This is a genomic window from Streptomyces pinistramenti (assembly GCF_020564935.1).
Lineage (GTDB): Bacteria > Actinomycetota > Actinomycetes > Streptomycetales > Streptomycetaceae > Streptomyces > Streptomyces pinistramenti.
In genome coordinates this window covers 1-55,478 of sequence record NZ_JAJCXB010000051.1, presented here as the reverse complement: position 1 = coordinate 55,478, position 55,478 = coordinate 1, and the positions used below count along the sequence as shown (strand labels likewise).

General features: G+C 72.6%; 45 protein-coding genes, 1 tRNA gene, 1 other RNA gene and 1 pseudogene. 15 read left to right on the top strand and 33 right to left on the bottom strand.

Features of this window, described 5'->3' with window-relative positions; all coding sequences use genetic code 11:
- Window positions 1-109: 109 nt before the first annotated feature.
- A complete protein-coding gene (locus LIU39_RS27375) occupies window positions 110-487 on the top strand; it encodes a tetratricopeptide repeat protein (protein ID WP_227049578.1) in 378 nt (125 codons plus the stop codon).
- Here the strand turns inward: LIU39_RS27375 and LIU39_RS27370 are convergent.
- The 4 genes from LIU39_RS27370 to hppD all read right to left on the bottom strand — a co-directional run bounded on the left by LIU39_RS27370 (window position 484) and on the right by hppD (window position 5,026).
- The gene (locus tag LIU39_RS27370) at window positions 484-1,938 is read right to left on the bottom strand and encodes a dihydrolipoyl dehydrogenase family protein (RefSeq protein ID WP_227049573.1); all 1,455 of its coding nucleotides are present in this window, start codon (window positions 1,936-1,938) and stop codon (window positions 484-486) included. The two genes, LIU39_RS27375 and LIU39_RS27370, sit on opposite strands and share 4 nt — an antisense overlap.
- Before the next feature lie 95 nt (window positions 1,939-2,033).
- Complete coding sequence (locus LIU39_RS27365) at window positions 2,034-2,327, bottom strand: hypothetical protein (RefSeq protein ID WP_227049572.1); 294 nt, start codon at window positions 2,325-2,327, stop codon at window positions 2,034-2,036.
- A 41-nt stretch (window positions 2,328-2,368) separates the two neighbouring features.
- Window positions 2,369-3,733: an FAD-binding oxidoreductase gene (locus tag LIU39_RS27360; RefSeq protein WP_227049571.1), complete on the bottom strand. Its 1,365-nt coding sequence runs from the start codon at window positions 3,731-3,733 to the stop codon at window positions 2,369-2,371.
- Between the two features lie 141 nt (window positions 3,734-3,874).
- Entirely contained in the window at window positions 3,875-5,026 is a 1,152-nt protein-coding gene (gene hppD, locus LIU39_RS27355) for a 4-hydroxyphenylpyruvate dioxygenase (RefSeq protein WP_227049570.1), read from the bottom strand.
- 129 nt (window positions 5,027-5,155) lie between these two features.
- Between hppD and LIU39_RS27350 the strand changes: the two genes are divergently transcribed.
- Genes LIU39_RS27350 through LIU39_RS27330 form a run of 5 tightly spaced genes read left to right on the top strand, consistent with a single transcriptional unit; the run spans window position 5,156 to window position 9,444 of the window.
- On the top strand, window positions 5,156-5,623 hold the full coding sequence (locus LIU39_RS27350) for an Lrp/AsnC family transcriptional regulator (protein ID WP_227049569.1): 468 nt from the start codon (window positions 5,156-5,158) through the stop codon (window positions 5,621-5,623).
- A 15-nt stretch (window positions 5,624-5,638) separates the two neighbouring features.
- Window positions 5,639-6,286 carry an ABC transporter permease gene (locus LIU39_RS27345; protein ID WP_227049568.1) on the top strand — a complete coding sequence of 216 codons (648 nt, stop codon included), beginning with the start codon at window positions 5,639-5,641 and terminating at the stop codon, window positions 6,284-6,286.
- Window positions 6,279-7,544, top strand: a complete 1,266-nt coding sequence (locus LIU39_RS27340) for a betaine/proline/choline family ABC transporter ATP-binding protein (protein ID WP_227049567.1) — start codon at window positions 6,279-6,281, stop codon at window positions 7,542-7,544. The genes LIU39_RS27345 and LIU39_RS27340 overlap by 8 nt, the downstream gene beginning before the upstream one ends.
- On the top strand, window positions 7,541-8,431 hold the full coding sequence (locus LIU39_RS27335; protein ID WP_227049566.1) for an ABC transporter permease: 891 nt from the start codon (window positions 7,541-7,543) through the stop codon (window positions 8,429-8,431). The genes LIU39_RS27340 and LIU39_RS27335 overlap by 4 nt, the downstream gene beginning before the upstream one ends.
- Window positions 8,428-9,444, top strand: a complete 1,017-nt coding sequence (locus tag LIU39_RS27330; protein ID WP_372464069.1) for a glycine betaine ABC transporter substrate-binding protein — start codon at window positions 8,428-8,430, stop codon at window positions 9,442-9,444. Before LIU39_RS27335 ends, LIU39_RS27330 begins: the two co-directional genes overlap by 4 nt.
- 40 nt (window positions 9,445-9,484) lie before the next feature.
- Here LIU39_RS27330 and LIU39_RS27325 read toward each other — a convergent pair whose 3' ends face one another.
- From LIU39_RS27325 to LIU39_RS27310, 4 genes are all read right to left on the bottom strand, one after another.
- Complete coding sequence (locus tag LIU39_RS27325; RefSeq protein ID WP_227049565.1) at window positions 9,485-10,264, bottom strand: S16 family serine protease; 780 nt, start codon at window positions 10,262-10,264, stop codon at window positions 9,485-9,487.
- Window positions 10,265-10,332: 68 nt separating this feature from the next.
- Window positions 10,333-10,974 (bottom strand): IclR family transcriptional regulator, encoded by a 642-nt coding sequence (locus tag LIU39_RS27320; RefSeq protein WP_227049564.1) that lies wholly within the window; start codon window positions 10,972-10,974, stop codon window positions 10,333-10,335.
- Window positions 10,975-11,322: 348 nt separating this feature from the next.
- Complete coding sequence (locus LIU39_RS27315) at window positions 11,323-13,119, bottom strand: DEAD/DEAH box helicase (protein WP_227049563.1); 1,797 nt, start codon at window positions 13,117-13,119, stop codon at window positions 11,323-11,325.
- Between the two features lie 134 nt (window positions 13,120-13,253).
- A complete protein-coding gene (locus LIU39_RS27310) occupies window positions 13,254-14,786 on the bottom strand; it encodes an MFS transporter (RefSeq protein ID WP_227049562.1) in 1,533 nt (510 codons plus the stop codon).
- 208 nt (window positions 14,787-14,994) lie between these two features.
- Here LIU39_RS27310 and LIU39_RS27305 point away from each other — a divergent pair.
- Window positions 14,995-15,069 (top strand) — tRNA-Cys (locus tag LIU39_RS27305).
- Between the two features lie 81 nt (window positions 15,070-15,150).
- Here LIU39_RS27305 and LIU39_RS27300 read toward each other — a convergent pair.
- From LIU39_RS27300 to LIU39_RS27265, 8 genes and pseudogenes are all read right to left on the bottom strand, one after another.
- On the bottom strand, window positions 15,151-17,490 hold the full coding sequence (locus tag LIU39_RS27300) for a xanthine dehydrogenase family protein molybdopterin-binding subunit (RefSeq protein WP_227049561.1): 2,340 nt from the start codon (window positions 17,488-17,490) through the stop codon (window positions 15,151-15,153).
- Window positions 17,487-20,237 carry a 2Fe-2S iron-sulfur cluster-binding protein gene (locus tag LIU39_RS27295; RefSeq protein ID WP_227049560.1) on the bottom strand — a complete coding sequence of 917 codons (2,751 nt, stop codon included), beginning with the start codon at window positions 20,235-20,237 and terminating at the stop codon, window positions 17,487-17,489. The genes LIU39_RS27300 and LIU39_RS27295 overlap by 4 nt, the downstream gene beginning before the upstream one ends.
- Entirely contained in the window at window positions 20,234-21,130 is an 897-nt protein-coding gene (locus tag LIU39_RS27290; protein ID WP_227049559.1) for an FAD binding domain-containing protein, read from the bottom strand. Before LIU39_RS27290 ends, LIU39_RS27295 begins: the two co-directional genes overlap by 4 nt.
- A 310-nt stretch (window positions 21,131-21,440) precedes the next feature.
- The gene (locus LIU39_RS27285; protein ID WP_227049558.1) at window positions 21,441-23,105 is read right to left on the bottom strand and encodes a beta-N-acetylhexosaminidase; all 1,665 of its coding nucleotides are present in this window, start codon (window positions 23,103-23,105) and stop codon (window positions 21,441-21,443) included.
- Between the two features lies 1 nt (window position 23,106).
- On the bottom strand, window positions 23,107-23,976 hold the full coding sequence (locus tag LIU39_RS27280; RefSeq protein WP_227049557.1) for a carbohydrate ABC transporter permease: 870 nt from the start codon (window positions 23,974-23,976) through the stop codon (window positions 23,107-23,109).
- On the bottom strand, window positions 23,973-24,920 hold the full coding sequence (locus tag LIU39_RS27275) for a carbohydrate ABC transporter permease (protein ID WP_372464068.1): 948 nt from the start codon (window positions 24,918-24,920) through the stop codon (window positions 23,973-23,975). The genes LIU39_RS27280 and LIU39_RS27275 overlap by 4 nt, the downstream gene beginning before the upstream one ends.
- A pseudogene (locus tag LIU39_RS27270) lies at window positions 24,917-26,214 on the bottom strand (extracellular solute-binding protein). The gene LIU39_RS27275 and the pseudogene LIU39_RS27270 overlap by 4 nt, the downstream one beginning before the upstream one ends.
- A 307-nt stretch (window positions 26,215-26,521) precedes the next feature.
- The gene (locus tag LIU39_RS27265) at window positions 26,522-26,827 is read right to left on the bottom strand and encodes a DUF3039 domain-containing protein (RefSeq protein ID WP_227049556.1); all 306 of its coding nucleotides are present in this window, start codon (window positions 26,825-26,827) and stop codon (window positions 26,522-26,524) included.
- A 447-nt stretch (window positions 26,828-27,274) separates the two neighbouring features.
- On the opposite strand from LIU39_RS27265, the gene LIU39_RS27260 reads away from it, so the two are divergent.
- Window positions 27,275-27,706, top strand: a complete 432-nt coding sequence (locus tag LIU39_RS27260; protein WP_227049555.1) for a LysR substrate-binding domain-containing protein — start codon at window positions 27,275-27,277, stop codon at window positions 27,704-27,706.
- A gap of 40 nt (window positions 27,707-27,746) precedes the next feature.
- Here LIU39_RS27260 and LIU39_RS27255 read toward each other — a convergent pair whose 3' ends face one another.
- Window positions 27,747-28,418, bottom strand: a complete 672-nt coding sequence (locus LIU39_RS27255) for a YqgE/AlgH family protein (RefSeq protein ID WP_227049554.1) — start codon at window positions 28,416-28,418, stop codon at window positions 27,747-27,749.
- A gap of 297 nt (window positions 28,419-28,715) precedes the next feature.
- Between LIU39_RS27255 and murA the strand changes: the two genes are divergently transcribed.
- Window positions 28,716-30,062: a UDP-N-acetylglucosamine 1-carboxyvinyltransferase gene (gene murA, locus LIU39_RS27250; protein ID WP_227049553.1), complete on the top strand. Its 1,347-nt coding sequence runs from the start codon at window positions 28,716-28,718 to the stop codon at window positions 30,060-30,062.
- A gap of 51 nt (window positions 30,063-30,113) precedes the next feature.
- On the opposite strand, the gene LIU39_RS27245 is transcribed toward murA, so the two are convergent.
- Window positions 30,114-30,524 carry a TOBE domain-containing protein gene (locus LIU39_RS27245; RefSeq protein WP_227049552.1) on the bottom strand — a complete coding sequence of 137 codons (411 nt, stop codon included), beginning with the start codon at window positions 30,522-30,524 and terminating at the stop codon, window positions 30,114-30,116.
- Here LIU39_RS27245 and LIU39_RS27235 point away from each other — a divergent pair.
- The gene (locus LIU39_RS27235; protein WP_308409422.1) at window positions 30,448-31,461 is read left to right on the top strand and encodes an HAD-IA family hydrolase; all 1,014 of its coding nucleotides are present in this window, start codon (window positions 30,448-30,450) and stop codon (window positions 31,459-31,461) included. The genes LIU39_RS27245 and LIU39_RS27235 overlap by 77 nt on opposite strands.
- Before the next feature lie 90 nt (window positions 31,462-31,551).
- Here the strand turns inward: LIU39_RS27235 and LIU39_RS27230 are convergent, their stop codons facing one another.
- From LIU39_RS27230 to LIU39_RS27215, 4 genes are all read right to left on the bottom strand, one after another.
- Complete coding sequence (locus LIU39_RS27230; RefSeq protein ID WP_004951951.1) at window positions 31,552-31,833, bottom strand: HU family DNA-binding protein; 282 nt, start codon at window positions 31,831-31,833, stop codon at window positions 31,552-31,554.
- A 311-nt stretch (window positions 31,834-32,144) separates the two neighbouring features.
- A complete protein-coding gene (locus LIU39_RS27225) occupies window positions 32,145-33,578 on the bottom strand; it encodes an NAD-dependent malic enzyme (protein ID WP_227049551.1) in 1,434 nt (477 codons plus the stop codon).
- Window positions 33,579-34,072: 494 nt separating this feature from the next.
- Entirely contained in the window at window positions 34,073-36,649 is a 2,577-nt protein-coding gene (locus LIU39_RS27220) for a HelD family protein (RefSeq protein WP_227049550.1), read from the bottom strand.
- 111 nt (window positions 36,650-36,760) lie between these two features.
- Window positions 36,761-37,336 (bottom strand): CGNR zinc finger domain-containing protein, encoded by a 576-nt coding sequence (locus tag LIU39_RS27215; protein ID WP_227049549.1) that lies wholly within the window; start codon window positions 37,334-37,336, stop codon window positions 36,761-36,763.
- A 337-nt stretch (window positions 37,337-37,673) separates the two neighbouring features.
- Between LIU39_RS27215 and LIU39_RS27210 the strand changes: the two genes are divergently transcribed.
- The gene (locus LIU39_RS27210; protein WP_227049548.1) at window positions 37,674-38,450 is read left to right on the top strand and encodes a class I SAM-dependent methyltransferase; all 777 of its coding nucleotides are present in this window, start codon (window positions 37,674-37,676) and stop codon (window positions 38,448-38,450) included.
- Window positions 38,451-38,525: 75 nt separating this feature from the next.
- Here LIU39_RS27210 and LIU39_RS27205 read toward each other — a convergent pair whose 3' ends face one another.
- Window positions 38,526-39,761, bottom strand: a complete 1,236-nt coding sequence (locus tag LIU39_RS27205; protein ID WP_227049547.1) for a uroporphyrinogen-III synthase — start codon at window positions 39,759-39,761, stop codon at window positions 38,526-38,528.
- 161 nt (window positions 39,762-39,922) lie between these two features.
- On the bottom strand, window positions 39,923-41,332 hold the full coding sequence (locus LIU39_RS27200) for a nitrate/nitrite transporter (protein WP_227049546.1): 1,410 nt from the start codon (window positions 41,330-41,332) through the stop codon (window positions 39,923-39,925).
- 170 nt (window positions 41,333-41,502) lie between these two features.
- Here LIU39_RS27200 and LIU39_RS27195 point away from each other — a divergent pair, with 170 nt between their 5' ends.
- Entirely contained in the window at window positions 41,503-41,646 is a 144-nt protein-coding gene (locus LIU39_RS27195) for a hypothetical protein (protein WP_227049545.1), read from the top strand.
- A 34-nt stretch (window positions 41,647-41,680) separates the two neighbouring features.
- Window positions 41,681-42,463 carry a GIDE domain-containing protein gene (locus LIU39_RS27190; protein ID WP_227049544.1) on the top strand — a complete coding sequence of 261 codons (783 nt, stop codon included), beginning with the start codon at window positions 41,681-41,683 and terminating at the stop codon, window positions 42,461-42,463.
- Between the two features lie 532 nt (window positions 42,464-42,995).
- Here the strand turns inward: LIU39_RS27190 and ssrA are convergent.
- The 5 genes from ssrA to ftsE form a co-directional block, all read right to left on the bottom strand.
- Window positions 42,996-43,365: a transfer-messenger RNA gene (gene ssrA / locus LIU39_RS27180) on the bottom strand.
- A gap of 147 nt (window positions 43,366-43,512) precedes the next feature.
- Entirely contained in the window at window positions 43,513-44,010 is a 498-nt protein-coding gene (gene smpB, locus LIU39_RS27175; protein ID WP_227049543.1) for an SsrA-binding protein SmpB, read from the bottom strand.
- Between the two features lie 18 nt (window positions 44,011-44,028).
- Window positions 44,029-45,204, bottom strand: a complete 1,176-nt coding sequence (locus tag LIU39_RS27170) for a S41 family peptidase (RefSeq protein WP_227049542.1) — start codon at window positions 45,202-45,204, stop codon at window positions 44,029-44,031.
- 67 nt (window positions 45,205-45,271) lie between these two features.
- Window positions 45,272-46,180 (bottom strand): permease-like cell division protein FtsX, encoded by a 909-nt coding sequence (gene ftsX, locus LIU39_RS27165; RefSeq protein WP_227049541.1) that lies wholly within the window; start codon window positions 46,178-46,180, stop codon window positions 45,272-45,274.
- 9 nt (window positions 46,181-46,189) lie between these two features.
- Complete coding sequence (gene ftsE / locus LIU39_RS27160; protein WP_030069385.1) at window positions 46,190-46,879, bottom strand: cell division ATP-binding protein FtsE; 690 nt, start codon at window positions 46,877-46,879, stop codon at window positions 46,190-46,192.
- Window positions 46,880-47,129: 250 nt separating this feature from the next.
- On the opposite strand from ftsE, the gene LIU39_RS27155 reads away from it, so the two are divergent.
- Window positions 47,130-47,324 (top strand): hypothetical protein, encoded by a 195-nt coding sequence (locus LIU39_RS27155; RefSeq protein ID WP_227049540.1) that lies wholly within the window; start codon window positions 47,130-47,132, stop codon window positions 47,322-47,324.
- Between the two features lie 157 nt (window positions 47,325-47,481).
- Here LIU39_RS27155 and LIU39_RS27150 read toward each other — a convergent pair whose 3' ends face one another.
- From LIU39_RS27150 to LIU39_RS27135, 4 genes are all read right to left on the bottom strand, one after another.
- A complete protein-coding gene (locus LIU39_RS27150) occupies window positions 47,482-48,333 on the bottom strand; it encodes a hypothetical protein (protein WP_227049539.1) in 852 nt (283 codons plus the stop codon).
- Window positions 48,334-48,662: 329 nt separating this feature from the next.
- Window positions 48,663-49,775: a peptide chain release factor 2 gene (gene prfB / locus LIU39_RS27145; RefSeq protein ID WP_227049538.1), complete on the bottom strand. Its 1,113-nt coding sequence runs from the start codon at window positions 49,773-49,775 to the stop codon at window positions 48,663-48,665.
- 143 nt (window positions 49,776-49,918) lie between these two features.
- The gene (locus tag LIU39_RS27140; RefSeq protein WP_227049537.1) at window positions 49,919-51,193 is read right to left on the bottom strand and encodes a serine/threonine-protein kinase; all 1,275 of its coding nucleotides are present in this window, start codon (window positions 51,191-51,193) and stop codon (window positions 49,919-49,921) included.
- 246 nt (window positions 51,194-51,439) lie between these two features.
- The gene (locus LIU39_RS27135) at window positions 51,440-53,089 is read right to left on the bottom strand and encodes a serine/threonine-protein kinase (RefSeq protein ID WP_227049536.1); all 1,650 of its coding nucleotides are present in this window, start codon (window positions 53,087-53,089) and stop codon (window positions 51,440-51,442) included.
- Between the two features lie 450 nt (window positions 53,090-53,539).
- Here LIU39_RS27135 and LIU39_RS27130 point away from each other — a divergent pair.
- Window positions 53,540-55,478 (top strand): FHA domain-containing protein (locus LIU39_RS27130; protein WP_227049574.1); only part of this gene is annotated, 1,939 nt, incomplete at its 3' end.

The window sequence follows — 55,478 nt, the reverse complement described above, 5'->3', positions numbered from 1 at the left end:
CCCATTCTTGGAATGTTCAACCAACCCATGGCGTTCCGCCGTCATGACCGCAGCGCACCACGACCCCCAGGACTTCAGGGCGTACGGAACGGCGGACGGCACGGCGGACGTGCCCGGCCGCACCCGCGCGCCCCGCGACGACACCTACCTCACCCACGGCGCCCCGGCCGAACGCTGGGCGCGCGCCCAGCTGTTCTTCGACGCCAAGGACTTCACCGCGGCCGCCCGGATCCTGCGCGACCTGGTCGACGAGGCGCCCGCCCGGGTCGGCCCCCGCCTGCTGCTCGCCCGCGCCTACTACCACTCCGCCCAACTGCGCCGCGCCGAGACCGAGTTGCGCGACATCCTGGACCTCGATCCGGTCGAGGACTACGCCCGTCTGATGCTCGGCCGCACCCTGGAGCGCCAGGGCCGCCCCGAGGACGCCGCCGGCCATCTGCGGATCGCGGCGGCGCTGGGCGGGGACGCGAACCGGGGCGCCCGCTAGGCCGTGCCCTCGGTGTCGCGGTACGCCTCCAGCAGCCGCAGCCACACCTCGCTGATCGTCGGGTAGGAGGGCACCGCGTGCCAGAGGCGTTCGACGGGGACCTCGCCGGCCACCGCGACCGTCGCGGAGTGCAGCAGTTCGCCGACGCCGGGGCCGACGAAGGTCGCGCCGAGCAGGATCTCGCGGTCCAGGTCGACGACCATCCGGGCCCGGCCGCGGTAGCCGTCGGCGTACAGGGAGGCGCCGGCCACCGCGCCCAGGTCCTGGTCGACGGCGCGGATCCGGTACCCGGCGCGCTCCGCTTCGGCGGCGGTCAGCCCGACCGATGCGGCTTCGGGGTCGCTGAAGACGACCTGCGGGACGGCCGCGGTGTCGGCGGTGGCGGCGTGCGCGCCCCAGCGGTCGGACTCCAGGACCGGTACGCCCTGGGCGCGCGCGACGATGGCGGCGCCGGCGATTCTGGCCTGGTATTTGCCCTGGTGGGTGAGGAGTGCGCGGTGGTTGACGTCGCCGACGCCGTAGAGCCAGCCGTCGCCGCCCGGGGTGGCGACCAGGCAGCTGTCGTCGACCGCGAGCCAGCTGCCGGGTTCCAGGCCGACGGTCTCCAGGCCGATGTCGTCGGTGCGCGGCGCGCGTCCCGTGGCGATCAGGATCTCGTCGGCGATGATCTCGTCGCCGGTGTCCAGGACGACGGTGACCGCGCCGCCCGGGGCCTCCCGGCGCACCTCGCGGGCCTCGACGCCGGTGCGCAGCAGCACTCCGGCCTCGGCGAGCGATTCGGCGACCAGGTATCCGGCGAACGGTTCCATCCGTGGCAGCAGCCCGTCGCCGCGCACCAGGAGCGTCACGGATGCGCCCAGGGCCCGCCAGGCGGTGGCCATTTCGACGCCGACCACGCCGCCGCCGATGATCACCAGGCGGCCGGGGACGGTTCCCGCGCTGGTCGCCTCGCGGCTGGTCCAGGGCCCGGCCTCGGCGAGCCCCGGGACCGGCGGCAGCACCGCGCGGCTGCCGGTGCAGACCGCGACCGCGTGCCGTGCGGCCAGGGTCCGGCCGTCGACGACGACCCGCCGCGGCCCGGCCAGCCTGCCCTTGCCGCGGACCAGGCCGATACCGGCCGACTCCAGCCAGCGGACCTGCCCTTCGTCCTTCCAGTGGGAGGCGAAGGCGTCGCGGTGGGCGAGCACGGCGGCAGCGTCCAGGGGGCCGTCCACGGCGTCCTTGAGGCCGGGCACCCGGCGGGCCTCGGATCGGGCGGTGACCGGGCGCAGCAGGGCCTTGCTGGGCATGCACGCCCAGTAGGAGCATTCGCCGCCGACCAGTTCGCTCTCCACGACGACGGCGCTCAGCCCGGCGGCGTGTGCCCGGTCGGCGACGTTCTCGCCGGTCGGGCCCGCGCCCAGCACGATGACGTCGTAGGTTTCGTCGGCGGTCGCTGCGCTGGCTGCCATCGGCCTTCGCTCCCTGGATGGCTCGGCGGGGCCCCGTGCGGATGCCCGGGGCCTGGTGGAGGCTTCCCAGGGCCCATCCTGGGCCCGCCGCGGCGTCAGCGCATCCGGCGCTCGACGGCCGTCTTGGCCTCGACGAGGTCGGAGCCGGTCAGTTCGCGGTACTGCTTGATGGCCTGGATCTTCTTGCCCTGCCCCAGCAGCTCGTCGATCTCGGCGTACGCGGGGTCCTCGGGCTCCTGGAGGCCGGTGTGCGCGGACAGCAGCTCGATCTTCCGTTCCAGGCGGGCGATGCGGCGGTTCTGGAGCTTGGCACGGCGGTCGGCGGCGGATATCAGCAGCAGGATGGCGAGGATGAGCAGGCCGGTGACGGACATCAAGGTGGTGTTCATGGACGGAGACTCTACGAGGGCGGCGGGGGACGCCGGGCCCCTCAGAACAGCTTGCCCGGGTTGAGGAGGCCCAGCGGGTCGAAGACGCCCTTGATACCGCGCTGCAACTCCAGCCCCACCGGGCCCAGTTCGCGCGCCAGCCACTCCTTCTTCAGGACGCCGACGCCGTGCTCGCCGGTGATCGTGCCGCCCAGTTCCAGGCCGAGCGCCATGATGTCGTCGAAGGAGGCGCGGGCCCTGCGGGACTCGTCGGGGTCGGCCGCGTCGAAGCAGACGGTGGGGTGCGTGTTGCCGTCGCCCGCGTGCGCGCAGACGCCGATGGTGAGGTCGTACTTCTCGGCGATGGCGGCGGTGCCTTCGAGCATGGCGGCCAGTCGGGAGCGGGGGACGCAGACGTCGTCGATCATGGTGGCCGACTTGAGCTGTTCCAGGGCGGTCAGGGTCAGCCGGCGGGCCTGGAGCAGCAGGTCGGACTCGGCCGGGGTTTCGGCCGGGACGACGTCGGTGGCGCCGGCCGCGGTGCACAGCGCGCCGACCGCGGCGAGGTCGGCGGCCGGATCCGGGGTGTCGAAGGCGGCCAGCAGCAGCGCTTCGGTGGTGTCGGGCAGGCCCATCTTCGTCATGGCGTTGACGGCGCGGATGCTCGTACGGTCCATGAGTTCGAGCAGCGAGGGGGCGTGGCCGCGGGCCATGATCTCGCAGACCGCTTCGCAGGCGGCGGCGGTGGAGGGGAACTCGGCGGCCAGCACGAGCTGTTGGGGCGGCTGCGGCTTGAGGGCGAGGACGGCGCGGACGACGATGCCGAGGCTGCCCTCGGAGCCGACGAACAGCCGGGTGAGGTCGTATCCCGCGACGCCCTTGGCGGTGCGCCTGCCGGTCGTCAGAAGCCGGCCGTCGGCGAGGACGACGTCGAGGCCGAGTACGTACTCCGCGGTGACGCCGTACTTGACGCAGCACAGGCCACCGGACGCGGTACCGATGTTGCCGCCGATGGAGCACTGCTCCCAACTGGAGGGATCCGGCGGGTAGTACAGGCCGTGTGCGTTGACGGCGCGGGAGAGGGTGGCGTTGATGACACCCGGTTCGACGACCGCGATCCGGTCGACGGGGTTGATCTCGATGATGGCGTCCATCTTGGACAGCGAGAGCACGATGCAGCCGTCGGAGGCGTTGGCCGCGCCGGACAGGCCGGTGCGCGAGCCCTGCGGGACGACCGGGACGCGCAGCTCCGTTGCGGTGCGCATGACGTGCTGGACCTGCTCGACGGTGCGTGGCAGGACGACGACGGCGGGTGTGCCGGCCGCGCAGAAGCTCGCCATGTCACGGGCGTAGGAGCCGGTGACGTCGGGGTCGGTGAGGACCGCTTCCCCGGGAAGTCCTGCGCGCAGGCGTGCGATGAGGTCCATAGCGTCCAGCGTCCCATCCGTGGGCGCCGCAGGGAAGATCGCGCGGCGGCGGTGCTCGTGAAGCGGCCCGGCGCGACGCCGCAGGGGCATCGCGCCGGGCCGGCGCCGCCGGGAGGCGGGCGGCGCCCAGGAGCCGCCGGCTCACAGGTTGCCGCGCAGCTCCTGCTCGCGCTCGATCGCCTCGAAGAGGGCCCTGAAGTTGCCCTTGCCGAAGCCCATCGAGCCGTGCCGCTCGATCATTTCGAAGAAGACCGTCGGCTTGTCCTGGACCGGCTTGGTGAAGATCTGCAGCAGGTAGCCGTCCTCGTCGCGGTCGACCAGGATCTTCAGCTCACGCAGCGTCTCGACCGGCACCCGGGTCTCGCCGGCCCACTCGCCGAGGGTGTCGTAGTAGGAGTCGGGGGTGTTCAGGAACTCCACGCCGGCCGCGCGCATCGCCCGGACGCTGGCGACGATGTCGTTGGTGGCCAGCGCGATGTGCTGGACGCCGGGGCCGCCGTAGAACTCCAGGTACTCGTCGATCTGCGACTTCTTCTTCGCAATCGCCGGCTCGTTGAGCGGGAACTTGACCTTGCGGGTGCCGTCGGCGACGACCTTCGACATCAGGGCGGAGTACTCGGTGGCGATGTCGTCGCCGACGAACTCCTTCATGTTCGTGAAGCCCATGACCTTGTTGTAGAAGGCCACCCACTCGTTCATCTTGCCGAGTTCGACGTTGCCGACGCAGTGGTCGATGGCCTGGAAGCGGCGGGCGCCGGTCTCCACGAGCGGCGCGGCCGCGACGTAGCCGGGCAGATAGGGGCCGGTGTAGCCGGTGCGCTCGACGAAGGTGTGCCGGGTCTCGCCGTAGGTGGCGATGGAGGCGCGTACGACGGTGCCGTGCTCGTCCTTGGTCTCGTACGGCTCCTCGATGCCGGTGGCGCCGTGGTCCAGGGCGTAGGCGTACGCGGCGCGGGCGTCGGGGACCTCGACGGCGAGGTCGATGACGCCGTCGCCGTGGGCGGAGACGTGATCGGCGAGGAAACGGCCCCAGTCGGTGGTGGCCTTGATGACGGAGGTGAACACGAACCGGGCGCTGCCGGATTCGAGCACGTAACTGGCGGTCTCGCGGCTGCCGTTCTCCGGTCCGGAGTAGGCGACGCTCTTCATGCCGAAGGCGGTGGCGTAGTAGTGCGCGGCCTGCCTGGCGTTGCCGACGGCGAAGACGACCGCGTCCATCCCCTTGACCGGGAAGGGGTCCGCCTGTCGGGCCGTGCCGGGGGTGGGCTGCGTATGCATCGTGGTGTCTGCCATGGCCGCAGATTCCCTCCGATCCACAAGGTGCGCAATAGTTTGTGCATTCTCTGGGCATTATGTATAGCGAGGTGGGGGTACTGCCGGGCTATCTGTACAGGATGACCATCGAAAAGAGAGGACGCGGCGATGGCGATCGATCATTTGGACGGGGCGCTGCTGGAACTGCTGGCCCGGGAGCCGCGGATCGGTGTCCTGGAAGCGTCGCGGCGGCTCGGCGTGGCACGCGGGACGGTGCAGGCGCGGCTCGACCGCCTTCAGTCCAATGGAGTGATCAGAGGTTTCGGCCCGGACGTCGACCCGGCCGCACTGGGCTATCCGGTGACCGCATTTGCGACGCTTGAGATCAAACAAGGTCAAGGCGCGGACGTACGCGCTCACTTGACGACCGTTCCTGAAGTGTTGGAGCTGCATACAACGACGGGACATGGGGACATGCTCTGCAGGCTCGTCGCGCGGTCCAACGCCGATCTCCAACGTGTGATCGACCGGGTCGTAGGTTTTGATGGCATCGTGCGAGCTTCGACGGCAATCGTTATGGAGAATCCGGTTCCGCTACGCATCATCCCTCTGGTGCAGCAGGCGTCGGGGGACTGACCGAGGGGAGCGCGAGTGAGCTTCTGGGAGTACGTCGGCAACCGGCACGCCCAGTTGCTGACGGATACGCTGCAGCACGCCAGCGCGGTCTTCCAGTGCATGGTGATCGCCACCGTGCTGGGGGTTCTCATCGGCGTCCTCACGTACCGCAGCAACTGGGCGGGCAACCTCGCCACCACCGCCACCGTCACGATCCTGACCGTCCCGTCGCTCGCCATGATCGGCCTGCTCATCCCGATCGTCGGCCTCGGCGTCGCCCCCACCGTCATCGCCCTGACGCTGTACGGGCTGCTGCCGGTCGTCCGCAACGCCATCGTCGGGCTGCGCGGCGTGGATCCCACCCTCGTCGACGCCGCCAAGGGCATCGGGATGTCCCGCACCGCCCGCCTCCTGCGGGTCGAACTGCCGCTGGCCTGGCCGCCGATCCTCACCGGCATCCGCGTCGCGACCCAGATGCTGATGGGCATCGCCGCCATCGCCGCGTTCGCATCGGGCCCCGGCCTCGGCAACGAAATCTTCCGCGGCATCGCCTCCCTGGGCAGCGCCAACGCCCTCAACCAAGTGCTCTCCGGCACCCTCGGAATCGCCATCCTGGCCCTGCTCTTCGACGCCGTTTACGTCCTGATCGGACGCCTGACCATCCCCAGGGGGATCCGTGCCTGAGACGTCCGACGCCGCCACCGCTTCCGGCGCCCGCATACAGCTGGAGAACCTGACGAAGATCTATCCGGGCAGTCAGGGCCCGGCGGTGGAGAGCGTCAACATGGAGATCAAGGCCGGCGAACTGGTCGTGTTCGTCGGCCCTTCGGGCTGCGGCAAGTCCACCACGCTCAAGATGATCAACCGCCTGATCGAGCCCACATCCGGGCGCATACGCATAGGCGACGAGGACGTCACCGACATGGACCCGGTCAGGCTCCGCCGCAAGGTCGGCTACGCCATCCAGTCGTCAGGGCTCTTCCCGCACATGACCGTCGCCCAGAACATCGCGCTGGTGCCGAAGATGGTCGGCTGGTCGAAGGCGAAGGTCAAAAGCCGGGTCGAGGAGATGCTCGACCTCGTCGGGCTTGATCCGGCCGAGTTCCACCACCGCTATCCGCGCCAGCTCTCCGGCGGCCAGCAGCAGCGCGTCGGCGTCGCCCGCGCCCTGGCCGCCGACCCGCCCGTCCTGCTCATGGACGAGCCGTTCGGCGCCGTCGACCCGATCACCCGCGACCACCTCCAGGACGAGCTGATCCGGCTCCAGCACGAGCTGCACAAGACCATCTGCTTCGTCACCCACGACTTCGACGAGGCCATCAAGCTCGGCGACCGCATCGCGGTGCTCCGCGAGCGCTCGCACATCGCCCAGTTCGACACCCCGGAAGCCATCCTCACCAACCCGGCGGACGACTTCGTGTCCGGCTTCGTGGGCGCGGGCGCCGCGCTCAAACGCCTCAACCTCACCCGCGTACGCGACGTCGGCATCGTCGACTTCGCCACCGCGGCGGTGGACGACCCGCTCCAGGACATCTTCGACCTGCTGCGCTCCGGCACCACCAACGAGGTCCTGCTCCTCGACCGGCACCGCCGCCCCTACAAGTGGCTGCGCCGCGGTGACCTCTCCCGCGCCAAGGGGACGCTGGCACGGGCCGGGACGCTGGTACACGACACGGTGACCCGGGACGCGACCCTGCGCGACGCGCTTGAGGCGGTCCTGACCGACAACGCGGGACGGGTCGCGGTCACCGGCAGGCGCGGCGAATACATCGGCGTCGTCGACATGGAAACCCTGATGAACAACGTCCACGAACTCCTTGAGGCGGACCGGCTGGACGCCGTCGAGCACCAGCACCAGCTCCAGGAGCAACGGGCCCGCCAGACCCACCTGGCGCAGGAGGGCATCGAGGGCGCGGGCGGCTCCCGTGGAGCCACGGCATGACGCCGCGCGACGAGAGCCACCCGCGCAGGGACGAACGGCCGCCGGGCGAACACGAGGTGCACGGGCTGGCCTTCCGCGACGTGGTCCAGGCCGAGGAGCGGGCGACCGCGACCGGCGAGGCGCCCGCCCCTGTCGCCGCGGGCGGCGCCCGCCGGATCAGCTGGCAGAAGTGGACCTTCATGCCGGCCTTCCTGATCGTCGCGCTGCTCATCACCTGGCTGTGGTTCCGTGGCGCCCGTCTCGACTCCATCGCCCACCAGGCGGTGGACAACGGCAAGGTGGGGCTCGCGGTGCGCCAGCACATCCAGCTCACCGTCGTCTCCACCTTCTTCGTGCTGATCATCGCGATCCCGCTGGGCATCGCGCTGACCCGCGCCAAGCTGCGCCGGGCCACCCCGGTGGCGATGGCCTTCGCCAACCTCGGCCAGGCCGTCCCCGCGCTGGGCCTGCTGATCCTGCTGGTGATCTGGCTCGGCATCGGCGCGGGCTCCGCCGTCGTCGGCATGGTCATCTACGCCGTGCTGCCGGTGCTGGCCAACACCATCGCCGGGCTGCGCGGCATCGACCCCACGCTCACCGAGGCCGCCCGCGGCATCGGCATGTCCCCCATGGGCGTACTGCGCAAGGTCGAACTGCCGCTGGCCGTACCGCTGATCCTGGCGGGTGTCCGCACCGCGCTGGTCCTGAACGTCGGCACCGCGACGCTGGCCACCTTCGGCGGCGGCGGCGGTCTCGGCGACCTGATCTCGGCGGGCATCGTGACCCAGCGGATGCCCGTACTGATTCTCGGCTCCGTCCTGACCGTGGCGCTCGCCCTGCTGGTCGAATGGCTGGCATCGCTCGCCGAACTGCTGCTGCGGCCGCACGGCCTGGAGGCAACCACGTGAGCACCCACCGGATACCGGACGGCCGCCGCGGGACCTGGCCGCGCCGCGCCGCCCTCCTCGCCACCGCGCTGCTCACCGCCGCCGCACTCGGCGGCTGCGGCCTGGTCAGCGGCAGCGCGATGAGCGACACCGTCTCCCCCGGCCCCGCCGGCTACCCGGGCCGTCCGCTCAAGGGCGCCCAACTGACCGTGACCTCCAAGGAGTTCACCGAGCAGATCGTCCTCGGCCAGATCATGGGCATCGTCTTCGAGGCGGCCGGCGCCACGGTCATCGACAAGACCAGCATCCAGGGGTCGATCGGCGCCCGCGAGGCCGTCAAGTCCGGTACGGCGGACGCCGCGTACGAATACACCGGCACCGGCTGGATCACCTACCTCGGCCACACCAAGCCGATCGCCGACCCGCAGCGGCAGTGGCAGGTGGTGCGGGACGAGGACCGGAAGAACGGCATCGTCTGGCTGCCGCCGTCGAAGCTCAACAACACCTACGCGCTGGCGCTGAACACCGCCCAGCAGAAGAAGCTGGGCCTGCACACCCTCTCGGACGTCGCCCGGCTCTCCCGCAAGGATCCCGGCGCGCTGTCGATGTGCGTCGAGAACGAGTTCGCCGCCCGCAACGACGGCTACCCCGGCATGGCGCGGGCGTACGGCATGAAGATCCCGGCCGCCAGCATCCGCAAGATGACCGGCGGCGTCGTCTACACCGAGACCGCCGAGGGCGGCACCTGCAAACTCGGCGAGGTCTTCACCACCGACGGCCGGATCAAGGCGATGAACCTGCACGTCCTCGCCGACGACAAGCACTTCTTCCCCAACTACAACGCCGCCCCCGAGATCAACGCCGAGTCGCTGAAGAAGCACCCGGAGATCGCCGAGGTGCTGGCGCCGATCACCAAGGCACTCGACAACAGCGTGGCCCAGCGGCTCAACCGCCAGGTGGACGTGGACGGGCAGGACCCGCACAAGGTCGCCCTGGACTGGCTGGTCGAGGCGGGCTTCGTCAAGGAGGGCTGACCGGGCCACGCGGGCACCGCGCCGGGCCGGGCGCAGGCGCTCAGCAGGCGGGGACCTTGCCGCCGTCCTTCAGGGCCTTCAGGGCGTCCACCGCACCGTCGAGCGTGGTGACGGGAACCAGCCGCAGCCCGCGGGGCAGCTCGGCCCGCGCGTCCGCGCACTCCCTCTGCGGGACGAGGAAGACGGTGGCGCCGTCGCGGTGCGCCGCCTGCGTCTTCAGCGGCACCCCGCCGACCGGGCCGACCGTGCCGTCGGCGGTGATGGTGCCGGTGCCGGCGATGGTCCGGCCGCCGGTCAGGTCGTGGCCCGCGCCGTCCCCGTCCAGCTTGTCGATGATGCCGAGCGCGAACATCAGGCCGGCGCTCGGCCCTCCGATGTCCGCGAGCCGCAGGGTGACCTTGACGTCCTTCGGGGACTTGTGGAGGTGGCCGAGTGCGGCGCTGGTGGCGGAGTTCTGCGAGTCCTTCATCTGCGCCGCGTTGTGCTCGGCGATCTCCTTGGTGTTGTCGCCCACCGGATAGACCGCCTCACGCGGCATCACGGCCTGGTCCGTACGGAACCAGCCCCTGACGACGTCCGGCAGATGGACCGGGGCGTCGGGTCCGGTGGCAACGATGGCGGTCATCCGCAGCTGCCCGCTGGTCTTGCGGACCTCGGCGCCGGAGAGGGTGATCACCGGTCTCCCCTTGTTGTCCCCGAGGACATTCGCCGTCGGCCCGGGAGAGGCCACCGAGAACGGCAGCGGTGCGAGGGCCGCCGTCAGCAGCAGGGCGAGGACGAGGACGGCACAGATCGTCAGGGCACGGGCGCGTGAGGACACCCCGCCACCCTAGAGGAACCCCGCACGGTACGAGCCACCGCAGGCGGCAACGCCCCGTACGCGAGGGCTCACCGCAGGGCTTCGGAGACCTCCCGGGCGGCGTCGACCACCCGCGGCCCGATCCGGTCGTTGACGGTGTCGGCGAGCATCACCACCCCCACGCTCCCCTCGATGCCGCTCACCCCGAGCAGCGGCGCCGCCGCCCCGCTCGCACCGGCCTCCAACTCCCCGTGGGTCAGGGCGAGTCCGGCATCCTGGGTGCGGCCCTGCCGGGCCTTGAGGATCGCCCGGCCGGCCGCCCCGCGGTCCAGCGGGTGCCGGAAACCGGTCCGGTAGGCGACGTGGTAGTCGGTCCAGGTCGGCTCCACGACGGCGACGGCCAGCGCTTCGGTGCCGTCGACGAGCGTGAGATGGGCGGTGGCCCCGATGTCCTCGGCCAGCGAGCGCAGCGCGGGCAGCGCGGCCTCCCGGACCAGCGGGTGAACCTGGCGGCCCAGGCGCAGGACGCCCAGGCCGACTCTGGCCCGGCCGCCCAGATCGCGGCGCACCAGAGCGTGCTGCTCCAGGGTGGCCAGCAGCCGGTAGACCACGGTGCGGTTGACGCCGAGCTTGTTGGACAGCTCGGTGACGGTCAGCCCGTGATCGGTATCGGCAAGCAGTTTCAGGACTCGCAGTCCTCGGTCGAGCGTCTGGGAGGTCTCCGCGGTCACGACGCCCCCTCCTGGTCTGAGTGGCGGGCTCGGACGCGGCGCGCTGTCGTCCCGGATCAGCGCGCGCAAGAGGCCGCCGGCCGCATCGCACCGGCTGCGCTCCGCGGCGGCGCTGCCACGGGGCGTGTGCGTGACCGGACAGTAGCGAGCCAGTCCGGTCAGCGGAAGGGTCCGTCCAGAATCCGGTCTTTCCTGCCCGGAATGTCCACCACGTCCCGACCGTACGCGCCAGTAATCTTTCGGCTACGAGCGGGAGTTGACCATTCCGTTACGCCGGCGGAGCCGGGCGCGAACGCCACGGGGCGGCACGCTCCCGGCGCACCGCCCCGCCCCGCTTCGCCCCTTTTGCTACCGCATCCGCGTGGCCCACTCCTGGACCTTCTTGATGCGCTCGCCCAGCTGCCCCGCGGTGGCCTCCGCGCTCGGCGGCCCGCCGCACACCCGCCGCAGCTCGGTGTGGATCACGCCGTGCGGCTTGCCGCTCTGGTGCACGTACGCGCCGACCAGAGTGTTCAGCTGCTTCCGCAGCTCCAGCATCTCCTTGTGCGAGACCACCGGACGCCGCTCGGCCGGCAGCTCCAGCAGATCGGCCTCGGCGTCCGGCTTCTTCTTGCTGTGCGCGATCTGCCGCGCCTGCCGCTTCTGGAGCAGCATCTGCACCTGGTCGGGCTCCAGCAGCCCGGGAATGCCGAGGTAGTCCTGCTCCTCCTCGCTGCCCGCGTGCGCCTGCATGCCGAACTCGGCGCCGTCGTAGAGCACCCGGTCGAAGACGGCCTCGGACTCCAGCGCCTCGAACGAGAACTGCTCCTGCTCGCCGGTGTCCTCGTCCTGCTGCTTCTCGGCCTCCTCCATCTCCTTCTCGGACTCCGCGTACGGGTCCTCGTCGCCGTCCTTCTTCGGCTTGTCGAGCACGTGATCGCGCTCGACCTCCATCTCGTTCGCGAACTCCAGGAGCATCGGAACGGTGGGCACGAAGACGGACGCCGTCTCACCACGCTTGCGCGACCGTACGAAACGGCCCACGGCCTGCGCGAAGAACAGCGGCGTGGAGATGGTCGTGGCGTACACGCCGACCGCGAGCCGCGGCACGTCGACACCCTCGGACACCATCCGGACCGCGACCATCCAGCGGTCGTCGGACTGCGCGAAGTCGTCGATGCGCTGCGAGGCCCCGCCGTCGTCGGAGAGCACCAGGGTCGCGCCCCGCCCGGTGATCTCCCGGATCAGCTTCGCGTACGCGCGCGCCTGCTCCTGGTCGGAGGCGATCACCAGCGCGCCCGCGTCCGGGATGCCCTTGCGGACCTCGGTCAGCCGCTGGTCGGCCGCCCGCAGCACGTTCGGCATCCAGTCGCCGCGCGGGTCCAGCGCGGTGCGCCAGGCTTGCGAGACGGCGTCCTTGGTCATCGGCTCGCCGAGCTTCGCGGCGATCTCGTCGCCCGCCTTCGTCCGCCAGCGCATGTTGCCGCTGTAGGAGAGGAAGATGACCGGCCGCACCACGCCGTCGGACAGCGCGTTGCCGTAGCCGTAGGTGTAGTCGGCGGACGACCTGCGGATCCCGTCGTTGCCCTCCTCATACGTCACGAAGGGGATCGGGTTGGTGTCCGACCTGAAGGGCGTACCGGTCAGCGCGAGGCGGCGGGTGGCCGGCTCGAACGCCTCCAGGCACGCCTCGCCCCAGGACTTCGAGTCACCTGCGTGATGGATCTCGTCGAGGATGACCAGGGTCTTGCGCTGCTCGATGCGGTTGCGGTGCAGCATCGGCCGCACGCCGACACCGGCGTAGGTGATCGCGACGCCGTGGTACTCGCGGCCCAACGGGCCCGCGCTGTACTCCGGGTCGAGCTTGATCCCGATCCGGGCCGCCGCCTCCGACCACTGCTTCTTCAGGTGCTCGGTGGGTGCGACGACGGTCACCTGCTGCACGACGGGGTGGTGCAGCAGCCACGAGGCGAGGGTGAGCGCAAAGGTGGTCTTGCCTGCACCGGGTGTCGCGACGGCGAGGAAGTCGGTCGGTTGGGTCTGGATGTACCGGTCCATGGCCGCCTGCTGCCAGGCGCGCAGCTTGGTTGCGGTACCCCAGGGGGCCCGGCCCGGGAAGGCCGGGGACAGGTGGTGGCGGTTGGTGGCGCTGGTGGTGGTAGTCACGGTCTCCGTCGGCTGGCTCGGCGATCGGCAACCGCGTCAGCCTACCGGTGCGGGCCGCCGCGCTCCGGGGTCCGGAGCCGGGTGACCCGGCGGTGGGACCGAGGTCACATCCGGCGCCGCCACCCGCCGTCCGCCTACGGCGCCTTCGGCTTCAGCCGGCCCGCCAGGCACGCGCCGGTCAGGGCCACCGCCGCCATCGCGGCGAAGACGGCGGCGAAGGCCGCGGGCCGGGCCGCCGGGCCGCCGATGGCCGCGGCCTGCCCGCCCGCGGCAATTGCGCCGCCGCCGAAGGCCACGAACAGCGCCCCGCTCAGGCCGACGAAACCGACGTTGCCCAGGGCGTCCGCCATCTGGAGCGACGCGGAGTTGCTGCCCGCCTCCTCGGGCCGCGACAGCTTCAGGAGCAGCACCCCGCCACTGGAGATGTTCAGGCCCATGCCGAAGCCGCCGAGCGCCCAGCCGGCGGCGACGACCCAGACCGGCATCCCGTCCAGCAGCACCAGCGGCACCGCGGCGATGGCGCAGCCGAGGAAGAACAGGCCGAGGCCCATCAGCCGCTCCCGGTACGCCTCCATGCGCGGCCTGCTCTGCACGTACGAGCCGAGCGCCCAGGTCAGGCCGCCGCCGGTGAGCGAGAGGCCGGCGAGCGTGGCGGACAGGCCCCGCTGGGTGACCAGCATCAGCGGGATGAAGCTCTCGGACGCGACCAGCGCACCGGCCGCGAGCCCCCGCATCAGCACCACGGTCGGCAGCCCGCGCGCCGCCCGGAACGTGCCGCGGGGAAGCAGCCGCAGCACCCCCGGCACCAGCAGCGCGAGCCCCGCGGCGGCCGGCAGCAGCGCGTACCGGTCCGGGTGCTGGCCCGCGTACTGGAGCAGCCAGGCACCCACCGCGACGGCCAGGGCGAGCAGCGCGCGCCGGCTGCGCAGCACCCGGCCGATACCGCCCGCCGCGGCCGCCTCCTTCGGCAGGCCGCGGAGCGCGGGCAGCATCACGCCGAGCGGCAGCAGGATCAGCACGGGGATGGCGAGGAACACCCACCGCCAGCCGGCCTGCTCGGCGACCGTCCCCGCGACCAGCGGCCCGACGATCACCGGCAGCACCCAGGCGGCCGAGAACGACGCCATGACGGCCGGGCGCAGCCGCTCGGGATAGGCCCGTCCGACGACGACGTACAGCGAGACGATGACCAGCCCGCCGCCAAGCCCCTGGACGCCGCGGCCCGCCACGAACATGCCCATGCTCTGCGCGCCGCCCGCGGTCAGCAGCCCGGCGCCGAACGCGGCGATGCCGGTGAACAGCGGGGCGAGCGGGCCGCGCCGGTCGTTCCATTCACCGGCCAGCGCCATGGCGAACAGGCTCGCGGTGAAGAACGCGGAGAAGGCGAAGGCGTACATCTCGATGCCGTGCAGCGCGCGGGCGGCGACCGGCATCGCGGTGTTCACGGCGCTCGCCTCGAAGGCGATGAGCGAGACGACGGAGACGATGCCGAGGGTCAGCGCCCGGTGGGCCCGCCCGAGAACCCCCGCTCCGTCATCGGCCTCCGGGGACCGGCCGGCTATGCCGGGAAGATCGTCGCCGTCCGCGGCACCAGCGGCCACCGGCGCTGCGGCGGTATCGGCGACGGCATCGGCACCATCCGTTTCGGGCGAGGGATCGGCACTCATCGGGCCAGCGTAAGGGCCGCAGATCCGGAACACCCCTGTCGCAGGACGGGATTCACCTAGGCCATCGGTCCTAGGGCGTGTCCGACCCCGGCCGCCGTGAGCCGCCGGGCCGTTCATGAACCGCACATTGCAGCCTCATGGCAGCCCGCCCCGCACCCTTGCCGCGCCCCCCACCGCCCGGCCTACAGTCGGGGCATCGCGTCATCACGGCCGTGTGCCCGAGTGGTTGAGGGACTCGCCTGCAAAGCGGGTTACGCGGGTTCGATTCCCGCCACGGCCTCCAGCGCCCCTCAACAGGGGCTTCGGACAGGGCGGGTCACCTACGGGTGGACCGCCCTGTCCGCTGTTCGGCCAGGTTGCCGTCTCAGTTAGCCTGCGTCGTCGCCTGCGCCACCGCCGCCTGCGGGCGGATCGGGAGGCGGCCGATGGGGCGTCCGGTGGCCGCGCGGACCGCCGATGCCACCGCGGCGGGCGAGGTGACGACCGGGATGGCGCTGGCGGCCTTGGCACCGAACGGCGCCACCACGTCGCGTTCCTCGACGAGCTTGACGATCCGGATGTCCGGCGCGTCCAGTGCCGTCGGCAGCGCGTAGCCGGTCAGGTCCGGGTGCCGCACCAGGCCGCGGGTGGTCCGCAGGTTCTCCATGAGCGCGGCGCCCAGGCCCTGCGTGACACCGGCCTCGATGCGCGCCCGCAGCTGCCGGGGGTTGAGCACCCGGCCGACATCCTGGGCGACCGACATCTCCACGACCCGGATGGTGCCCAGTTCGATGTCGACATCGGCGACACAGCGGATCGCGCAGAAGGCGAGCCCGACGAAGGCGTCGCCCTGCCCGGTGTCGTCGAGCGGTTCGGTGGGGTGCGGCCGGCACTGGGCGGTGGCCCACAGTTCCTTGCCGTCCAGCGCCTCGGCGACGGTCGTGCTGAGCACCCCGTCGTACGACGTGATCTTGCCGTCGGTGATCTGCAGCAGCTCGGTGGACATCCCGAACTTGTGGGCCAGCGGCTGGAGCAGCTGCGTACGGACCATCTTGGCCGCCCGCTCGACGGCGCCGCCGGAGACCCAGGTGTGCCGTCCGTGGCAGGCGGGCCCGGCGGGCGGCTGGTCGGTGTCGACACCGGCGACGTGGACCTCGTCGACGCCGAGCGTCTCCTGCACGATCTGCCGGGCCAGGGTGGAGAATCCGCCGCCGGTCTCGACAGCGGAGCAGATGACGGTGGCGACGGATCCGCTGACCTTGACCGTCGCGGTGGACACCTCGTCGGCGCCCTCGGCGCCCAGCATGTGCACCATGCCCAGCGCGTACCCGACGCCCCGGCGCACCGCGCCCGGCTCCCCCGCGCCCTCGGGACCGCCCGGAAGCAGCCACTCCGCTTCGGGGGTGTCCTTGGGCAGGTCCGGCAGCGGCGCTTCCTTGACGGCGCGCAGCAGTTCGCCGACCGGGGCGGGGCAGGTGACCGTCTGTCCCGTGGGCAGCAGGTCACCGGTGGCCATCACATTGCGCCTGCGGATCTCGTCCGGTTCGAGCCCCAGCCTGGCCGCCAGCTTGTCCATCTGGCCCTCGTGGGCCGCGCAGACCTGAAGCGCGCCCTCGCCGCGCATGTGTCCTGACGGCGGGTTGTTGGTGCGCACCGCCCAGCCCTCGATCACGGCGTGCGGCACGACGTACGGGCCGCAGGCGAAGGAGACGGCGGCGGCCAGCGCATCGGCCGAGGTGTCCGCGTAGGCACCGGCGTCCATCAGGATCTGCGCCTCCACCTTCACCAACTGGCCCTCGCCGTCGGCATGGTGGCGATAGCGCAGCAGGGTCGGGTGGCGGTGCGCGTGGGCGAGGAAGGACTCCTCGCGGGTGGCGGCGAGCTTGACGGGGCAGCCGGTGCGCAGCGCGAGCAGCCCCAGGGAGAGCTGGATACCGGGGTCCTCGCGGTCGGCGGTCGCCCCGGGCACGCCGGTCACCACGACCTTGACGCGCTCCGGGTCGAGGCCGAAGGAGGCGGCGGCCAGGTCGCGGTCGGTGTGCGGATCGGTGGACGCGGTGTAGATCTCCACCCCGCCGTCGGGGCGCGGCACGGCGAGCCCGGCCTCGGCCCCGATGGGCGCGGGGTCCTGGCGGCCGATCCGGTAGAGCCCCTCGACCATCACCTCACCGACCGCCTCGGCGTCACCGAAGCGGAGCGGGATGTGCCGGATGAGGTTGCCGTCCGGGTGCAACGGCTCGGCCTCGAAGGCGAGTTGCGGGTCGGTGACGGCGTCCAGCAGTTCGTACTCGACGGCGATGGCCGCGGCGGCGAGCCGGGCGGTGTCGGGGTGGTCGGCGGCGACCGCGGCGATCGGCTCGCCGTGGTGGCGCACCTCGTCCTTGGCGAACACCGGCCGGTCGGCGGTGCCCCGGCCGTGCCCGGCGTCGCCCGGGACGTCCTCGTGCGTGATGACGGCCCGCACCCCGGGCATCTCGGCGGCCTGCCGGGTGTCCAGGGACACGATCCGCGCGCGCGGATGCGGGGAGCGCAGCACCGCGGCCCACAGCAGTCCCTCGGCCCACAGGTCGGCGGCGTACGGGAACGTCCCCTGGGTCTTCGCCGGGGCGTCGGCGGGCGGCAGGGAGACGCCCAGACCGTGCGGCGGCGGCTCGACGGGGGGAATCGGGATGCCGGCCGGGGGGGTCGCGGTGGCGGCTCCGGCTCCGTCGGTCGTACCGCTCATGCGGGGCCTCCCGTCTGCGGATCGGCACCCGGCCCCTGGTGGTGCGGCCCGTGCGGGTCGCCGGGGTGGTGGCCGGTGTGCTCGTTCTCGTACGCTGCCGGGTCGTGCGGGGCACGGCCCTCGGGGTCGGCGGGGCCCGCCTGGTGGGGAATGCGGGCAGTGTCGGCCGGGGCCTGGGGGGCGGCCGCCGCCTCGGATACCTGGGCACGGGCCTGGACGACCGCGTCGACGGCGTCCAGCACCCCGCGATAGCCGGAGCAGCGGCAGAGGTTGCCGCACAGCGCCTTACGGGTCTCCAGCTCGCTGGGAGCGTGGTTGCCCTCCAACAGGTCGTGCACCGTCATCGCCATGCCCGGTACGCAGAAGCCGCACTGCACCGCACCGGAAGCGGCGAGCGCGCGCTGCACGTCGGACGGCGCGCCGTTCTGCGCGAGCCCCTCCACCGTGCGGACCTCGCACCCGGCCGTCGTGGCCGCGGGCACCAGGCAGGAGGCGACCAGCCGGCCGTCCACCTGGACCGAGCAGGCCCCGCACTCCCCTTGCGAACAGCCGTCCTTGGCCCCGGCAAGCCCCAGCCGCTCCCGCAGGACGTAGAGCAGCGACTCGCCGATCCACGCGTCGGTGACCGGCCGGTCGGCGCCGTTGACCCGCAGCACGTACGAGGCGTGCGGATGCTCCTCGGCGTAGGCGTCGGAGCCCCCGGCGAGGTCGGGGTCGTAGTGCGGGACGACCTGGGGGGTGCCTTCGGGGGCACCCTGGGGGCTGTCCTGGGGGGCGTTCTCGGGGTCGGAGTGCGGGGTGGACTCCGGGGTGCCGGGTGCCGGGTCGGTGGCCAGGGCTGCCGGGTCGGACGGGTCGCCGTGCTCGGCGGCCGGGCCGTGGGGCTCGACGGGAACTGCCGGGCCGTTGGCGGTGGTTGGCTCCGATTCCGGCGCGGCGTGAAGGTCACCACCGGGTGCGGCGGGGGCCGCCACTGCCTCCGGGGCGGCAGGGGCGGACGGGCCGGTCGCGGTGTCCGCCGGGCCGGCGTCGGCGGCAACAGCCGCGCCCGCCGCCGCGATTGCCGCACCTGCGGCGTCCTCGGGCCCGCCGTGAACCGGGGGCTGGGCCGACGCGAAGGTCCCACCGACGGCGTCGCCCTCCGGGGCATCCGCCTCCGGGGCCACGGCCGCTTCCGGGACAGCGTGTGTCTCCGGGGTCGCGTGCGTCTCCGGGACAGCGTGCGTCTCCGGAATCGCGTGCGTCTCCGGGACGGCGTCCGCGTGCTCCTGCTCCCGGTCCTGTTCCTGCTCCGTGGCCGTCCCGGTGGGCCCGGCCTGGGGCGCGTCCGGCCCGTCGAGGGCCTCCGGCGTCATGCCGGGTGCAGGCGTCGCCGTGCCGGGGTGCGGTCCTTCGTAGGGCGCGGCCTCGTACGCCGGGTACGTCCCGTATCCGGTCTCGCGCGCCGTGTCGGCCGTGAACCGGCCCGCTGCGTCCGGCTGTTCGTCGCGAGGCGCCGGGACCGTCCACGGCGATCCGCCGACCGGCGCGCCGCCTTCGGTGCCGTCCGCCGGGCCGTGGTCCGGGGCATCGGGGGTGTCGTGCCGGGGTGCGGCATCGGCGGCCGGCGGCCACTGGGCCAGGGCGTCGGCAGGCAGCGACCAGTGGCCGGTCGCGCCGCCTGCCGGGGCCTCCGGGACGGCCGGACCGGTCCCGTAGGGGGCGTCCGCCCGGTGCGTGCCGTCCTGGCCCGGAAGGCCGCCGCCGGGTGCGTACGCCTCGTCCGCGATGCCGCCGAACAGCGGGTCCTGTGCCATGGGGTGGCCCGCGGGCTCCGGGGCGGCCGGGAGGTCCGTGCCGTCCGGGGCGTGGCCGCCGGCGGGCGGCTGCCCGATGGGGAAGTGCCGGTGGTCGGGCTGCCCGGTGCCGACGTCAGGGCCGTGCCCTGCGCCGTGTCCGGCTCCGGTGCCGTGCCCCGCGTCGTGCGCGGCGCCGCCGTCGTGGACCGTGTCCTGCCCGGTGCCCTGCGGGGTGCCGGGCGCGTTGCCGTAGAGGCCGTGCGCTCCGCCGTAGGTGTCTCCGGAGTGCCCGTAGCCGCCGGCCTGGCCGCCGTAGGTGTCGCCGGACGCCCCGTAGCTGATGCCCTGGCCGTACGTGTCGCCGGAGCGGGCGTAGCCCTGGCCCGGGTCGCCGTAGCCGCCTTGGTGGCCGCCCTGTCCCGGGTGGCCCGGATGTGCGGTCAGGCCGTCGTTGCCGACGAGGTATTCGCCGGATTCGTCCAGGACGTCGTCCGGTGCGGCGGGCACCGACCACGATCCCGTGCCTGCCGCCTCGGCGCTGCCCGCGACCGGCCAGTCGACCCGGTCGCCGCCCCACTGCCGGTCGTCTCCGGGCGCGTTGGCCGGGTGGCCCGCCGACGGGCCCTGGTGCGCGGCGTCCTGGGCCGGGTAGCCGGCCGACGGATCGGCGTATCCGGCGGAGGGGCCTGCGAACGGCATCGTCCACTGGCCGGTGGCCGACGGGTCGGTGCCGGCGCCGGGGATCGGCGGGGTGAAGGAGGCGGGCGGGACGTAGCCGTGGCCGGGGGCGGCGAGCGGGTCGGCGCCGGGCGCGTAGTAGTCGCCCGGTGCCCCGGTGCCGCCCAGGGCGCCGGTGGTGAAGCCTTCGGGCAGCTGCACGAAGGCCGTGGCCTCCTGCTCGTACTCGCCGCCCTGCGGCAGCGGCTGCCAGCCCTGTTCAGGCTGCTGCCTGCGGTTGTCGTCGCTCACGAGAGCGCCCTCCCAAGTGCGCGGCGGGCCAGGGCTGCCACCGTACGGCGCAGGTGCAGCGCGGCGGGCGGCAGGGTCTGCGGCTCGGAGCCGTCCTGCGGCGGCGCCGGGTCGGGGATGCAGGCGGCGGCGACGTAGTCACCGAAGGCCGCCAGCGCCTCCGGTACCAGGCCGCGTTCGCCGTCCCAGTCGATGAGGGAGGCCACCCACTGCTCGGCCTCCAGGGGGCGCAGCGGCATCGCGGCGACCGCGCCCACCGCGCAGCGCACGCCGCGCCTGGCCGGGTCGAGTACCAGCGCGACGGACGCGGTGGCGCGGCCCGGTCCGGTGCGGCCGGTGGCCTTGAGGAAGGTCTGCGGGGCGTGCAGCAGCGGCACCCGTACGTAGCCGACGAGTTCACCGGGCCGCAGCATCTCGCGGCCGGCCAGGAGATGGCTGACCGGGATCTCGCGCCGGTCGCCCCCGGGGCCCGCGATGATCAGGGTGGCTTCCAGGGCGGCGAGCACCGGCAGGGTGTCGCCGGTCGGCGCGGAACTGACGATGTTGCCGCCGAGCGTCCCTGCGTTGCGGATCTGCGGGGGGCCTGCCGCGCGGGCGGCGGCGGCGAGTCCCGGGATCAGCGCGGCGAAGTCGGGGCGTCCGATGCGGGCGAGGGTGAGTCCGGCGCCGAGCAGTGCGTGGCCGTCCTGGTACTGCCAGCCGCGGATTTCGCTGATCCGGGCGAGGCCCACCAGACCGGCCGGTCTGAGGAGTCCGGCGTTGACCGCCGCCATGAGATCGGTGCCGCCCGCGACGGGTACGGCGGCGGGCATGGCGGTGAGCGCCGCCACCGCCTCGTCGAGCGAGGCCGGCAACGTCACCGTGTGCGACGCCTGCGGTGCGTGCATGGTCAAGCCAGCTGCCCCTTCCCCGGTGTCCCGGCAGTTCCGCTCCGCCGTACGGTACGTGCTCACGGCCCGGACGTGGCAACTCTGGCACATCTTCCCGGGCCCACGGCGCGAGGGTCCACGAAGCGGTATTCCGCCCCCGACGGGTGAGCTGGTCCGGTTTCGTCCGCCGTGCCGAGGAGCCCCGAAGAAGGCGCGATGGCCCTCCTGGTGGTGCGTCGGGCGTGGTCGTCGTACGGTGCGGGCCGCCCGTGCGGCGGTGCGCGGACCACGGTCCCAGGGACCGGCCGCACGGGCGCCCTCCTTGCACTCGGGCTCACACGTTTGGGGGCGCCCCCTCGATCGGGCGTCCGAGCAGTCCGGGGCGCTTCTGCCAAGGAAGCGGGCCGGTCGGCGGGCGGTAGGCGACCCCCAGGGCGTCGAGCCGGCGGTAGTGGACGGTCATCCGCCGGGTGAATTCCTGGTAGTCGCGGTCCTTGGGGGCCGGCAGCTGCGACCAGGCGACCTCGGCGAACGCGGCGAGGCGGGGAAAGACCTGGTAGTCGATGCGCTGCTGACTTTCCATGACCTCGGTCCAGACGTTGGCCTGGGTGCCGAGCACGTGCGCGGCCTCGCTGTCCGTCAGCTGCGGCGGCAGCGGTTCAAAGCGGTAGACGTCCTCCAGGGTCCGTACGAAGCCGAGCGGTACCGGCTCGTCGGGGCCCGGGTGCTGACGGTGGTCCAGGTAGACCTGCTGCTCGGGGCACATGACGACGTCGTGGCCCGCGCGGGCGGCGGCGACCCCGCCCGCGTAGCCGCGCCAGGAGGCGACGGCGGCACCCCGGGCGAGGCCGCCTTCGAGGATCTCGTCCCAGCCGATGAGCCGCCGGCCGCGGTCGGCGAGCCAGCGGTCGAAGTGCCGGATGAACCAGCTCTGCAGCCCGTCCTCGCCGTCCAGGCCGAGTTCGGCGATGCGGGCCTGCGCGGTGGCGGACGCCTTCCACTGGTCCTTGGGGCATTCGTCGCCGCCGATGTGCACGAACGGCGAGGGGAAGAGTTCCAGCACCTCCTCCAGGACCTCTTCGTAGAAGCGGAGGGTGTTGTCAGTGGGGGCGAGTACGTTCGGGTTGACGCCCCAGGTGTCCCATACCTTCAGGGAGGTGGTGTCGATGACGTCGGTGTTGCCGAGTTCGGGGTACGCCGCGATGGCGGCCTGCGAGTGGCCGGGGATGTCGATCTCCGGGACGACGGTGATATGCCGCTGGGCGGCGTACGCGACGATCTCGCGGATGTCGTCCTGGGTGTAGTGACCGCCGTACGGGCGCTCGTCCCAGAGCGGGGAGGCGCGGTGGCCGAGTTTGGTGCGTTCGCGCCAGCTGCCGGTGCGGGTGAGTTCGGGGTGGCGTGCGATCTCGATGCGCCAGCCCTGGTCGTCGGTCAGGTGCAGGTGCAGGACGTTCAGTTTGTGCGCGGCCAGCAGGTCGATCCAGCGTAGGACGCCGTCCTTGGGCGTGAAGTGCCGGGCCACGTCGAGCATCGTGCCGCGCCAGGCGAAGCGGGGCGCGTCGTCGATGCGCAGGGCAGGCAGCGGCCAGGCGCGGAGGTCAGGGGCGAGCGGGGCCCGCCGGAAGGCGTCGGGGCCGAGGAGTTGACGGAGGGTCTGGGCGCCCCAGAACAGCCCGGCTTCGCCGCCGCCCTCCAGGGTGACGAGCCCGTCCCCGATGACGAGGCGGTAGCCCTCGGGGCCGAGCTCACGCCCGGTCTCCGGTGCGATGCGCAGCAGGATGCGGCTGGTGCAGGAGACGTCATGGGGCGGCAGCGGCAGGCCGGTGGCGGCTCCGACGGTGGCCCGCAGCCACTGTGCGACGCATGCGGTGCCGGGCTGCGCCTCGATCCCGGTGCCCTCGTCCAGGAGGCAGCCCGCGCCGCCGTCCGCCGTGCCGTCGGCCCGCCGCGGAAGCGGAATGACGTGGTGCGTCGTGGTGCCTTCGGTGTCGTTCATGTCAACCGTCCTTCACCGCGCCGCCGAGGCCAGAGACCAGCCGGCGCTGTACGAGTACGAAGAAGACGAGCACGGGGAGGGTCATCACGGTCGATGCCGCCATGATGCCGCCCCAGTCGTTCTCGTCCGGTTTGAAGAAGACGAGCAGTGCCATGGGGAGCGTGGAGTTCTCGGTGGCGCTGATGAGGAAGGACTTGGCGAACAGGAAGTCGTTCCAGGTGGAGATGAAGGAGAAGACGCTGGTCGCGATGAGTCCGGGGAGGACGAGCGGGAAGAGGATCTGCCACAGGAAGCGGGCTCGGCTCGCGCCGTCCAGGTAGGCGGCCTCCTCCAGGGCTTCCGGTACGGCCTTGACGAAGCCGCGCAGCATCCAGATGGCGAACGGGAGGGAGAAGGCGAGGTGCGGCAGGATCAGCGAGCCGAGGGTGTTGAGGCCGACACCGGGCACCACCCCGCCGAGGTCCCGCATCAGGAAGAACAGCGGGATGGTGAGCGCCTCGACCGGCACCATCTGCGCGACCAGGAACATCACGAGCAGCGTCGTACGGAACCGGAAGCGGAAGCGGGTCACCGCGGTGGCGGCGAGGAACGCGATCAGGGCCGACGCGAGGACCACGACTCCCGCGACGAACAGGCTGTTGAGGAAGTAGCGGCCGAAATCCTGCTGTTGGAAGACGCGCCGGAAGGCGTCGAGCGAGGGGGCGAGGGTCCAGGGGCGCGGCGTGCCCGACTGCACCTCTCCTGCCGGTTTGAAGGCCGACAGCACCATCCAGTAGAGCGGGAAGGCGACGGCGGCGGCGATGAGCAGCGCACCGGCCTCCGCGGCAAGCCGCCAGGGCCTGCGGATGCGCCGTGGACGGGGTGGTGTCACAGCTCCTCCCCCTGGCGCCGCAGCAGCCGCAGATAGCCGAGTGACACCGCGAGCAGGATCAGCAGCATCACGACGCCGATCGCCGAGCCGAGGCTGTACTGGGCGGAGGCGAAGGCGGTCTGGTACGCGTAGACGTTCAGGACGAGGTTCTGTTTGGCGATGCCGCCGCCGTTGGTCATGACGTAGATCTGGGTGAAGACCTTGAAGTCCCAGATCACCGACTGGAGGGTGACGACGACGAGAATCGGCCGCAGCATCGGTGCCAGCACGCTGCGCCAGGTCCGCCACTGCGAGGCGCCGTCCAGGGCCGCGGCCTCCAGTACCTCGCCGGGTATCGCGCGGATCCCGGCGTAGACGGTGACCATCACGAACGGGAAGGAGCACCAGACGACTTCGAGGAGGACCAGCGCGAAGGCGGTGTAGCGGTCGTAGGTCCAGGAGTAGTGGGCGAAGCCGCTCAGGCCGAGGGCCGAAAGGACCTTGTCGACCGGGCCGAAGTCGGGGTCGAAGAGGAAGAGCCAGACCGTGGATCCGGTGATGGCGGGGGTCGCCCAGGCCCCGAGCGCGGCGAGCATCAGAGCGAGCCGGGGCAGCGCACGGATCCGGGTGAGCAGGACGGCGAGGGCGCAGCCCACGGCCAGGGTGGCGAGGACGCAGGCGGCCGCGAACAGCACGGTGGCCAGCAGGACTTGCCAGAACCGGGTGTCGCCGAACAGTTCGGCGTAGTTCGCCAGGCCCTGGAAGGTGGTCGGTTCGCCGCCGCTGACCTGTGCCTGGGTGTATTCGAGTAACGAGATCAGGCCGAGTTGGTAGATGGGGTAGACCAGCAGTCCGCCGAGGACGGCCAGCGCGGGGGCGAGATACAGCCAGGGCGTCCAGCCGCCGCTGCGTCTCTTCCCGGTACGGGTGATGCGCGCGTGGCTCAGGGTGCTCGCGCCGCTCACTTGCGGAAGACCTCGTCCATCGCCTGCGCGGCGGCGTCGGCGGCGGCGTCGATGTCCTTCCGGCCGCTGACGATCTGCTGGAACATGGTCGGCAGCACCTGCGAGGCGTCGATGGCGCCCCAGCCGGGCGAGGCGGGGACGAACTCGGCGCCGGCGTCCAGGGTCTTGACGAAGGGCGCGAGATAGGGCCGGCGGGCGGCGGCCTCGGCCCGTACGTCGGTGTAGGTGGGCAGGAAGCCCATCGCGTCGAACAGCGCGCGCTGGGTCTTCTTGCCTGCCAGCTGCTTCATCAGGCCGACGGCGAGGGTGCGGTGGCCGCTGCTCTTGAGGACGCCGATGTTGTTGCCGCCCGCGAAGGCCGGCGCGATCTCGCCCTTGCGGACGCCGGGCAGCGGGACGACCGCGTACCGGCCCTTGGCCTGGCCCGCCTCGATGGCCTGGTGGTTGAAGTCGCCGCCGATGGCCATGCCCGCCTTGCCCGCGGCGAAGGCGGTGACGGTGTCGTTGCCGCCCATGTCGGCGCACTTCGACGCCGGGCAGTTGTCGTCGCCGAACAGGCCGGTGTAGGCGGCGATGCCCTGTTTCGCGGCGGGGCTGTTGACGGCCGCGGTGTAGCCGCCGCCCTTGCGGGTGGCGAGTTCGCCGCCCGCCGCCCAGAGGAACGGCAGCGCGCCGTAGGTGTACGCGCCGCCGACCGCCAGGCCGTACATGCCGGGCCTGGCGCGGTGGATCTTCCGTGCTGCGGCGGCCAATTGGGCCTGGGTGGCGGGCGGCGCGAGGTGCAGATCCTTGAAGACGTCGGTGCGGTAGTAGAGCGCGCGGACGCCGACGAACAGCGGCGCGCCGTAGATCTTTCCGTCCACGGTCACCGACCGCTTGGCGGTGGCGTCGGTGTCCTTGCCCTCCGGCCAGGCGCCGAACTCCTCGGTGACGTCGGCGAGTCCGCCGTCCTTGACGTAGCCGGCGGTGTCGGTGTTGCCGTACTCGATCACGTCGGGGCGCTCGCGGGATCGTTGAAGGCGGCCTTGATGCGCTCGGCGCGGGTATCGACGGGTATGTAGTCGACGGTGACCTTGACGCCCTTGTGAGCGGCGGTGAAGGCGGCGACGGCCTGCTGGACCGCCTTCTCCTTGGGGGCGTTGTCGACCTCGCGGAAGAGCCAGACGCGCACGGTGCCGGTGGCGGCGTCGCCGGAGGCGCCGGGGCCTGCGGTGGACGGTGCGCAGGCGGTGGCGGTGAGCGTGGCCAGGGCAAGTGCCGTGGCTGCGGCGGATGTTCGGGCAGAAAGGTGCATGGCGGAACCCTCCGACTCGTTGTTGCAACATACGCAACGATCGTTTCGCAGTGCACAATCCACAGGAGGTTAAGGGCGGTTGCCCGGCCGGACAAGGGATCACCAGAGGTCTCCACCACTCCGTGACCGACGGCCCGGCACACCACCCGGAACCGGCCGCACCCGCCCCCGGGCACGACGCAGGGCCCGGGTCCACGAAAGACCCGGGCCCTGGCCCGACACCTGCACACCGGCGGCCGCTCACCCCCACAGGCGGAGTGCGCGGGCCCGCACGGCGCGGCCCACCGCGCCGCGGCGGGCCCGACGGCTACTTCTTGCCGCCGTCCTTACCGTCCTTGCCGCCCTTGTCCTTGTCGCCACCGGCGCTCATGGACTCGTAGATCTCCTTGCACATCGGGCAGACCGGGTACTTCTTCGGGTCGCGGCCCGGAACCCAGACCTTGCCGCACAGCGCCACGACGGGCGTGCCGTCGAGGGCGCTCGCCATGATCTTGTCCTTCTGGACATAGTGGGCATAGCGCTCGTGGTCTCCGTCGCCGTGCGACACCTGCGGTGTCGGCTCTACGAGGGTTCCCGTACCTGCCCCGCGCTCGGGCTCAAGAGGAGTGGTCATAACTGCCAAGGGTACTCACGCGCACGGCGACCCGGGACCGTCGGTCCGCCGCCCCGTGCACGGCGAGACCCAGGGCCGCCACCCCGGCCGCGACCCACGGCAGCGCGTACGGCGCGAGCCCCCGACCGGCGCGAGGCCGCCCAGCGCCGAGCCGACCGCACTGCCCAGGTAGAGCGCCGAGGCGTTCAGCGCGAGAACGATCGGGCCGCGGTCCGCGCCCAGCTCCAGCCGGTGCTGCCGGGGGCACCTGCAGCGCCCAGCCCGCCGCTCCCCAGGCGACCAGCGCGACCACCGCACCGGGCAGCGCCGCCGACGTCGGCGACGGAAGCAGCGCCTGCGCCGCGACGAGCACCACCAACACCCCGCCGACCAGCACACGGACCCGTCCCGTACGGTCCACCAGCGGCCCGGCCGGCACACTGCCGGGCACCCCGCCCGCACCCCACGGTGCTGCTGCACGAACCTCGGGTCGCCGCGCTCTCCCGCGCGGCGGCCACCGCCCGGCAGAAGACGCGCACGGGCGACGCGGCCGCCGTACGGGCCGCGGCCGGACGCCGGGTCCTGGACCGGGCGGAGCCGGCGGAGCTGCCGCTGGTGGTCAACACCGTCAACGGCAGCACCCGCCCGGAACCGTGGCCCGCGGGCCGTCGCCCCCAACTGGCCCGCACGGCAGGGAACTTCGACGAGTGGCTGGAAGCCGTCGCCGCGGGACACGGCGTGGGAGTCGCCCCGGAGCCCGTCGCCCGGCGGCACAGCCACCCCGGAATCCGCTATCTGCGCCTGAAGAACGCGCCGCCGGTGCCCGTACGCCTCGCCCTCCCGGCCCGCGACGCGCACCCGCCGGCGGAGTGCTTCTCCGCGCTCGCCCTCGCGGCCTGAAGGACGCCGGGGCGCTCCGGGAGCCGCCCTGACGGATCCGTCAGTTCAGCGACGGGTCGTCCGGATACGTGGCCACCATCGCCAGTTCGTTGCGCTGCCGCCGCAGGACCGCGCGCCACAGCTGTTCGGGGTCGGGCGACGAGACATCGCCCGGTTCGGAATCGACGACGTACCAGGCACCGTCGACCAGCTCCTCCTCCAACTGCCCCGGCCCCCAGCCCGCGTAGCCCGCGAAGATCCGCAGGCTGCCCAGCACCGTGGCCAGCAGTTCCGGCGGGGTCTCCAGGTCCACCAGGCCGATCGCGCCGTGCACCCTGCGCCACCCCAGCGGCTCCTCCTCCGGCAGGCCGCCGTGCGGGGCATCCGCCCGCGCCCCGGCCGCCGCGGCCTCGGCCGCTCCGGGCCGCACGCCGCTCTCCAGGGTGGCGACGCCGTCCGCGCCGGACAGGCCGCCGGGGATCACCGCGACGCCGAGTGCGGAGTCCAGCGACACCGGGCCGCCCTGGAAGACCACTCCTGGCTCGCCGGCCAGCGCGGCCCAGGGCGCGAGGATGTCGCCGACCCCCACCGGGGTGGGGCGGTTGAGGACCACGCCGAGTGAGCCCTCCTCGTCGTGATCGAGGAGCAGCACCACCGCGCGGTCGAAATTCGGGTCGGCGAGCGCGGGCGTCGCGACGAGCAGCCGGCCTGTGAGCGAGGACACCTCGGTCATGGCGACATGATCCCGCACTTCGGCCCGGAGCGGGGAGTCAACGCCAGGACCCGTGCGAGAGCAGGGCAGGGCGTACGGCGGCAGCACCGGCGCACATTCCCGCCGACAGAAGGCGCATTCGAGACATTCGCCGTCCTTTTCGGCCAAATGGCGATTACAGATCAAAGGCGGCTCGTAGCCGAGCGTGTTGTGACAAAGCCATTACAAGCCCGAAGCCCGCACGGCCCTACGGGCACCCCCTCCGGCCCCCGTACCATTTCTCATTGGCCCCTGCCCGTCTCCAGGAACGCGAGATCCATGACCGTCTCTACTGACGACGTACTCCTTGTCCACGGCGGCACCCCGCTGGAGGGCGAGATCCGGGTTCGCGGTGCGAAGAACCTCGTGCCCAAGGCCATGGTCGCGGCCCTGCTCGGCAGCGGTCCCAGCCGGCTGCGCAACGTCCCCGACATCCGCGACGTACGCGTCGTGCGCGGGCTGCTGCAACTGCACGGCGTCACGGTGCGCCCCGGCGAGGAGCCGGGTGAGCTGATCCTCGACCCGTCGCACGTGGAGAGCGCCAACGTCGCGGACATCGACGCGCACGCGGGCTCTTCGCGCATCCCGATCCTGTTCTGCGGCCCGCTGCTGCACCGCCTCGGCCACGCCTTCATCCCGGGCCTGGGCGGCTGCGACATCGGCGGCCGCCCGGTGGACTTCCACTTCGACGTGCTGCGCCAGTTCGGCGCGACGATCGAGAAGCGCGCCGACGGGCAGTACCTGGAGGCCCCGCAGCGGCTGCGCGGCACCAAGATCCGGCTGCCGTACCCGTCGGTCGGCTCGACCGAACAGGTGCTGCTGACCGCGGTCCTGGCCGAGGGCGTCACCGAGCTGTCGAACGCGGCCGTGGAGCCGGAGATCGAGGACCTGATCTGCGTCCTGCAGAAAATGGGCGCGATCATCTCCATGGACACCGACCGGACGATCCGGATCACCGGTGTCGACAAGCTCGACGGCTACACCCACCGCGCCCTCCCGGACCGCCTGGAGGCCGCCTCCTGGGCGTCCGCGGCGCTGGCCACCGAGGGCAACATCTACGTCCGCGGCGCACAGCAGCGGTCGATGATGACCTTCCTCAACACCTTCCGCCGGGTCGGCGGCGCCTTCGAGATCGACGACGAGGGCATCCGCTTCTGGCACCCGGGCGGCTCGCTGGACGCCATCGCCCTGGAGACCGACGTCCACCCCGGCTTCCAGACGGACTGGCAGCAGCCGCTGGTCGTGGCGCTGACCCAGGCGTCCGGCCTGTCCATCGTCCACGAGACGGTGTACGAGTCCCGGCTCGGCTTCACCTCCGCGCTGAACCAGATGGGCGCGCACATCCAGCTCTACCGCGAGTGCCTGGGCGGCTCCGCCTGCCGCTTCGGGCAGCGCAACTTCCTGCACTCCGCGGTGGTTTCGGGACCGACCAAGCTCGAAGGCGCCGACCTGGTCATCCCCGACCTGCGCGGCGGCTTCTCGTACCTGATCGCGGCGCTGGCCGCCCAGGGCACATCGCGGGTGCACGGCATCGACCTGATCAACCGCGGCTACGAGAACTTCATGGAGAAGCTCGTCACCCTGGGCGCCAAGGTCGAGCTGCCGAACGGCGCGCTGCGGGACTGAGGCACGCAGGTGGGGCCGGGGCCGACGAGCGGCTCCCGGCCCCACCGTCCGTTACCGCGCCCCGCGTTCGGCCACCAGCACCGGGTTGTCGTGCGGCAGCAGCACGCACCGTGCCCCGGGAGCCAGGCCGCCGGCTTCCCAGCTGGGCAGGTCGGCCTTGACGCCGGTGCCGTCCTCGCAGGTCAGATGCAGCCGGGTGGTGGCGCCGAGGAAGGTCGCGACCCGTACGGTCGCCGGCGCGCCCGCCGTGTCCGCACGCGCCGCCCCTCCGTCCGCACGCGCCGTTGCGTCCGCTCCCCCGCCCGTGCTCGCTTCCGGGCGGACGGCGAGGCCCTCGGGGCGCAGCAGGACATCGACTTCGGCGCCCCGACGCGGGTGCGTCGCCGTGGACCGGCAGCCGGCGGCCGAACAGTTCGACCTGGAGTCGCCCGGCCTGGTCTTCGCGCACGGCGAGCACCACATCGACGCGGTGACCGCCGGCGCCGTCGACGCACGTGGGCTGCGGGTACGCCGCGGCAGCCCGCTGCTGCGGGTACGGCGCACCACCACCACGGCCGAGGGCCGCCCCGTCGAGACCTCCGACGACCGCTACCATCCGGGCGCCGCGGTCTGCACCGTGCGCAATTCCACCCAGGCCAACCCCCTGGCCCGCACCCCGGCCGACCGACCGCCCAGGTCACCGTCTCCCGCCCCCGGTCCCCCCAGCGAACTGCGAGCCCGCATGTCCTCTCCCCACGCCCCGGGCCCCGCCCTCCCCGCAGCCCTGCTGTGCGACATGGACGGCACCCTCGTCGACACCGAGCACCAGTGGCTGGCGACGGTGGCCGCCCTGCTGCGCGCACACGGCGCCCCGGACGGGCCCGACGCGCTGGCCCCGTTCGCCGGCGCCCCGGTGGACACCGCGGCCGAGCTGCTGGCGGACGGCTACGGCATCGGCCCGGACCCGGCGGCGACGGCCGCACTCCTGGACCGCGACTTCACCGCCCGGGTGGCTGCCGGTGTCACCGTCCGGCCCGGTGCGCTGCGGCTGCTGGACCGGGCCCGTGCGCTGGGGATACCGGCGGCCCTGGTGACCGCGTCCGAGCGGCACGTGGCGGATCTGGTGCTGCGCACGCTGGGCGCCGACCGCTTCGCGGTGTCGGTGACCTCCGGCGAGACACCGCTGGGCAAGCCGCACCCTGACCCGTATCTGGCCGCGGCCGCCCGCCTCGGCGTCGCGCCCGCGGACTGCCTGGCCGTGGAGGACACCCCCACCGGCGCCGCCGCCGCGCTGGCCGCGGGCTGCCGGCTGCTGGCGGTGCCGACCGTGCCGGGCATCGCACCGGGGCCACGGACCGCCGTGCTCGCCTCTCTGGAGGACGTGGACCTGGCGGCCCTCCCCTTCGCCCCGGCGGCCTGAGCGGCGCTCCCAGCGGTCCGTACGGGCGCATGCAGAAGGGCGGCCACCCCCGGGGAGGGGGCGGCCGCCCTTCAGTGCCGTGCTGAGGACTTACTTGCCCTTGGCGGCTTCCTTGAGCTTGGAGCCCGCGGAGACCTTCACGCTGTAGCCGGCAGCGATCTGGATCGGCTCGCCGGTCTGCGGGTTACGAGCGGTGCGAGCGGCACGGTGCGTGCGCTCGAAGGTCAGGAAGCCGGGGATGGTGACCTTCTCGTCGCCCTTGGCGACGACCTCACCGACGGTCTCGGCGAGGGCGGCCAGAACGGCGTCGGCGTCCTTGCGGGTCACCTCGGCACGATCGGCCAGAGCGGCCACCAGCTCACTGCGGTTCATGTTTGTACTCCCGTGTTCTTCTTGCCAATGAGGCGTGAGATCGAAGCCGATGCTGCCAGGGCCCTCGGACAGTCCCCGGACCCGGGTCTGCTGCCAGACCCTCGCGCCCGGTTACGCATCCTGCCCCCACCTGCGGCGGTAAAGCCAATCCGGCACCCTGGAGGGTCACACGGAAAGCCGTCACCGCCTCGTCCTGGTGACGTTCCGCACCGTGCCGCTCCGGGCCGGCCGGCCCCACAGGGCGGGGTGCCGTTTGCTGCCCGCCAGCCTATGGGCGCGTCCGCTACGGCGTGTCACGCGACGCGCCGTACTCAGAGCGCCGTGGCAGCCGTCACAGTCGGATCCGCGGTCTTCGCCGCTTCCCGCACCGCATCGGCCACAGCGCCCGCGACCTTGTCGTTGAAGACGCTGGGGATGATGTAGTTCGGGTTGACCTCGTCCTCCAGGACGACGTCCGCGAGCGCGCCGGCCGCGGCCAGCATCATCTCGGTGTTCACCGTACGGGACTGGGCGTCCAGCAGGCCGCGGAAGACGCCGGGGAAGACCAGCACGTTGTTGATCTGGTTCGGGAAGTCGGAGCGGCCGGTGGCCACGACGGCCGCGGTCTGCCGGGCGATGGCCGGGTCGACCTCGGGGTCCGGGTTGGCGAGGGCGAAGACGATCGCGCCGTCCGCCATCTTCGCGACGTCGTCGCCGTCCAGGACGTTCGGGGCCGAGACGCCGATGAAGACGTCCGCGCCGACCACGGCCTCCTTGAGGGTGCCGGTGACACCCTCCGGGTTGGTGTTGTCGGCGATCCAGCGCAGCGGCGAATCCGGGTCGGCGTCGACCAGGTCCGTACGGCCCGCGTGCACGACGCCGTGGATGTCGGCGACGACGGCATGGCGCACGCCGGCCGCGATCAGCAGCTTGAGGATGGCGGTGCCCGCGGCGCCGGCGCCGGACATCACGACCCGCACGTCCTCGGTCTTCTTGCCGACCACGCGCAGCGCGTTGGTGAGGGCCGCGAGCACCACGATGGCGGTGCCGTGCTGGTCGTCGTGGAAGACCGGGATGTCGAGGGCCTCGCGCAGCCGGGCCTCGATCTCGAAGCAGCGCGGCGCGGAGATGTCCTCCAGGTTGATGCCGGCGAAGCCGGGGGCGATGGCCTTGACGATCTCCACGATCGCGTCGCTGTCCTGGGTGTCCAGGCACAGCGGCCACGCGTCGATGCCGGCGAACCGCTTGAACAGGGCCGCCTTGCCCTCCATGACCGGCAGCGCGGCCTTGGGGCCGATGTTGCCCAGGCCCAGCACGGCGGAGCCGTCGGTGACGACGGCGACGCTGTTGCGCTTGATGGTCAGGCGGCGGGCGTCCTCGGGGTTGTCCGCGATGGCCTGGCAGACGCGGGCGACACCAGGCGTGTAGAGCATCGAGAGGTCGTCGCGGTTGCGGATGGGGTGCTTCGACGACATCTCGATCTTGCCGCCGAGGTGCATCAGGAACGTACGGTCCGAGACCTTGCCGAGCGAAACCCCCTCGATGCCGCGCAGCTTGCCGACGATCTCGTCGGCGTGCGCGGTGGAGGTCGCGGCGATGGTGACGTCGATCCGGAGTTTTTCGTGGCCGGAGGCGGTCACGTCGAGGCCGGAGACCGACCCGCCGGAGGACTCCACGGCCGTGGTGAGCTGGCTGACGGCGGTGCCGCTCGCGGGAACTTCCAGTCGCACCGTCATCGAATACGAGACGCTAGGCGCCGTTGCCATGGCCGACTTCCTCTGCTTTCCCTGGTTTTCACTCTGCGCGCCGCTCCGTGACTCGGGGGTACCGAATCCGGAGCGCGTGGTCCGATCGTCCCACCTACCAGCCGGTATACGGTAACCAGCCACAAATAACGAAAAGACTCTTCCACCATACGAGAGGTGTTCTGCCGAGCGGAACCCTTTCCGGGCACCGGCTTCCGGCCGCGGGCCGAAGGCGCCCCGCCCAGCCGGCCCCGGAACGCGTACGGGCGCTTCTCCCGGAGGAGAAGCGCCCGTTGACACGATCTGACGACACCGACCCGCCATGCTCGCCTCGCGGCAAGTGGTCGCTCGTAGCGACGATGGTTGGGCCCGGGGGCTTGGATCGGGCCGGTGCCGTCACCAAGGCTAACAAACCATCCCGAGAAGCGAATCCCGTCCCGGGCCGCCTTTTCCAAGACCCCTCGGACGGCCGCTCCGGCAGGCTTCCGCGGCACCGCCGTGCCCCGGCACGCGGCTCAGTCCCGCAGCAGGTCGGGCACCCCCTGGGCGTCCGGCTCGTCGCGGCTGCCGGAGAGCACCGTCAGCTGCTGGGTGGCCCGGGTCAGCGCGACGTAGAGCACCCGCAGCCCGGCCGGCGACTCGTCGGCGATCTCCGCGGGGGCGACCACCAGCGTCGCGTCGTACTCCAGGCCCTTGGCCTCCAGCGAGCCGAGGGCGACCACCCGGTCGCCGAGACCGGCCAGCCAGCCGCGCGCCTGCTCCCTGCGCTGCATCGCCACGACCACCCCGACCGTGCCCTCCACCTCGTCGAGCAGCCGCCCGGCCTCCTCGACGGTGGCCCGCGCCAGCGCCTCGTCGGCGGCCGCGCCGCGCTTGCCCGCCACCGGGGCGACGGCGAACCGCGGCCTGAGCCCGGTGGAGCGGACCGCGGCCGGCGACTCCATGCCGGGCATCGCCAACGCCAGCACCTTGGCGGCCAGTTCGGCGATCTCCGCGGGGTTGCGGTAGTTGACGGTGAGCGTGAAGCGGCGGCGCGGGCGGGTGCCGAGCGCCTCGTCGCGGGCCTCGGCCGCCTCGTCCGGGTCGGACCACGAGGACTGCGCCGGGTCGCCGACGACGGTCCAGGTGGCGTGCCGGCCGCGGCGCCCGACCATCCGCCACTGCATCGGCGTCAGATCCTGTGCCTCGTCGACGATCACGTGGGCGTAGTCGGTGCGCTCCTCCTCCAGGCGCTCGCGGCGGCTGCGGCCCGATGAGCTGCGGTCCGCGTAGGTGGTCAGCTCCTCCAGGCCGGTCAGGTGGTCCAGCGGGTCGGCCTCGCGCGCTCTGGCCGGGCGGGCCGGGGTGCCCAGGATCAGCTGGAGTTCGTCCAGCAGCGCGATGTCGTGCACCGACAGCGGGCCCTGGCCCGCGGGGTCCAGGCGGCGCAGCGAGCGGGCCAGCCGGCGCACCTCGCGCGGGGTGAGGATGCGACGGGCCCAGCGGCCGAGCCGGCGCTCGTCGGCCATCGCGGCCAGCACCCCGCGCGGGGTCAGCTCCGGCCACCAGGCGTCCAGGAAGTGCTGGAAGTCCGGTTCGGTGAGGAGGTCTTCGTCGAAGCCCTGGCGGGCCTCGGCGGCCAGTTCGGGGTCGGCGTGGCGCCGGTCGGCCCCCGACTTGGTCCACAGGGCGTCCAGGATCAGCCTGCGGGCGCGCGGGCGCAGCAGGTTGACCGGGGCGGTGCCGCCGAGCGCGGCCTGCCTGATGCGGCGCAGCTCGGCCGCCTCCAGTTCGATGCGGCCGCCGAAGGCCACCACCCGCAGCCGGTCGGGCGCCGCGGTTCGGCCCGGCGCGGCGTCCTCGCCGGGTTCCGGGTCGCCGGCGGACGCGAAGAGGCCCTCCAGGGACAACTGGCCGCCCGCATCGGACGCTTCGCCTGCCCTGGCGGCGCCGGACCGCGGCCGCGCGGGCCTGGCACCCTCGCCGCCCGCCGCCGCCTCCAGCGCCCCGCGTGCCGCCTTGCGCAGCAGCCTCTGCATCCGGCTCGAACCCTTGATCCGGGAGACCTCGGGCGGGTCGTACGCCCCTCCGTCGCCCGACCGCCGCCCCTCATCGAGGCCCTTCGGGCCGCCCCCGCCCGACGCGTCCGCGCCCTCGACGAGCGAGCCGAGCGCCCGGATGGCGACCTGGCCCTCCTCGCCGAGCGAGGGCAGCACGCCTTCGGTGTAGGCGACCAGCAGCGGCGTCGGCGAGACGATCAGGATGCCGCCCGCGTAGCGGCGGCGGTCCTGGTAGAGGAGGTAGGCGGCGCGGTGCAGGGCGACGGCGGTCTTGCCGGTGCCGGGGCCGCCCTCGACCTCGGTGACGGACGCGGCGGGCGCCCGGATCACCATGTCCTGCTCGGCCTGGATGGAGGCGACGATGTCGCGCATGGCGTGGCTGCGGGCCCGGCCGAGCGCGGCCATCAGGGCGCCGTCGCCGATGGCGGGCAGCTCCTCGCCGTTCAGCGTCGCCGTGACGTCCGGGCGCATCAGGTCGTCCTCGACGCCGAGGACCCTGCGGCCCTTGGAGCGGATGACGCGGCGGCGCACGACCCGGCCCGGGGCCACCGGGGTGGCCCGGTAGAAGGGCGCGGCGGCCGGTGCCCGCCAGTCGATGACCAGGGGTGAATAGTCGGCGTCGAGGACTCCGAGGCGCCCGATGTGCAGCGTCTCGGCGATCGTCGCGCGGTTGTTCACGATCGTGCCGTCGGCGGGCTCGACGGAGGTGTACGCCCCGTCCGGGCCCTTCTTGCCGTCCTTGCCGAGAAGCAGGTCGATCCGGCCGAAGAGGAAGTCCTCGTACTCGGAATTGAGGCGGTTCAGATGGACGCCGGCCTGGAAGACCTGCGCGTCGCGCTCGGCGAACGCGCCGGGCGTGCCGACCTGGCCGCGCTTGGCGGCGTCGTCCATCAGGAATTCCGCCTCGTGGATTTTCTCCTCAAGGCGCCGGTAGACGCGGTCCAGATGCGTCTGCTCGGCTTCGATCTCGCGGTCGCGGATGCCGGACGGCACTCCTTCGCCGAGTGAGTCCGAAGCGTGATCCGGTGCGTGCGTGGCGTTCTGCGCGGCCACCCAGGCCCCCTTCTGCTGTTCCTAGGGCAGCCGTCAACCGTACGCGAACCGAGCAGCCTGCGCACCTGGTCCCCGGCGTGGTGCGGCTCACCGGCCTGCCGGCACCGGCGCTCAGCGGGAGCCGGCCGTCCGCCGCCGGTGCCGGGCCACCCGCGCGCGGTTTCCGCACGCCGAGCTGGAGCACCAGCGTCTGCGCCGCCCCCGTGAGGTGTCCAGGTAGACCAGCGGGCAGCTCTCGCCCTCGCAGCGGCGCAGCTGCCCGCGGGCGGCGGTGTCGGTCAGCAGCGTGACCGCGTCCCGTGCCACCGCGGCCAGCAGCGCCGCGCAGTCGGGCGGGCCGGGGAGGGCACGGACGAGGGTGCCGTCCGGGCCGCGGACCGCGCGGACGGCGGGCGGGTCGGCGGCGGCCGCGGTGCGGTTGAGCAGGTCCAGGTCCCCGGTGGCCGCCCGGCCGCGGAGTTCGTCCTGCACCACGCGGCGCAGCAGTGCGCGCAGGGTGCGAAAGCGGGTGACCCAGCGGCCGTCGACGCCGTCCAGCGGTGCGGCTCCGGGCACCACGCCGGCTCCGGCGAGCCAGGTCCGCAACTGCTCGGGCCCGGTGAGCCGTTCGGCCGGCGGGCCGTCGGTGGCCATCAGGTCCAGGCAGATCCGCCCGCAGTCGAACCGCAGGTCGCCAGGCGCCGCCATGTTCCTGTCACTCCTTTTGGACGAACCGTGCGAGCGGGACGGACTGTGCGCGAGAAATTGCCCGACGACGGGGAGCCCGGAGAACCAACCCGCGCCCTCGGTGCGTCGTCCTCCAGAGTGCCCCGCCGTGCGGTCCGGCCGGAACCCTGCCGACTCCCCGCGTCGCGAGGCGCGTTGGTCCGCTCGTCTCCTGTCCCCTCATACACCCCCTATCTATACATTCTGCGTATACAACTGCTGTATAGTCCCCGGCGTGGCGCCGCGGCCAGTCCGCTCGGCCCCCGCGCCGCCCGTCGGCCCCGCCCGGCCCGCCCGGCTCCTCAGGACGAAGGTCTCCATGTCGCGCACATCGCTGAACACCAACCGCTCCAGCATCACGCACAAGATCGGTTACGCGGTCCGCAACCCGGCCAAGATCACCCCGTACGTCAAGCGCACCGCGCGGGACACCTGGCTGCGGGTCAAGCACCCCAACCACGTGGACTATTACCGCGCCGTGATGGCCTCCGACGCCGGCCGCAACCCGGAGGCCGCGGTCGGCAGCCAAACCCACGACCGCTGGCTGGCCCTGGGCAAGATGCAGTTCGACTACCTCACCGAGCACGGCCTCACCCCGCGCCACCGCATGCTCGACATCGGCTGCGGCAACCTCCGGGCGGGCTGGCGCTTCATCGCGCACCTCGACAGCGGCAATTACTACGGCATCGACATCTCGCCCGACATCCTGATATCCGCGAAGCAGACCCTGACGACGTACGAACTCCAGGACAAGCTGCCGCACTTGACGATCGTTCAGGACCTGAAGCTGGAGTTCCTCCCGGACGCCCACTTCGACGTCGTGCACGCGCACAGCGTCTTCTCGCACTCGCCGATCGGCGTCATCGACGAGTGCTTCGCCCACGTCGGCCGCGTCCTGGCCCCCGGCGGCTTCTTCGACTTCACCTTCGACCGCACCGAGGGAACCGAACACCAGGTCCTGCGCGAGGACTTCTACTACCGGACCGAGACGCTGCTGAAGCTGGCGCGCAAGCACGGACTCGAAGCCCGCTTCATGGACGACTGGGAGACCCGCAAGCACGGCCAGTCCAAGATCCGGGTCAACAACCCGTCCTGAGACGGGACAACAGCCCGTACGGGGCGGCCCCTTCCCCCGAGGCCGCCCCGTACGCCCGCCCCGGGCCGTCCGCGGTCAGCCGCCGCACTCGTCCGTGTCCGCGTGCGGATCGAGCGACAGCCGGTAGCCGCGCTTGACGACCGTCTGGATCAGCTTCGGGGCGCCCAGCGCCACCCGCAGCCGGGCCATCGCCGTCTCCACCGCGTGCTCGTCCCGCCCGGCCCCCGGCAGCGCCCGCAGCAGATCCGCGCGCGAGACCACCCGGCCGGGCCGGCGGGCCAGCGCCCGCAGCAGCGCCATACCGGCCGGCGGCACCGGCCGCAGCCCGCCGTCCACCAGCACCGCGTGCCCGCGCAGTTCCAGCTCCCGCCCGGCGACCGGCAACGTCCGTGCCCGGACCGGGAGTTCCCGGCACAGCAGCTGCACCAGCGGCCCGAGCCGGAAGCGCTCGGGCTGGTGGGTGGGGATGTCGTGAGCCCGGAGCGGCAGCGCCGTCACCGGGCCCACGCAGGCCACCAGTACGTCCCGCCGCAGGGCCGTCAGCACCGCGTCGCCGATCCCCCGCTCCTCGGCCCGGCGCAGCAGCGAGACGGCGGCCGGCGCGCTGGTGAACGTCACCGCGTCCAGGCCGTGCCCGGTCAGCAGGTCGAGCAGCCGGTCCACGGGGCCCAGGTCCTCCGGCGGCATCCACCGGTAGACCGGCACCCCGACGACCTCCGCCCCACCGGCCCGCAGCGCCTCGACGAAGCCGGGCAGCGGCTCACCGTGCAGCTGGACGGCGATCCGCTGCCCCTGCACGCCCGTCTCCAGCAGCCGGTCGAGCACCTCGGCCATCGACTCCGATGCGGGCGACCACTTCTCGGTCAGCCCGGCGGCCCGGATCGCGCCGCGCACCTTCGGCCCGCGCGCCAGCAGTTCCACCCCTGCGAAACGCGCCAGCAGCTCCCCGCCGAGCCCCCAGCCCTCCGCGGCCTCGACCCAGCCGCGGAACCCGATCGCGGTGGTGGCGATGACCACGTCGGGGGCGTGGCCGATCAGGTCGCGGGTGATGGCCAGCAGCTCGGAGTCGTCGGCGAGCGGCACGATCCGCAGGGCCGGCGCGTGCCGCACCTGCGCGCCGCGCCGCTCCAGCAGCGTCCCCAGCTCCTTCGCCCGCCGGGCCGCGGTCACCCCGACGGTGAACCCGGCCAGCGGCGGTACGGCGCCGGGGGCGGCCGCCGCCTGCTCCGGCCCGTCCGCCTCGTGTCCGCCCGCCCCGCGACCGTCCGTGCCGCCGTCCGCCGGCGCTGCCTGCCCGTGCTCAGCCTGCATGGTCCTCGTCCCGCTCCGCCCCGAGTGGTGTGGTGCCTGGTGCTCCGGTACCGCCCGCGGCCACGGCCGGTACCGGAGCGCCGAGCCTGCCAACGGCAGGTGACACCCGAGGTCCCACCGCATTTCCCGGCTGTTACCTGGCGATTCCGGTAGCCGGTGTATCAGACCTCCGCACGGACCCGCACCGGCGTCTCATGCCCCGCCACCGGGCCGGCCTGCGCCCCGCGCCCGGCCCGCCGCAGGTATACGGCCCAGGTCACCACGGAGCACACCGCGTAGCAGGCCAGGAACGACACGAAGGCCGGCGTCCCCGACCCCGTCGTCCCGAACGACTGCCGGAACGCCAGGTTGATCCCCAGGCCGCCGAGCGCACCGACCGCGCCGATCAGCCCCATCGCGGCCCCCGAGAGCCGCCGCCCGTACGCCACCGCCGCCTCGCCGGCCAGCCCGCGCCGCACCGCCTGGGCCTGGAAGATCCCCGGGATCATCTTGTACGTCGAGCCGTTGCCGAGGCCCGTCAGCACGAACAGGGCGGTGAACCCGGCGAGGAAGACCGGCAGCGACGAGGCCGCGGATGCCCGGATCACCACGCCGGTCGCCGCCGCCATCGCCACGAAAGTCCCCAGCGTGATCCGCGCCCCGCCGAACCGGTCCGCCAGCCGCCCGCCCACCGGCCGCAGCAGCGACCCCAGCAGCGGCCCGACGAACGTCAGCGACGCCGCCTGGAGCGGGGTGCGCGCGAACTGGCTCTGGAGCACCAGGCCGAACGCGAAGCTGTACCCGATGAACGACCCGAACGTGCCGACGTACAGCAGCGACATCACCCAGGTGTGCGGCTCACGCGCCGCGTCGCGCGCCGCCCCGGTGTCGTGGGCGACCGGCCCCAGATTGTCCATGTACCGCGCGGCGAGCACCGTCACGAGCACGATCAGCGGCACGTACACCAGCGGCACGAGCCGCGGCTGCGCGGCCCCCGCCGTCCCGATGACCAGCAGCCCCACCAGCTGCACCACCGGCACCCCGACGTTTCCGCCGCCCGCGTTGAGGCCCAGCGCCCAGCCCTTCTTCCGCAGCGGGTAGAAGGCGTTGATGTTCGTCATCGACGAGGCGAAGTTGCCGCCCCCGACCCCGGCCAGCGCCGCGACCACCAAAAACGTCACGTACGACGTCCCCGGCGTCATCACCCACGCCGTCGCCACCGTCGGCACCAGCAGCAACAGCGCGCTGATCACCGTCCAGTTGCGGCCGCCGAACAGCGCGACGGCGAAGCTGTACGGCACCCGCAGCACGCTCCCGACCAGCGTCGGAACGGCCACCAGGAAGAACTTCCCGGCCGGATCGATGCCGTAATCGGGCCCCATGAAGAGCACCATCACCGACCACAGGCTCCAGACCGAGAACCCGATGTGCTCGGACAGCACCGAGAACACCAGATTCCGCCGGGCCACCCGCTCCCCGGACGCCGCCCAGAACCCGGCGTCCTCCGGATCCCACCGCTCGATCCACCGCCCGCCTCGCCTCGTACGGCCACCGGTACCCGCGCGGCCATCCGCCGCGGCCTCGTCCGTCATCGCCTCTCCCAGGGTCAGGTCACAGGACAGCGAAGGTAGCCGGGCCGGATTTCCGCCCCCGTGCCGCCCCGTGACGCAGACGAAACCGTGGTCTCACCGGACGCGGAACGGCCCCGTGAGCACCCGGCCGGTAGACTCCGCGCCTCAAGGCCGCACACAGAGGGAAGCGCGTGAGCTGGTGGGAAGGGGCGCTCGTCGCCCTTGCGTTGGTGTGCCTCGGCTGGTTCGCCGTCGGCAGCCTCGTCAGATCGCTGCTGCAGACGGCAGGTTCGCTGTCCGAGACCGTCCACAGGCTGCGCGAGATGTTCCGCTGACCACCGCCGCGCGTCGAGAGGAAAGGGGGCCGCGTTGATTCCGTTCCTGGGAATCTTCCTCGTCGGCTTCGGCGTGCTGAGCACCTTCCAGGTGCTGCGCGCGAAGAAGCGCATCCACACCATGGTGACCACCGAGACGCTGTCGGCCCAGGAACTCGGGCAACTGCACCGGGCGGCGCTCGAAGCGGTCGGCGCGGGCGCGTTCCGGCAGCTCGCCGAGGTCGCAGGCGTCACCCGCGCCGCTGCCGCGGGCCCGCTGACCTCGCAGCTGAGCCGGACGGAGTGCGTGTGGTTCCGCACCCGGATCACCCGCTCGTACGAGACCCGCGGCAACGGCCCGAACCAGCTCCGCAAGAAGAGCGAGGTGGTGTCCGACTTCCTCAGCCCCGCGCCCTTCCACGTCGAGGACGCGACGGGCCGCACCGCCGTACTCCCCGGGGAGCACCTCATCGACCGGGCGCCGAAGACCCACGACAGGTTCGAGCCGTACCGTCCCGGCGACAACCCGCCGCTCAGCGGGCCCAACATCCCCGGCATCACCCGCAATCAGCGCACCCTCGGCTTCCAGCAGGAGGAGTGGGCCGTCGCCCCCGGGGCCCGCTTCTACGCGCGCGGCGAGGCCCGTGACGACGAGCGCGGCGAACTGGCGGTGAGCGCACCCGCGGACGGCAGCCCGTTCCTGATGGCCGCCGTGTCCGAGCAGGACCTGATCGCCGCCGAGCAGCGCAAGCACGCCGTCTTCCGCGTCTTCGCCTGGGCCTGCACACCGGCCGGCGGCGCCCTTCTCGCCCTCTCCTGCGCGCTGGATCTGATGTAACCGCCCCGGCACCGGAACCCCGCTCCCCCTACGCAGCACCCATCGCCTCCGCGTCCTCCGACGGCAGCCACCACACGGCCTCCGGGACGGCCAACCAGCCTGCCTCATCAGCCAGTTGCCTGGCGGCGGCCCGCAGCGCGTCGGGCCCCGGATGCCGCACCCCTTTGGCCACGGCGCCCGACCGGCCGCGGGCGCCCCGCTCGCCCGCCAGGCCGCCGGATCCTGCGGCCTGGCGGGCGAGTCCAGGCCCGCACCCCCGCGGACCGGCTCAACGAGGGCCTGGCGCTCGCCGCAACCGCCCTGCTCACCGGCAGCGCGGCCGGCGCGGCAGCCGGCGGCAGGGCCGTCGACCTGCTGCCGCCCGGATCCGCCCTCGGCTACGCCGTGCCGTCCCGCGTCGCCGCCCTCGCCCTGGCCGCGCCGCTGCTCCTCGTACGCGCCCCGGGGACGACGGGCAGCCCTGCCGGGCTCCGGACATGACTCAGGCCCCGGTGTCCTGGCGGACACACGGGGCCTGGGCCTCACATGGGAATTGTGGAGATGGCGGGAATCGAACCCGCGTCCAACGGTGCAGAATCAGGGCTTCTCCGAGTGCAGTTCGCTGCGATTTTCTCGGCCCCGGAGATCACGCGAACAAGTCTCCGACGGGCCCAGCCACTGTTTGATTTCCTTCTACACCCCGTGACCGAGTTTAGAAGTTTAGTTCCCTAGCTGATGCCAGGATCCGGGTCGGGAACACCCCCGGGCTGACACTTCGCAAGTCGCTACTTAGGCAGCGAGGGCGAAGGAATCGCGCTTGGTATTGGCGATTATTGTTTGCGACACATGGTTAACGAGATCATTGTCGCTTCCTCGACTCGCTTCCCCTGCTTCGACATCCGCTGTCGAAACCGATCATCCCCATGTTGTTTTTTCAAGAAATAGCCGAACCCCTGACAGCTGAGCTGCGGCTACCTGCTGCACACCCTCCGTGGGGTGCGTTGCCATCGTACGTGACCAACGTCCGAGGGTGCCAGCGTATTCCCGGGCCCGCCCTCCGCGGGCCCCCTTCAGGACCGCTGGCGCCGCCGCGCCGCGGAGATCGCGCGGTCCGTCTCACGGCGGTCCTGCTGCTCGCGGAGCGTCTGCCGCTTGTCGTACTCCTTCTTGCCCTTGGCCAGCGCGATCTCGACCTTGGCCCGGCCGTCCTTGAAGTAGAGCGCCAGCGGCACGATCGTGTGGCCCGATTCCTGGCTCTTGGCCGCCAGCTTGTCGATCTCGACCCGGTGCATCAGCAGCTTCCGCTTGCGGCGGGCACTGTGGTTGGTCCAGGTGCCCTGCGCGTACTCCGGAATGTGGACGTTGTGCAGCCACGCTTCGTTGTCGTCGATCTGGATGAAGCCGTCCACCAGCGATGCCCGGCCCTGCCGCAGCGACTTCACCTCGGTGCCGGTCAGCACCAGGCCGCACTCATAGGTGTCCAGAATGTGGTAGTCGTGCCGCGCTTTCTTGTGCTGCGCGACGAGCTTGCGCCCGGGATCCTTGTCCTTGCCCTTTTGCTTAGCCATAGTGCGGCCATTTTCGCACTACGCACCGCCCCCGAGGCCACTCAATACTGTGCGGGCCCGCTCCTCGGCACCGTCACCCGCCATGAGGTCCGGTGTGATGCCCCGGCCGTCGACCGCCCGGCCCGCCGGAGTCCGGTAGTGGCCGACGGTCAGCTCGGCCACCGAACCGTCCGGCAGCTCACTGGGCATCTGCACCGAACCCTTGCCGAAGGTCGGTGAGCCGACGACCACCGCGCGGCCACGGTCCTGGAGCGCACCGGCCAGCAGCTCGGCCGCACTCATCGTCCCGCCGTCCACGAGGACGACCAGGGGGATACGGGTGTCGCCGCCGCCCTCGGCGTACAGCGCCCGCTGACTGCCGTGCACGTCGTACGTGGCGACCAGGCCGCCGTCCAGGAAGGCGGAGGCGGCGGCCACGGCTTCGGTGACCAGGCCGCCGGTATTGCCGCGCAGGTCGAGCAGCAGCCCGCCGTGCGGCGCCGCGGCGCGTACCGCGTCCCGGATCTGCGCGCCGGTGCCCTTGGTGAACGCCGCGACCTTGATCCGGGTCGGCCCGGCGGCGCCGGCCGGCCGGTCCGTGCGGACGTCATCGGTTCTGAGCCGGATGCGGTGCAGGGCGGCGCTCCACTGCCGGGCGCCGCGCTGCAGGTCCAGCTCCACCGGAGTGCCCTCGCCGCCGCCGCGCAGCCGGGCGACGGTCTCGGTGACCGGACGGCCGCGGGACGGCCGGCCGTCGACGGCGCGCAGCCGGTCGCCCGCGGTGATGCCGGCGCGGGCCGCGGGCCCGCCGGGCCGCACCCGGGAGACCACTGTCCGGCCACCCGCCGCCTGCCGCAGCCACAGGCCGACCCCTACGTAGTCGCCGTCGAGCTGCCGCTGGAAGTCCTCGAACTCGCCGGCCGTGTAGATCGTCGACCAGCGGTCGCCGCTGCGGCTGACGACATCGGCCGCGGCCTGCGCGCCCGACTTGCCGTCCGCCATCGCCTTCGCCGCCGCGTCCTCGACCGCCTCGCGGTCCGCCGTACGGCTCTTGGGCGCGGGCGCCGCGGCCGGTCTGCCGTGGGAGCGGCCCTCGCGTCCGGCCTGCCAACTGCCCGCGGCGGCACCGGTGGCCAGCACGCTCGCGACGACCAACGTCAGAGCCGCCCCGCGGCGGCTGCGGCGGGGCCGGACGAACAATGGCGTGTCCGACATGGCCGCGAGTCTAGGCGACACAAAGGCGCCGCACGGGCAGTTGACCGTACGGCGCCTTGGGAGAAGTTCACACCTTGAGGTACTTGCGCAACGCGAAGAACGCGGCAATCGCAGGCATCACAAGGCCGATCAGCAGAACCAGCGGCAGCACCGACGCGACCGAGTCCCAGCCGATGAAGTCGACCACCTTGATCTTCTGCGCCAGCCAGTTGTTGATGAGCGCGTACTTGCCGCCGACGATCAGCACACACGCGAACACGGCGCCGATCAGGCCCGCGATGGCGGCCTCCATGATGAACGGCATCTGGATGTAGAAGCTGGACGCTCCCACCAGCCGCATGATGCCGGTCTCCCGCCTGCGGCTGAACGCCGACACCCGCACGGTGTTGACGATCAGCAACAGCGCAACGACCAGCATCAGCCCCATCACGCACAGCGCCGCGATCCGCATGCCGTCCAGGAGGTTGAACAGGGGCTCGACGGTTCCCCGTTGGTCCTGCACCTCCTGGACGCCGGGCCGCTCGGAGAACGCCGACTTGATGACCGCGAACTTCGTCGGGTCCTTCAACTTGACCCGGAAGGACTCCGGAAGCTGGTCGGGCGTCACCAGGCCGGCGACGGGAGTGTCACCGAACTGCTGCTTGTAGTGCTTGTACGCCTGGTCACTGGACTCGTACTGCACGCTCTCCACGAGCGGCAGCCGGTTCAGGTCGGCCTTGATCTCCGCCTTCTGCTGCGCGGTCGCCGCTCCCTTGGCGCAATTGCCGCCGGAGTCGTCGTTCTTGTTGCAGAAGAAGATGGAGACGTTGACCTTGTCGTACCAGTAGCCCTTCATGGTGTCGACCTGGTCACTCATCAGCAGCGAGGCACCGAACAGGCCGAGCGAGAGGGCTACGGAGACGATGACGGCGAAGGTCATCGTGAGGTTACGGCGGAGACCGACGCCGATCTCCGACAGGACGAACTGGGCGCGCATGGCGTCCTTTCAGTGCTGGTAGCCGTACACGCCGCGCGACTGGTCGCGTACGAGCCGGCCCTTCTCAAGTTCCATGACCCGCTTGCGCATCTGGTCGACGATCTGCTGATCGTGGGTGGCCATGACCACCGTCGTACCGGTCCTGTTGATCCGGTCCAGCAGCTTCATGATGCCGACGGAGGTCTGCGGGTCGAGGTTGCCGGTCGGTTCGTCGGCGATGAGCAGCATCGGCCGGTTGACGAACGCCCGCGCGATGGCGACGCGCTGCTGCTCACCACCGGACAGCTCGCCCGGCATCCGGTCCTCTTTGCCGCCGAGGCCGACGAGTTCGAGGACTTCGGGGACCGTCTTGCGGATCTGGCCGCGCGGCTTGCCGATGACTTCGAGGGCGAACGCGACGTTCTGGCCGACCGTCTTGTTGGGGAGCAGCCGGAAGTCCTGGAAGACCGTGCCCACCTGGCGCCGCATCTGCGGCACCTTCCAGTTGGACAGCTTCGCAAGGTCCTTCCCCAGGACGTGTACGGCACCATGACTGGCGCGCTCCTCGCGCAACAGCAGGCGCAGGAAAGTGGACTTACCGGAGCCCGAGGACCCCACCAGGAAGACGAACTCGCCGCGCTCGATCTCCAGGGAGACATCCCTGAGTGCGGGGCGGTTCTGCTTCGGGTAAGTCTTGGAGACGTTGTCGAATCGGATCACTGATGCACCACGGTCGACCTGGATAGGGACACGGGTTGCCGGGTTGCGGCTCCCGTCGGTGTGCGTGACCCTACGCGAACCTCCGACGGCGGCGCAGTCGGCGACCATGGTTGGTGCGTTTATTCACGGTGCCTACGGGACAAAAGCTGCGCATTCCGGCGGGGCGCGCCGTTCCGTTACGGAGCTGGCACAGTGGTAAGGGGAACACTCGCGCTTCCCCGAGCGTTGGGGCTGTGGAGAAGGAGGTCGCATGACGTACGACCGATTGGTGTGCGCCAACTGCGCGGCCCCTGTGAGTGAGGGCCGCTGCCCTGTGTGCCGCGCGAACAGAGAGCGGCTGCAGCAGCAGGCGGGCGGAATGTTCGCCCACCTCAATCCGGCCATGCTGCTGGCGCTCCTGGTGGCCCTGATCGCGGTGGCCCTGCTGCTGCACCAAGCCGTCTGAGCACCCACCGGCAGGGCGCGGAAACCGTACGGCGCCCATTCAGCCACACCAGGCCGTTTCCGGCCGCATAAGGCCATATCCGGCCGCATCGACGCAAGGCCGAGGGGCCCGGAGTGTGTGCACACTCCGGGCCCCTCGACTGTGGAACGGGTCGGCGTCAGGCCGCTGCCGCGCCGCCACCGTTCTTGTTGATCAGGCGGGGCAGCAGGCGGAAGCCGATGCCGCCGGCGATCATCGTCGCCGCGCCGACGAGCAGGAAGGTCGTACCGGAAGCACCGGTCTCGGCCAGCTCGCCACCCTTGGCCTGCTGCTTGGCCTGGCCGGGGGTGTCCGCGATCTGCTCCTTGGACTGGCCCGGCTGCTCGATCGGCTTGCTGCCGGCGTTGTCGGTGCCGGTGCCGTCGCCACCGGTGGTGCCGCCACCGCTGGTGCTGCCGCCCGTGCTGCCGCTGCCGCCGGTGGTGCTGCCGTCGTGGCCGCCGGTCTGGCCGCCGTTGCTGTGGCCGCCGGTCTGACCACCGTTGTCGTGACCGCCGGTCTGACCACCACTGCTGTGGCCGCCGGTCTGGCCACCGTTCTCGTGGCCACCGGTCTGGCCACCGTTCTCGTGGCCACCGGTCTGGCCACCGTTCTCGTGACCGCCGGTCTGGCCGCCGTTCTCCTGACCGCCATTTTCCTGGCCACCGGTCTGCTGACCGCCGGTCTCCTGGCCACCGGTCTCCTGACCGCCGGTCTCCTGACCACCGGTCTCCTGACCACCGATCAGGCCGCCGTCCTGCTGGCCGCCGTCCGTGCCGCCGTTGTCCTGGCCGCCGTTGTCGCCGCCGGTGTCGCCACCGTTGTCGTCACAGAAAAGGTGCAGCGGGTCCAGCGGGTTGCACTGGCTCGCGCCGTCCTGGCCGCCGGGCGTGGCCGCGGAGGCCGCGCCGGCAGCGGTGAGCGACGCACCGGCCGCGATCACCGCGCTGGCCGCAATACGCGCAACGCGCAGCCGCGTCTTCTTGGTCATGTGTCTGCTACCCCCAGTAGCTGAACTCGTCAATGGAGCATCTCTGTTCGGGGCCACGGCGTCAGGGGTTCACGCGAGTACACGGCTCCGCTCACAGGCGGGCCGCTCATCTCCCCGTTCACACACGCGCGCCCCAGACAGACGCATGCCGCGCCCAGCCTTCCCAGTTCTCCCAGCAACGTCAAGGCCGAATAAAGCCTTTACGCCCGAATTGCTGAAGAATTGGACGTTACGTGGACGTACGACTGTGACCTAACCGCCATAGCAAAAACAACTGCCCCCTCGTGGGGGACAGTTGTTTCCGGGTCGGAACGGGCCGATACCGCTGCTTACTTGCCCTGTTCCTGCTGCTTGCGCCAGCGGATCCCGGCCTCCAGGAAGCCGTCGATGTCGCCGTCCAGGACACCGGTCGGGTTGCCGACCTCGAACTCCGTCCGCAGGTCCTTGACCATCTGGTAGGGGTGCAGGACGTACGAACGCATCTGGTTTCCCCAGGAGTTGCCGCCGTCGCCCTTGAGCGCGTCCATCTTCGCCTGCTCCTCCTGGCGGCGGCGTTCGAGCAGCTTGGCCTGGAGGACGTTCATCGCGGTCGCCTTGTTCTGGATCTGCGAGCGCTCGTTCTGGCAGGAGACCACGATGCCGGTGGGGAGGTGCGTCAGACGGACGGCGGAGTCCGTGGTGTTGACGCCCTGGCCGCCGGGGCCCGAGGAACGGTAGACGTCCACCCGCAGCTCGGACTCGTCGATCTCGATGTGGTCGGTCTGCTCGACGACCGGCAGCACCTCGACGCCGGCGAACGACGTCTGGCGGCGGCCCTGATTGTCGAACGGCGAGATGCGCACCAGGCGGTGGGTGCCCTGCTCGACGGAGAGGGTTCCGTAGGCGTACGGCACCTGGACGGCGAAGGTGGTCGACTTGATGCCGGCCTCTTCGGCGTACGAGGTTTCGTAGACCTCGGTCTTGTAGCCGTGCCGCTCGGCCCAGCGGAGGTACATGCGCTGGAGCTTCTCGGCGAAGTCGGCGGCGTCCACTCCGCCGGCCTCGGCCCGGATGTTGACGAGGGCCTCACGGGAGTCGTACTCACCGGAGAGCAGGGTGCGGACCTCCAGCTCGTCCACCGCCTTGCGGACGGCGTTCAGCTCCGCCTCGGCCTCGGTGCGCGTGTCCTCGTCGTCCTCGGCCTCGGCCAGCTCGAAGAGGACCTCCAGGTCGTCGACCCGGGCGCGCAGCTCCTCGGCACGGCGCAGCTGGCCCTGGAGGTACGACAGCCGACTGGTGATCTTCTGTGCACTCTCCGGGTCGTCCCACAGGGACGGCGCCGCGGCCTGCTCCTCAAGCACGGCGATATCGGCCCTCATCTTGTCGAGGTCCAGGACGGCCTCGATCGACCCCATGGTCGAGGAGAGGGACTTCAGCTCTTCGGAAACATCGACGACTGCCACGCACCCAGCCTAACGGCTGCCGCCGACAGCGTGCCCAAGCCCCGTCACGGCGACCGGCCGGGCACCCCGGGCCGCCCGGCACCGGCACCCTCCGGCCGTCACGCAGCGCCACGGCCGGGGGCGGCCCGCGTCACCGGAGGGGATCAGGGCGCGGCGGGATCCGGCTGTTCGATGCCCGGCCCGGCGTCCCCGTGGTCGCCGTCACCCGAGGCCAGCCAGCCGCCGAGGCCCGCGGCGACGACCAGCGCGGCGGCCGCCGCCCCGAGCTTGATGCGGCGCTTGCGCACCGCCTCCGGTGACGAACGGTGACGGGCCGATCCCGCCCGGCGTTCGCCCGCCGCCCGCGGAGTGCGCGCGGTGCCGTGCGCGCCGCCGGCCAGCTCGTCGGGGCCCGGCACCCGCATGCTGGTGTGCGTCTCGCGGTTCGAGTCGGGCACCGACCCCTGTACGAGCGGCACCGCTCCCCTGGCCGGGGCGGCATCGGCCGGCGCCACCGGGGGATAGAGCCCTTCCTCCTGGCCTCCGGAGGCCGCGGCGTCCTGCTCGTCCTCCGGGTCCTCGCTGCCCGGCTCGTCGATGTCCAGCGGCGGGATGCCGGCGAGCCCGGGGAGCAGCTCGCGCAGCCGGGTGGCCAGCTCCGGTGCGCGCAGCCGGGAGGCGGGGGCCTTGGCCAGGCACTGGAGAAGCAGCTGCCACAGCTCGTCGGGGATGCCGGGCAGCGGCGCCACCCGTTCGGTGACGTGGCGGCGCAGCACCGCTCCGGGGTGCCCGCCGCCGAACGGCGTGAAGCCGGCCAGCATCTCGTACAGGACGGTCGCCAGTGCGTAGACGTCCACGGAGGCGCGCGGCGGCAGGCCCTCGATGATCTCGGGGGCGAGGTAGTCGGGGGTGCCGATGACCTTGGTCGCGCGGGTCCTCCGGGGGGAGTCCACGAGGCGGGCGATACCGAAGTCGGTCAGCAGCGCGGGGTGCGCCCCTCCGGGGCCGAGCGGGCCCTGCATGTCCAGGAGGACGTTCTCCGGCTTGACGTCGCGGTGCACGATCCTGGCGGCGTGCGCGGCGGCCAGCCCGTCCGCGACGTCGGCGGCGATGGCGCAGGCGGCCTCCGGGGGCAGCCGCCGCTCCCGCTCCAGCCGGGTCCGCAGGTCGGTGCCCCGTACGAGGTCCATGACCAGGGCGAGGTCGTTGCCGTCGACCACGAGGTCGCGCACGCCGACGACCCTCGGGTGGTCCAGGCTCAGCAGCGCCGTACGTTCCTGTACGAAGCGGCCGACGAGTTCCTGGTCGGATGCGAGGTCCTCACGCAACAGCTTGATGGCCACGGCCCCTTCGGGGCCCTCGCCCAGCCATACCGTGCCGGCACTGCCGCGTCCCAGGATCTGGTGGGCGGTGTACCGGCTGCCGATCTTCCGTGCCAAGACTGCTCCGACGTGTCGGGCCCCCGAGCGTCCTGCGGAGGCTGAAGTTGGCGTCAAAGCTACGCGGGTACCGGGGGGTTCCGTGCCCCGGAAGGCGGCAACCTTCACTTCTGTGGGAGAAATCGCCGCCGGAAGTCGACAAATCCACAGGGTCGTCCGGCGGGGATCCCCGGAGACCTCCGGCCTGCGGAGCCCTCCGGGGCAGGCGGGCTCCCGAGGTGTCCCCGGGAGCCGTTCGGGCCCGGCCTAGAACTTGTTGCCCAGTCCTTCGATGAAGTCCCGCACCCCGGCGACGACGTCCCCGATCTGAGTGAAGAACCCCTTGGTGGTGCCGATCCACTCCTGGAGCGGGGTCAGCTCCCAGATCAGCCAGCTCGCCACGAACAGGATGACGATCGTGAACAGGCAGCCCTTGAGGCAGCCCAGGCCCGGGATCCGCATCGGGTTGGCGCTGCGCTGACGGGGCTCACGGCGCGGCCGCGGCTCCGGGGCGGGCGGCCGCTGCGGTTCGTAGTGCTGCGGCGGCGGCTCCTGGCGGCGCTGCGGGGCCTGCGGCTGCTGCTGCGCGTACGGCACCGGGGCAGGCTGCGGGCGGTACTGCTGCGGCTGTTGCTGGGGCGGCTGCTGCGGGGCGGCCGGGCGGCGCTGCGGGCGGCGGCGCAGCGGGTCGTCGCCGGGCTCCAGGTACTGCACCTGGGTCTGGTCGTTGCGGTCGCGCGCGGCCCGCATCTGGGACTCCCAGGGATGCGGCCCGTCAGGGTCCTGCGGGCCGCCACCGGGCGGGCCGCCCGGCATCGGGGGCACCGGCGGCATCACGCGGGTCGGATCGGCGTTCGGCCCGCCGGGAGCGCCGGTCTGTGGCAGCACGTTGGTCGCGGCCGCCGGATCGAAGGAGCCGGCATTGGACGGCAGGACCTGGGTGGGGTCGGCGTCGCCCGCACCGGGGCCGCCGTTCTCCGTGCCGGGGACCGTCGCCGGCGCCGGGTCGGGGGCGAGCAGCGCGGCGACGCCGAGCGCCGCCTCCGCCTGGGCCGGGGTGGCGTGCACGCCGACGCCGGCCGCGACGGTGCGCAGCGCGCGGGCGAGGTTCTCGGCGCTGGGCCGGCCCTCGGGCTGCTTGCTCAGACAGCGCTCTATGACCGTCCACAGCGGTTCGGGCACCGAGCCGGGACGCTGCGGTTCCTCGCTGAGGTGACGGTGCAGGACCTCCAGGGCGGTCGATCCGGCGAACGGCGGGCGGCCGGTGACCAGCTCGTACAGCAGGATGCCGGCGCCGTAGATGTCGACGGCCGAGGTCTGCGGGCGGCCCTCGGCGGACTCCGGCGCGACGTACGCGGGGGTGCCCACGAATTCGTGGGTGCGGGTCAGGCCCGGGGAATCGGCGAGCCGGGCGATGCCGAAGTCGGTCAGCATCGGGTGCATCTCGCCGCCGCCGTCGGACCCGGCGAGCAGGACGTTGGCGGGCTTGAGGTCGCGGTGCACCACGCCGTCCGCGTGGCTGGCGGCCAGCGCGTCGGCGATCTGCGCGGTGAGCAGGGAGGCCGCCACCGGGCTGAAGGGACCGTTGTCCCGGAGGTAGCGGTGCAGGTCGGGGCCGTCGACCAGGTCCATGACGAGCGCGAGCATGTCGCCCTCGACCACGAGGTCGCGGGTCCGCACGATGTTGGGGTGGGTGAGCCGCAACAGGACGGAGCGCTCCCGCAGGAAGCGCATCACCACATCCGCGTCGTGCGCCAGCTCTTCCTTGAGGACCTTGATCGCGACCGTCTCGCCGGGCTCGCCGGCCACCGCGGCCTCGGCCCCCGCCGCCTCCCGCTGACGCGCACGCCAGACGGTGCCCGTGGCGCCGCGTCCCAGCGGCTCCTCAAGCAGGTACTTGCTGCCTACCGGCCGCACGTCATGCGCTCCCTGGTCGTGATCGAACTCTGTCCGGCCCGCTGGGTCAGCTCGCGGCCCGTCGCCCCACTGTAGTGCCGACGTACAAGCCCGTCGGCGTGGCGGATCGTGCGGGGCTCGTGGGGAAGACGCCCGTTCCGGACGGATGGTTGCCGCGGGGCGGCAGGCGATCTTCGCGGCCCGCTCGGGCGGCCGGACGGGGAAACCGCGCACGCCGCGGGCCCGCGGTTTCCCTGTCCGGCCGGCAACCGGCAAGATCATTGAGTGCCGGTCGGCGGGCGTGTTGTCAGTGGCAGGTGCGAGGATGCATCCAGCACGCATGCGGAGGGGGAGCGCGCTCTCGGTCGCACCGTGCACTTGGGACTTGTACGAGCCGACGCGCTCGGGCGCGGTGGGGGATTGATCGGGGCCCCTGCCGAACTCCCCGGGCAGAAGGGACCGTTGACGGCGATGCAGATCCGGCTGACCGTCCTCGGGCCGCGCAGCGGCCACCCCACGCGGGCCTGTGACGTGCTCGTGACGGCCCCTGCCGGGACCGCACTTGCGGCGGTGGCCGGTTCGCTCGCCGCGTCGGTCGCCGGCAGCGGCGCGGACGTCGGCGCGTCCGGTGGCGGGCCCGTCGTCCTGTTCGCGGGCAGCGAGCGGCTCGACCCGCAGCGCGCCGCGCTCGGCGAACCCCCGCTGATCGACGGCGCGGTGCTCTCCCTCCAGGCCCCCGGTCCCGACCCCGCCCACGGCCTGCCGCACGGCCCGGCCCGGCTGCGCGTGGTCTCCGGCCCCGACGCCGGCGGCGTCCACCTGCTGCACGGCGGCCAGATCCACATCGGCCGCTCCGCCGACGCCGACGTCCCCCTCGACGACCCGGACGTCTCCCGGCTGCACTGCGCCGTGACGGTCGAGGCGGACGGTTCGGTGTACGTCGCCGACCTGCGCTCCACGAACGGCACCGTCGTCGACGGCGCCGAACTCGCCGCGCACCCCGCGCCGCTGCACGCGGGCACCCTGCTGCGCATCGGCGAGTCCGCGCTGCGCCTCCAGCCCTCGTCCGGCACCCCCGACCCCGCGCTCCAGGCCACCCCGGACGGCGAGGGCCACCTCCGGGTGCGCCCCGGCGACACGGGCACGCCGGACGCCGACGGCGGCGCGGGCGAGGAGCGGGAGCCGGGCCGGGGCGGCGCGGCGGGAGCGGGCGGCCCGTACGGCGGCTCGTACGACGCATCCGGTGTGCGCGGCGCGGCCTCCGGCCCGTCCGGTGGCGCGGCTCCGGCGGAGACTCCGGGGCGGCAGGGCGAGGGCTCCGAGCCCCGTGGCGTCCCGGGGCTCCGGCATCCGCAAGCGGCCCGGGGGCCGGCCACGCCGTCGGCTCCGTATGCCCAGGGCCCGGCCGGAACCGCGTACGCCCCCGGGGCGGCCCCTGATCCGTACGGTCCCGGCGCCCGCGAAGCCGGAGCGCTGCCCAGCGGGTCCGGCGACGGCGCGCGGCCCGGAGCGTACGACGCGCACGGCGCCGCCCGTGATCCGCGCGCGCCGTACCCCGGCGGCGGGCTGAGCAGCGCGGTGGCGAGCAGCGCGGCGCGCGGCCAGGAGCGGCAGGACACGCCGCTGCACGGCACCCCGATCTCCGCCCGCGGGCAGCAGCACCCCGGCAGCGCGCCGCCGCCCGCCGACGACGCGCCCGCCCACCGCCGTCCCGAATACCCCGGCCACCCCGGATCCGGCTCCCCCTACGGCGGCCACGACCCGCACGACGGCCGCTTCGCCTCCGCCCACGGCACTCCGGGCGATCCCCGCGCCCAGGAGTCGTCCCGGCAGGGAACCCCGCTGCGCGGCACCACCCCCGAGGGCTTCGGGCCGGGGGTCCGCGAGCGCTCGGACGCCGGGCCCGCGGGCGCCGGGGACGGTACGCACGGCGGGCAGCAGGAGCTAGCGCCCCCCGCCGGGATGTCCCGTAAGGGCGGGCGGCGCGGCGGCATCGGTGCGTGGGCGCGCCGGCTCGCGGGCGGCCGGCCGGCCGTGGACGGCCCGGAGGAGGCCGCCGCCCCGCAGGCCCGGCCTGCCGCCGCGGCAGCCGATACCGGCCATCCCGCCGACGAGGCCGCGCAGGACGCCGCGCCGCCGTCCGGGCCCGCGGCGCTCGAGCGGTGGCCGGACGCCGCCGCCGTGCTGCTGACGGCGCTCGGTCCCGGCCCCCGCCTGTGGGAGCGCGATCAGGACCATCCGGACGCGCTGGCCGTCCGGCTCGGCACGGCGTCCAGAGCCGGCGGCCGGGCTGCCGTCCCGGTCGCCGTCGAACTGCGGCGGGCGGGCGCACGCGGCCTCGCGGGGCCGCGCGCCCGGCTCGCGGGACTCGCCCGCTCGGCCCTCGCCCAGCTCGCCGCCCTGCACTCCC

Excerpts from the sequence above, each read along its gene's own strand:
- LIU39_RS27370 (WP_227049573.1), bottom strand. The coding sequence starts at position 1,938 with ATGGCAGCCAGCGCAGCGACCGCCGACGAAACCTACGACGTCATCGTG.
- LIU39_RS27365 (WP_227049572.1), bottom strand. The coding sequence starts at position 2,327 with ATGAACACCACCTTGATGTCCGTCACCGGCCTGCTCATCCTCGCCATC.
- LIU39_RS27360 (WP_227049571.1), bottom strand. The coding sequence starts at position 3,733 with ATGGACCTCATCGCACGCCTGCGCGCAGGACTTCCCGGGGAAGCGGTC.
- hppD (WP_227049570.1), bottom strand. The coding sequence starts at position 5,026 with ATGGCAGACACCACGATGCATACGCAGCCCACCCCCGGCACGGCCCGA.
- LIU39_RS27350 (WP_227049569.1), top strand. The coding sequence starts at position 5,156 with ATGGCGATCGATCATTTGGACGGGGCGCTGCTGGAACTGCTGGCCCGG.
- LIU39_RS27335 (WP_227049566.1), top strand. The coding sequence starts at position 7,541 with ATGACGCCGCGCGACGAGAGCCACCCGCGCAGGGACGAACGGCCGCCG.
- LIU39_RS27310 (WP_227049562.1), bottom strand. The coding sequence starts at position 14,786 with ATGAGTGCCGATCCCTCGCCCGAAACGGATGGTGCCGATGCCGTCGCC.
- LIU39_RS27300 (WP_227049561.1), bottom strand. The coding sequence starts at position 17,490 with ATGAGCGGTACGACCGACGGAGCCGGAGCCGCCACCGCGACCCCCCCG.
- LIU39_RS27285 (WP_227049558.1), bottom strand. The coding sequence starts at position 23,105 with ATGAACGACACCGAAGGCACCACGACGCACCACGTCATTCCGCTTCCG.
- LIU39_RS27265 (WP_227049556.1), bottom strand. The coding sequence starts at position 26,827 with ATGACCACTCCTCTTGAGCCCGAGCGCGGGGCAGGTACGGGAACCCTC.
- LIU39_RS27255 (WP_227049554.1), bottom strand. The coding sequence starts at position 28,418 with ATGACCGAGGTGTCCTCGCTCACAGGCCGGCTGCTCGTCGCGACGCCC.
- murA (WP_227049553.1), top strand. The coding sequence starts at position 28,716 with ATGACCGTCTCTACTGACGACGTACTCCTTGTCCACGGCGGCACCCCG.
- LIU39_RS27245 (WP_227049552.1), bottom strand. The coding sequence starts at position 30,524 with ATGTGGTGCTCGCCGTGCGCGAAGACCAGGCCGGGCGACTCCAGGTCG.
- LIU39_RS27230 (WP_004951951.1), bottom strand. The coding sequence starts at position 31,833 with ATGAACCGCAGTGAGCTGGTGGCCGCTCTGGCCGATCGTGCCGAGGTG.
- LIU39_RS27225 (WP_227049551.1), bottom strand. The coding sequence starts at position 33,578 with ATGGCAACGGCGCCTAGCGTCTCGTATTCGATGACGGTGCGACTGGAA.
- LIU39_RS27215 (WP_227049549.1), bottom strand. The coding sequence starts at position 37,336 with ATGGCGGCGCCTGGCGACCTGCGGTTCGACTGCGGGCGGATCTGCCTG.
- LIU39_RS27210 (WP_227049548.1), top strand. The coding sequence starts at position 37,674 with ATGTCGCGCACATCGCTGAACACCAACCGCTCCAGCATCACGCACAAG.
- LIU39_RS27205 (WP_227049547.1), bottom strand. The coding sequence starts at position 39,761 with ATGCAGGCTGAGCACGGGCAGGCAGCGCCGGCGGACGGCGGCACGGAC.
- LIU39_RS27200 (WP_227049546.1), bottom strand. The coding sequence starts at position 41,332 with ATGACGGACGAGGCCGCGGCGGATGGCCGCGCGGGTACCGGTGGCCGT.
- smpB (WP_227049543.1), bottom strand. The coding sequence starts at position 44,010 with ATGGCTAAGCAAAAGGGCAAGGACAAGGATCCCGGGCGCAAGCTCGTC.
- LIU39_RS27170 (WP_227049542.1), bottom strand. The coding sequence starts at position 45,204 with ATGTCGGACACGCCATTGTTCGTCCGGCCCCGCCGCAGCCGCCGCGGG.
- ftsX (WP_227049541.1), bottom strand. The coding sequence starts at position 46,180 with ATGCGCGCCCAGTTCGTCCTGTCGGAGATCGGCGTCGGTCTCCGCCGT.
- LIU39_RS27155 (WP_227049540.1), top strand. The coding sequence starts at position 47,130 with ATGACGTACGACCGATTGGTGTGCGCCAACTGCGCGGCCCCTGTGAGT.
- LIU39_RS27150 (WP_227049539.1), bottom strand. The coding sequence starts at position 48,333 with ATGACCAAGAAGACGCGGCTGCGCGTTGCGCGTATTGCGGCCAGCGCG.